This window comes from Jannaschia sp. Os4, assembly GCF_016820245.1.
GTDB lineage: Bacteria > Pseudomonadota > Alphaproteobacteria > Rhodobacterales > Rhodobacteraceae > Jannaschia.
The window spans coordinates 1-53,239 of record NZ_JAFCAR010000003.1 but is presented as its reverse complement, the minus strand read 5'-3'; the positions used below and the strand labels follow the sequence as shown (position 1 = coordinate 53,239).

Here is a 53,239-nt window from a genome sequence, read left to right as displayed (position 1 = left end):
CGAGCCCCCCGCCGATGAGGAAGCTCAGGACCGTGGTGGCCAAGGCGATGCCCATCGTGTTGCGCGCGCCGTAGATCAGGCGGGACATGACGTCGCGCCCGATCTGGTCCGTCCCCAGCGGATGCTCGGACGACCATGCGTCGAAGGGCGTCGGGAACACCGCCGCCTCGCCGTAGGGGGCGAGCAGGGGCGCGAAGACGGCCGTCACGACGTAGACCGCGATCACGAGCATCCCGAAGACCGCCGTGGGCGGGGCGGAGCGCAGCGTCGTCCATGCCCGCCCACGCCACGTCTTCGGGACGCGGGCGTCGCCCACGACCGAGACGGCGGGGTCGGAGAGGGCGGCGGCCTCGGGGGTGGGGGCGATGCGGTCGGTCATCGGGGGTGCAGGAGCCTCGGGTTGGTCACGATGCCCACAATGTCCGCGATCAGGTTCAGCAGGATGTAGGTGGCCGCGAAGATCAGGGCGCAGGCCTGCACCACGGGGATGTCGCGGGTGGTCACCGCGTCGACCATCAACTGGCCCACGCCGGGATAGACGAACACCACCTCCACGACGACCACGCCCACCACGAGGTAGGCGAGGTTGAAGGCGATCACGGTCGCGATGGGTGCCCATGCGTTGGGCAGGGCGTGCTTCAGGATCACGGTGCGAGGCGAGGCGCCCTTGAGGATCGCCATCTCGATGTAGGGCTGGGCGAGCAGGTTGATGATCGCGGCGCGCGTCATGCGCATCATGTGCGCGACGATCACCAGCGTAAGCGTGAGGGCCGGCAGGGCGGTGCGCTCGATCCGCTCCAGCAGCGGCATGTCCGGCGTGACGTTGGCGAGCGACGGCAGGATCGGGAAGAGCGTTCCGAGCAGCAGGATCAGCAGGTAGGCCACGAAGAACTCGGGCAGGGAGATCGTCGTCAGCGTCGCGGCGTTGACCGCGCGGTCGTAGAGGGAGTTGCGCCACAGCGCCGCCGTGATCCCGAGGATCAGCGCGAGGGGCACGGAGATGACCGCCGCGAAGGCCGCGAGGAACAGCGTGTTGCCCAGCCGCGGCCCGATCAGGTCGGCCACCGGGCGGGAGCGGTCCACGCCGCTGGCGTTGCGCCCCGAGAAGGAGGTGCCGAGGTCGCCTTGGAGGACCGCGCCGATCCATTCCACGTAGCGCAGCGGCGCGGGCGTATCGAGGCCCAGCTCCGCGCGGAAGGCGGCGACCGTCTCCTCCGTCGCGGCCTGGCCCAGCACCGCCTCGCCGAAGTCGCCGGGCAGCAGCTCGATCGAGGCGAAGATGATGGCCGAGACGAGGAACAGCGTCACGAGGCCGAGGCCGAGCCGCTGCAGGACCGTCTTGAGCACTGGATGCATGTCTCTCCCCCCGCCCGCAGCATGGGGGAACGCGGCGGTGGCGCAAGGGGCTTGTGCCCCCGCGCCGCCGCGGGGGCCGGGGCGTTGCCCTTTGACCTGCGCGGAAACGTGACGTCTACTGACCGGGACGCGCTCCAGACGAGGGAGGGCGCGCACAGGGAGAGACGAATGCATCCGAAAGAGTTCGAGAAGGCCCGCTACCTCGCGGAGCAGGCCAAGCTGCTGACGGCGCGCGGGATCGATCGCCGCACGTTCATGACCCGCGCGCTCGCCGCCGGCCTCGCGGTGCCCGCCGCCCTTTCGATGTCGGGCCGCGCGATGGCGCAGACCCCCCAGTCGGGCGGCGTGTTCCGCCATGGCACGGGCTACGGCTCGACGACCGACAGCCTCGATCCCGGCACCGCCGAGAACAGCTTCATGACCTCCATGTGCTACACGCGGGGCAACCACCTCACCGAGGTGTCGAACACCGGCGAGCTGATCCCGGAACTGGCCGAATCCTACGAGACCGAGGACGCCCGCACGTGGCGCTTCAACATCCGGCAGGGCGTGGAATTCCATTCCGGCAAGACGCTGACGCCCGAGGACGTGGTCGCGACCTTCAACTACCACCGCGGCGAGGCCAGCACCTCGGCGGCCAAGGGCCTGCTGACCCAGGTCGAGGACATCGCGATCGACGGCGATGCGGTCGTCTTCACCTTAGCGGCGGCCAACGCGGACTTCCCCTTCATCGTCAGCGACTACCACCTGCTGATCATGGAGTCGGACGGCGACGGCAACGTCGATCCGACCTCGACCGGCGGCACCGGCGGCTACGTCGTGCAGGAGTTCGAGCCGGGCGTCCGCGCCATCCACACGCGCAACCCGAACTACTGGAAGGCGGGGCGCGCCCATTTCGACGAGTATCACCTGCTCTCGATCCTCGACGCGCCCGCGCGCCAGCAGGCGCTGATGTCGGGCGAGGTCGATTTCATCGACAACGTCACGCCGAACACGCTCGCGCTGATGGAGCGGGTGCCGAACCTGACCGTCCTGCAGACGACCGGCACGCAGCACTACACCTTCCCGATGCGCGTCACCTCGGAGCCGTTCTCGAGCTTCGACCTGCGCATGGCCCTCAAGTTCGCGATCAACCGCCAAGAGCTGGTCGACAAGATCCTGCTGGGCGCGGGCACGGTGGGCAACGACGTGCCCGTCAACGCCTCCATGCCGTTCTTCGACGCCGACCTGCCGGTCCACTCCTACGACCCGGAGCGCGCGCGCGAGCACTACGAGAAGTCCGGCCATTCCGGCCCCATCGTGCTGCGCGCCGCCGACGCGGCCTTCCCCGGCGCGGTGGACGCCGCGCAGCTGGTCGCGGCCTCGGCGGCGGCGGCGGGCATCGAGATCCAGGTCGAGCGCGTCCCCTCGGACGGCTACTGGTCAAACGTCTGGAACAAGGAGCCGTGGTGCGCCTGCTACTGGGGCGGGCGCCCGACGCAGGACTGGATGTACTCGTCGGCCTACACCGCCGATCAGGAGTGGAACGACACCGACTGGCGCACCGGCGAGGCCGCCGAACGCTTCAACGAGGTGGTTGTGCAGGCGCGGGCCGAGACGGACGACGCGTCGCGCGGCGCGCTCTACTCCGAGGCGCAGCGCCTCCTGCAGAGCGACGGCGGCGCGTTGATCGCGATGTTCGCCAACTACATCCACGCCCATGCCAACACTCTGGCCCACGAGGACGCGGTCGCGGCCAATTGGATCAGCGACGGCAACAAGGTGCACGAGCGCTGGTGGTTCTCCTGAGCCGACCGGTCCTAGCGGACTGACCGTGGAGGCCCGCGCCGGGCCTCCACGCCTCCCGTCGCGCCGCTCGCCTCCCGCCCCGCGCGGGGGAGGGACCGGGTCGCGACGGGCATGCCCCCCAGGGGCGCCGCGCCCCTAGGGGGCGGACCCGCGAAGCATCCGGTCGAGATCCTCCGCCGCCGCGACGGCGGCCCGGGCGCGCGCGTCGGCCCGCCAAAGACGATCGGCCGCCGCGCCGTGCCCGCGCGCCTCCGCGAGATCGTGGCGCAGCGCGACGCCCAGCCGCGCGGCCTCGCCCTCATGGGTCTCGGCGTCGCGCCGGAGCGCCGCCTCCCGCTCCGCCGTCTGGGCGACGTAGGCCGCGAGATGGGCCGCGCCGACGCCGGCGTCCCCCGCGCAGGCCGCGCGCTCCGTCGAGGCGGCCCGACGCAGGGCCTCGGCCGCCGCCGACGCGCGACCGGCCGCGTCGGCGGCGGCCCGGCACGCGCGCGCGGTCCCCGCCGAGCGGAGCCGCGCGCGGCGCGCCAGCAGGGCGAGGCCCCGTGCCCTCCGCCGCAGGCGCGCGCCGGTCATGCGGGCGCCGCCAGCGCGGTCTGCGCCTGCTCGATATCGTCGAAGGCGGGCTTCATGTGCCCCGGCACGGCGGCGCGCCCGATCTCGATGCAGACCTCGGGGGGATGGCCCGCGACCATCGCGACGAACACGTCCCGGATGATGCCGTAGAAGGCGCCGTCCTCCTCCTCGATCTGGGACAGGCGCCCGGAGACCGGCGCGACCATGCAGTAGGCGAGGAACACCCCGAGGAAGGTGCCCACCAGGGCGCCCGCGATCATCTTACCGAGCACCTCCGGCGGCTTGTCCACCGAGGCCATCGTCTTGATCACCCCCAGCACCGCCGCCACGATCCCGATCGCCGGAAGCCCGTCGGCGACGACCTGGATCGCCTTGGCGGGCGCCAGCACCTCGTGGTGATGCTGGCGGATCTTCCGGTCGATCAGGTCCTCGGTCTGGTGGCGGTCGTCGAAGTTCATCGCCAGCATCCGGAAGCTGTCGACGATGAGGCCGACGGCGAACTTGTCCTTCTGTATCTTGGGATAGCGCGCGAAGATCTCGCTCTCGCCTGGCGCCTCGACATGCGCGTCGAGCGCCACGATCCCCTTCGCCTTGTAGAGGCGCGTCAGCTCGAACAGGAGCATGAGCAGGTCCATGTAGTCGGACCGCTTCCACTTCGCGCCCTTGAGCACCTTGAGCACCCCCGCGAACGACCGGCGGATCACGGGGAAGGAGTTCGCGATGACGAACGCCCCCAGCGCCCCGCCGCCGATCATCATCCCCTCGTAGGGGAGGGCGTGGAGGACGATGTCCATCTTGCCGCCCGACAGCATGAACCCCCCGAAGACGAGCGCGAACACGAGGATGAGGCCGAGGGCGAGGGTCACGTGCGTCTCCATTCCGCGCGGCGGCGCGTCGGGGCACATGGACCCGGTGGGCATTAAGGAACGGTTGAGACGTGGCGGCCAGAATGAGGGGCGATAGCTAGGATTCGACGCGATGCCGCCCTGCCCCGCCCCCTCCGACCGGACCACCGTGATCTACCTTCCCGACCTCGACGTGCTGCCGGACCTGCAGCCCGGATGGCCGCCGCGCGTCGGCGCGGCCTACGGCCTCTCCGCAGACGGCTCCGCGGCGTTCGTGTTCTTCCACGCGGACGAGCCGGATCCCCTCCCGTGGATCTCGCGGCATCTCCGCGTGCCGCTGGACGACTTCCTCGTCGTGCCGCGCCGCGACGGGCACGGGACCCGCGACCTCTCCTTCGCGGACGAGCAGGCCCTCTTGGCGGCCATCGAGGCGGAGCACGGCCTCGTCGACGCGGCGCGGGCATGGCGCGAGGCGACGCGGGTCGCGCGCCCGCCCGCCCCGGCGCCCGCCCGCCGCGCGCCGCGCCTCACGGGCATCGTGCGGACCGGCTGACGGGGACCGCGGGGCCGGCGCCCGTCCTGCGCCGCGCCGCCCGAATTCGGGCGGGGATGGGGCGCTTCCCTCGAACCCGTCCGGGCTCCCGGGAGGGGGACCGGACCCCGCCCCGGACCCGCCACAATCCCCCCCGAGGCATCGGACCGCGCCGTCCGTGGCGCATCCGCCATGCAGGACACGCCGCCATGACCGCCCAGCCCATCATCATCCGCAAGGTCGTGCACGACGACCACGAGGGTCATCATGGGGGGGCGTGGAAGGTGGCCTATGCCGACTTCATGACGGCGATGATGGCGTTCTTCCTGCTGCTTTGGCTGCTCGGGGCCGCCGAGGAGGAGCAGTTGCGCGGCCTCGCCGACTACTTCACGCCAAGCGTCTCGGAGAGCGGCGGGCGCGGGCAGGGCGTGCTCGCGGGGCGGGTCGTGTCCCCCGACGGCATCCTCGCGGGCGCGGACGGGGAGCACGACCTGGACGCCACCCCCACCGCCCCCGACGAGGTGCCCTCGCCGCCGGAGCCGCGGCCCGAGGGTACGGGCGATGCCGAGGAGGCGCTCGCGAGCCCGCCTGCCGTGCCAGAGGTGGAGGATCCCTATGGCTGGCCCTTCGAACCGGTCGAGGACCTGTCCAAGGGGGGCGAGGGCACCGACGCGGCCTTGGCCGCGCGGGCGCGGATCGAGGCGACCGTGGCGGCCGAGGAGGGGTTGGAGGAGCTGCGCGACAACCTCCGAATCGAGCCGACGCCCGAAGGCCTCGTGGTCCAGATCGTGGACGACGAGGACCGCTCGATGTTCGCGGTGGGGGACGCCGCCCTGACCGGGCGCCCGGCCGCCTTGGTCGGGGCCGTGGCGCGCGCCCTCGCCGTGGAGGCGGGGGAGATCGCGGTGTCCGGCCACACGGACGCGCGCCCGTTCCGGAGCGGGACGGACTACGGCAACTGGGAGCTCTCGACGGACCGGGCGAACGCGGCCCGCCGGGCGCTCGTCGCAGCGGGCGTGGGACCGGAGCGCATCCTCCACGTCGCCGGTCACGCCGCGACGCGCCCCCTGCCCGGCCTCGCCCCGGAGGCCGCGCCGAACCGGCGGATCGTGCTTCTGCTCCGGACGCCGGACATGGACGCGCCGCGTTAACCCGGCCTTAGGACGCGGTGCCTACGGCTGTGGATCGACGTCCCGAGGAGTCCGCGCATGGACCTGCCCGTTCCGATGCAAGCCCTGCCCTCCCCCGCCGCGGGATTGGGCGGCCACGCGACGACGGCGCTCGCCGCCCCACCGGGCCGAGGATCGATCCAGGGCGAGGGCACGACGAGCGAAGGGACCGAGCCGACGCTGCCGGATGCCGGTTTCGCGTCGATGCTGATCGGCGCGGGGTCACCGGTCCCGCCATCCGGACCGGGCCTTGCGGTCGGACCGATCCTCTCGCGTGCGCCGATGGCACGCGCGGAACCGAACGAGATCGGAGAGGCTTCGATCGCCAACGTTGCCCAAGGCGTCCCCCTGACCGTCCCCTCGAACGCCGACCCCGCCTCTGGGTCGACGAACGGATCGGTCGAACCGGAACCCTCCGGGGCCCATCGCGATCCTCTCGCCAGCCCTGAACGGTCGGCGCGGGCCGAACCGCTCGGCTCGCGGCCCAGCGCGCGCCCGTCCCCGCCGCCGACGGGGGCGGTCGACCCGGCGCATGCCGGTCCTCCCGGTCATGCCCCCCGCGCGGGAGCATCCGAAACGCATGCCTTCAGCGATGCGCACCCGCTCGGGTTCGCGTCGCCGGGGGTCGAGCGGACCGACGTGACCGCGACGCCCGCCGGCAGAAGCACGACCTTCGGACCAGTGTCCCCGCCCCGAACGTCGAGCCCGCACGCCCTGCGAGATTCGTCCACCGCGGTCCCCGGTCCCATGGTGGACCATCCGGGGCCCGAACCCTTGCCCGAGGGCGTCGACGTCCCCGGAAGCGAACCGACCGCGCCGCGTTCCGCCGCGGAGGCACCACGGCCGGCGTTCGCGTCCGTGACCGAGGGACTGCGCCGGGTCCGCTTGGCCGAGGGCCGGACGCGCATAGAGTTGTCGCCCCGCGAGCTCGGGGATCTCCAGATCGACCTCCGGCACGATCCCTCGGGTCGCCTGACCGTCGTCCTGCGGGTCGAGAATCCGGCGGTGCTCTCCGCGATGCGCGGCGACCGCGACGCCTTGCTCGCCACGCTCCGCGAGGGCGGGGTGAGCGTGGACCTGTCCGACCTGTCGTTCGAGTCGTTCGGCGGCCATCACGCCGCCCGAGACGCCTGGGGGGAACGGCAGGCACCGGTCGGGCGACCCCCGTCCGGTGCGCCGGACCCCATTCCGTCCGATCCGCGACCGCCCCGAACGGCGGCCCTCGTCGCGAACCTGGACATCTTCACCTGAGGAGGACGGCCCATGGACGTCGCCGGCATCCGCGGCACCGCCGAGCCCCACGGGGATTCGCGCACGAAGTTGAGCGCCGACTACGAGGCGTTCCTCCAGTTGCTCACGGCGCAGGTGGCCAACCAGGATCCCCTCGCGCCGATGGACAGCTCGACCTACGTGACGCAACTCGCCCAGCTGAGCCAAGTCGAGCAGGCGGTCCAGACCAACGAACGCCTCTCGGAGATCTCCAGCCGGCTGGCGGTCGCCGGCTCCTACGCCGAGGTCGGGCTGATCGGTCGGGAGGTGGATCTTTCGCTCGAGGCGTTCGCGCCGCGCCCCGACGGAACCCCGATCGGCATCCGCTTCGACGCCGCGGTGCCCGCGCACACGATCCGGTTGATCGACCCCGATGGGCTCGTCGTCCGCGAGCTGCCCGGCGGCGCCGCGATGGCCGACGAATGGTCCGAGGTCGAGTGGGACGGGCTGGACGCGCAGGGGGCCCCTGCCGGGGAGGGCCCGTTCATCCTCGAGGTGGTCGCCTCGGATGCGGCGGGCGCGGCGGTGCCGTACTCCACCCGCTTGCGGGCGACCGTCGAAGGTGTCGTGATCGGTCCACAAGGAACGCGGCTCGTCCTCGACACGGGCGAGGAAGTCGGCCCGGGCGACGTGCTGCGGATCGGCTAGGGTCCGTGAATGGCGGACGGGCGACATCCGCTGTTTAAGGGGGCATCGTCCTGACGTCCGATCACGCGGCGCACGGTCTCCGCGGCGCACGGTCGCTAGTCCCGCAGGACCGCGGTCTCCCCGAGCACCTCGACCGTCAACCCCGCCGCGTCCGGTGCGACGGCTTGGATCCTCGGCAGCAGGCGATCCCGGACCCGGTCGGCGTCGACGACCGAGTCTGTGCCGCCCGAACGGCCTCGCACGTCGCGCAGCGCCGATCCGACGGCATCGCGCAACCGCGCGGACACCAGTGCCGATCGGGCGCGCGACGCCGCGGCCTCGTCCTCGAACGCCACGATGACCCCCATCACGAGCCGGACCCGCGCGCGGGACGTGTCGACCGTCACGAGGAACGCGCCGAGGTCGATCGAATTGGGCGCCGTTCGTTCCCGCGCCGCGCCCCGTGCCGTCCACCACCCGGACGACGAAAGCGCGAGCGCGCCGCCGAGGATCCGACGCCGGGTCCTGTCTCGGCTCGATCGGCTGAAGCCCATGGCGGTCGCGTCAGTAGGGAAGGACGACGTCGAGCGCCGTCTCCCCATACCCGGTCCGGACCTGACGCGAGAGCTGACCATGTCCGCCATATGTGATCCGGGCCTCGGCGATCCTGTCGTAGGGTATGGTGTTCCCATGCAGGATGTCCTCCGGGCGGATGATGCCTGCGATCCGCAGCTCGCGCAGTTCCGCGTTGACCATCACCTCCTGACGTCCGGCGATCACGAGGTTCCCGTTCGGAAGCGCCTGCACGACGGTGGCCGCCACCGTCAGGTCGATGGATTCGGCCCGGTCGATACTCCCTTCGCCGCCGCTGCGGGTCTGCGCGTCGAGATCGACGAGCCCGTCGCCTTCACCGGCGAGCTGCGCGAGGATGCGTTCCAGCCCGAGCATGCGGGGCGTCCCGATCGAGGCTCCGCCGCTGCGCTGGCGGTCCGATTCGTTCGACAGGCTCGCCTGGTCGTCGATCTCGATCGTGATCGTGAGGATGTCGCCCACCTCGCGGGCGCGGCGATCGTCGAAGAACCCGGGGGTGGCGGAGCCCCAGAGGGACGCGGCCTCCGCGCGGACGGGAAGCCGGGCCGGCAGTTCGGGAGGCATCGGAACGGAAACGCTCGCCACCTCCGGCAGAGCCACGGGGTCGACGCGGATATCCGACACCTCGGGCGCGCGGTCCTTGGCGGCCTGCCCCCCGCAGGCGGATAGCTGAAGAACGAGGACGAAGGTCGTGCATCTTCTCATCGGACGACCTCCACGATGCCGTTCGGGCGCGCGACGCCGTTCAGCGACCTGTTCGACGCGAGGTTGACGATCCGCACCGCGCCGCCCGATGCGGCATCGGACAGGGCCTTGCCCGGAGCTGCGACGACGAGACCACCTTCGGCGAACCGGATCTCGACGCGATCGCCCTTGCGTATGGCGAGAGGCGCGCGGACGGAGCGTCCCGCGATTGGGCGTCCCTCCGCGAGCATACGGTGCACCTGCTGGCCGACGAGGGCGTCCATCGCCGTCAGCGCGAAGGCGGGCACGCGCCGCGCCGGCATGGCCTTCAGGTCCAGATCGCCCTCGGAGATGATCTCTCCGGGCATCAGATGTCGGCGGGGCACGGGCACGTCCTGCATCCGGAGGGCGACCCCCTCGACCCGCCGCACCTCCCCGTCGGGCAACGCGAGGTCCGCCGCGAACCGGCCTGATCGATCGTCGCGCCAGAAACCGATCACCGCCACCGGATCGGACACCTCGGGGGCGTAGAGCACCTGCCAGTCCGCGTCGCCCGCGGCGCCGGACCAAGCGGACGCCTGCTCCGAGACGAGCCGCTCGACCGATGCGCCCGACGATGGCGTGGCGATCATGAGGAGGAGGCCGAGGCGGAGGAGCATGTCAGCGCGCCCGCGTCGCGGTCGACATCATCTGGTCCGCCGTCTCGATCGTCTTGGAGTTGAGCTCGTAGGCCCGCTGCGCCTTGATGAGGTCAGTGATCTGCTGGATCACGTCCACGTTCGAGTTCTCGAGATACCCTTGTCGGAGCGCGCCGAACCCGGGATCCCCGGGAACGCCTTGGATCGGATCCCCCGAGGCGGCCGTCGCCTCGAAGAGGTTGTTCCCGATCGGGCGGAGCCCCGCTTGGTTCACGAAGGTCGCCATGGTCAGCCGCCCGATCCGTACCGGCTCCGGATCGTCCTCGACATATGCGAGGACCTCGCCGTCCTCGCCGATCTCGATGGACTGCGTCCGTTCCGGAACGACGATACCCGGCCCGACCTCGTGGCCGAGCAGCGTCACCACCTGCCCCTCGGAGGACAGCCCGAAGGAGCCATCCCGGGTGTAGGTCTCGGTCCCGTCCGGGGCAGCGACGACGAAGTAGCCTGCGCCGTCGATGGCGACGTCCAGATCGGCCTCCGTCCGCGTCAGCCCCCCCTGCGAATGGAGCCTCGCCGTTCCCGCGCCCTCGACCCCGAGACCCACGTCGATCCCGACGGGCGCGGCCGTGCCCGCTTGGGACGTCGCGGCGCCCTCGCGCTGCAGGGACTGGTACATGAGGTCGCGGAAAGCGACGCGCGACGACTTGAACGCGGTCGTGTTCGCGTTCGCGATGTTGTTGGAGATGACGTCCACCGCCATCTGTTGGGCGTGCATCCCGGTCGCCGCGGTCGCCAAGGCCTTCATGCCTGCTCTCCCATCACGTTGGTCATGTCGGGCGCGCGAGGCGGCGGACCGCGTCGCGCGAAAGATCGTCGTGCGTCGTCATGACGGTCGACGCGCGCTCGTAGGCCCGCTGGATCTCCACGAGCCTCGTCATCTCGAGGACGGGCGCGACGTTCGATCCCTCGACCGAACCTTGGACGATCGTGGTCCCCTGCTCGCTCGGAGGGGGCGCCCGTCCGTCGGGAGGGACGAACATGCCGTCGCCGACCCGGACGTAGGACTGCAGATCCGACATGTCGTGAAGGCCCAACCGGGCGATCTCGCCCAGCCCGTCCATGCTGATCGTGCCGTCGCCGGAGATGGACACGGACCCGCCCTCGCCCGGCACCTCGATCCGCCCGCCGCCGTCGTCGAGGACCGGGATCCCGGCGGCGGTCGAAAGGGTACCGTCGGGTCCGATCGTGAGGCGCCCGTCGCGTCCGTAGGCGACCTGTCCGTCCGGCAGGGAATAGGCGAACGCGGCCGGGCCCGAGAGCGCGACGTCGAGCGGGTTCCCAGTCCGGACGAGCGGGCCCGAGCGCTCATCGACCCACGAACCCGTATCGAGGACGTAGGCCGTCGGGGTGCCGTCCTGCGCACGCGCGGCCGCGACGTGCGACGCGAAGCTCACGCGTTCGGCCCGGTATCCGTCGGTGTTCGCGTTCGCGACGTTGTTCGCGGTCACGCCGAGCGCCCGTTCCATCGCCGTGGCCGAGGAAAGCGCGACGTGCGTGATGCCGTCCATGAGAATGCCCCGCGTTTTGTTCTTGCTTCGTTTGCGGCAGGCGCCCATCCCGATCAAGGAAACAATGCGAGCAATTGTAGGCATATACCTCCTGTGGGCCTGCCTCGCGGGTGTCGCGGTCGCGGACCCGCCGAGCGCGTACGTCCCCGCGTCCCTTCACCTCGGACGGTTCGCGGACGGCCCGTTCGTCGCGGCCCGCCGGACCATGGCCGGTGGATGGCGTTCGGGCGCGGTGGACGACGCGCTGGACGCGGCCTCCTTCCACTTGGCGCGCGGATTCCTTCGCGAGGCGGACAGCCTTCTCGCCGCGGTCCCTCCCCCGAGCACGCCCCGCGCGAGGGCTCGGCTCCGCCGGCTGACGGCGCTCACGGCGGTCGCTCGGGGGACCACGCCGGAGCGGACGCCCGAACCCTTGGCGCTGGCTGGGTGGCAGGAGGATGCGTTCGTCGCGCCGTTCCGTGCGGTTGGCGCCGTCGGTGCGGATCTCGACGTGGCCATCCGCTCCTTGCATCGGCTTCCCGCCCCGCTGCGGTCCCTCGTCGCGGATCGGTTGGGCAGGCTGGCCGTGCAACGGGGCGCGGACGCCGCGCTCGAGGCGCTCGCCGACCTGCCGGGCAACGCGCACATGCGCGATCTGCTCCGTGCCCGCCGAGGCGAAGTGGCCGGGCCTTCCGGACCCACCGCGGTACGATCGTGGTGGGCCCATCGAACGCGGTTGGAGGAGATCGACGCCGCCTTCCGGGCGCGGCGCGAAGACGCGGAATCGACCCTTGCCGCGTTGCGGATGCTGCATGCGTCGTGGCGTGACGAGGAGGAGACGACGCGACGGATCGCGGCGCTGTCGCTTCGGACGGGTCGCCCGATCGCCGCGATCCGCGCGTTGGTCGCGCTCGACGGGCGCGGGCCCGCCGATCATCCGAGCAGCGCCGCGCGGATCTCGCGGATCGCGATGACGTTCTACGCTTCGGCGGAGGCAGGTCGGACCGACCTCCCCACGGTCGTGGATGGTCACGAGCGGATCCTTGCGCTGGCACGGTTCATCCCCGGCTATGCCGACGCCTGGACGCGCTACGTCGACTTCCTCGAGCGATCGGGGGCGGGGTATGCCGCGTCGGAGGAGCGCCGCGACCTGGATGAGACCATTCGGATCGGACACGAACTCGGGCTGTGGAACTCGTCGCCCGCTCGAAGGCCCGGCGCCGAGGGTGCGGGTGCCGACGGAGCGGCGGCGATGGATCGGACGCCTCTCGTGCCGGATCCATACGAGCCATCGCAGCACGGTTCCCTCGGCCTCGGCACGGTCCGCGACGCGCTCGCGCGATCGGTTCCCGAACCGGACGAATAGCGAGAATTCGAAGGGTAACCCTTCGTTAGGATCCGGCCCCTAGCGAACGAGCAGACCGATTCCTCGGAGGAACCCACGATGTCGATCTCGAACGCGATGCAGGCCAGCGTGAGCGGGCTCCGGGCGAATGCCGCGGCGGCGGGGAACGTCTCCTCCAACATCGCGAACGCGAACACCGACGGCTATCGCAGGACGTTCTCCCAGTTCGTCACGTCCACCGTCTCCGTGAGCGGCTTCGCGCAGGTTCCCCCAGGCGGCGTGCGCGCGGTCCAGACCGCGGACGTCGACGTCGACGGCCAGTTGCGTGCGACCCAGCGGGCGACGGACCTCGGAATAAGCGGACCCGGCTTCTTCGTGGTGTCGGAGAACCCCGATGACCCGGACCTGTCCGGCTATCAGCTTACGCGCGCGGGCTCGTTCCGCGTGGATTCGGACGGCAACCTGCGGAATGCCGCGGGCCTCTACCTCGCCGGCTTCCGCCATGACGGGGGGAAGGGCCTCGGCGTCGTGGACCGCAACGGCTTCGGCGACCTCGCCACCGTCAACATCGGCAGTCAGTCGACGCCCGGATCGCCCACCGCCACCGTGGGCCTCGCCGGGAACCTCCCGTCACAGGACACGGGGCACGCGGTGCCCGGCGACCCGTACCTCACCACCGCGTCCATCTTCGATCCGCTCGGGGCGACGCATCGGCTCAACTTCTCGTGGCAGCCGGGGACCGCGGCGAACGAATGGACCCTGTCGTTCGGAGACGAGGCCGGGGTGGCCTACGGATCGGTGGACGTCGCGTTCCACGACAGCGGACCGATGGCCGGGACTCCGATGACCTACTCCAACGTCGTGTCCACGGCCCCGGCACCGGCATCCTTCGCGTTCGACGGCACCACGGGCGAGGCGACCCTCGGCATCGACAACGGTGCCGCACCCCAGACCCTGGCGGTCACGCTCGGCGCGCCGGGGACGCTCGACGGGATCACCCAGTTCGCCGGCAGCTATACGCCCCTTTCCGTCGAAGCCGACGGCACGTCCAGCGGCGCGCTGTCCCGGACGGAGTTCGGTGACGACGGAACGCTCTACGGCGTCTTCGACAACGGGCTGCGGCGGGCGCTCTACGAGGTGCCCCTGGCGACGGTCCCGAACGCGAACGGGCTCCGTCCGGCCGACGGGAACGCATACTTCCTGTCCCGGTCTAGCGGGGACGTCACGCTCTCGACGGCCGGGACGGGGGCGGCGGGAAGCATCACGTCCGGTGCGCTCGAAGGGTCGACCGTCGAACTCGCCGAGGAACTGACCCGCCTCATCCAGATACAGCGGGCATACTCGTCCAACGCGAAGATCGTGACGACCGTCGACGAGATGCTGGACGAGACCGTCCGCATCAAGCGCTGATCCCGGGCGGGCCGATCCGATGACCCTCGCCGCAGCCTACGCCAGCAGCATCGGCGGCCTCGCCGCCGTCGCCACGTGGGCCGATGCCACGGCGACCAACATCGCCAACGTGGATCGTCCTGGATACGCCCGTCGTTCGGTCACCAACACCACCGGCCTCGGCGGGGTGACCGAGGCCGTGATCTCGACGGAACGCGATGCGACGGTCGAACGCATTCATCGGCTCGAGATCGGACGGCTGGGCCGTCAGCAAGCTGTGGCCGAACTCCTCTCCCTCCATACCGCCCGCCTCGGCCAACCCGGGGACGCGAGCGGGCTCACCGCCCGCCTGTCCGCGCTCGAGACCTCGATGATCCAGATGTCCACCGCCCCGGAGGACGCGGCCAGCCGCTCCGCGGTGGTCGACGCCGCGGTCACCCTCGCGGAGACGGTCAACGCCATCGCCGGGAGCCTCGACGAGGTCGAGGCGGTCGCGATCAACCGCATCGATCAGTCCGTCGTGCAGATGAACCGCGACCTCCAGAGGATCGCGCAGATCAACGCGCATCTTTCCCGCGGAACCCTCGACGCCCCGCAGCGGGCCTCCTTCGAGGATGAGCTGGCAGGGGTCGCCGACCGCTTGGCGCGGCTCGGCGACATCAGGACCACGCGCGGAGCCGGCGGCGGAACGGTCGCTTTCACGTCCACGGGCACCGTGCTCGTGTCAGGAAGCCGCGCGGAGGAGGTCGCCTTCGACGCGACCGCGGGCACGCTCACGGCTGTCGTGGGGATGACGGAAGTCGACGTCACTCCGACGGTCGCCGGCGCCCGGGGGCCGGCCCAAGGGCGCCTCTCCGGCGAGTTCGCGGTGCTGCTGGACGACGTGCCGCGCATGCGAAGCCAGATCGACGCCTTCGCAGCGGGCCTCGTGCACGCGTTCGAAGGCGCGGACACGACCCGCGCGGCCGGCCAGCCGGGGCTGTTCACCGACTCGGGCGCCTCTCCGACGGCCCCCTACGACGGGTTGGCCTCGCGTCTGTCCGTGAACGACGTGGTGCAGCCGGACGGATCGGGACAGACATGGCGCCTGCGCGACGGATTCGGCGCATCGGCGGAAGGACCCGCCGGCGATCCGACGCTCGTCCTCGCCTATGTCGATGCCTTGACGGACCGTCGCGCGTTCTCGACCGCCGAAGGTCTGCCCACCGCCGCCACCCTCGGCGGTCATGCCGCTGCGCTCGTGACCGCTCATCATGCGGCACGGGTCACGGCGGAGGACAGAAGCGAGTCCATCGCCGCCGGAGCGACGGCCATCGGGACCGCGCGGAGGTCCGCCACCGGCGTGGACGTCGATGCCGAACTGCACGCCCTGTCCCGCCTTCAGCAGAGCTATCGCGCGAACAGCGAAGCGATCCGCGCCATCAGCGACATGCTCGACACGTTGCTCGCCGCCGTATGAGTCCGTCATGATCTCCTCCGCGACCTCGACATTCGGACTGTTCGACACCGACCGGAAGGGTCTGGCCCAGATCCGCGCACGGCTCGAGACGGCGAACCGGGAACTGGCGACGGGCCTGCGCGCCGACCCCCACGCGGACCTGCGAGGACGCGCCGCGCAGGCCTTGTCCCTCCGCGCGAGCGCCGAGCGCGAGCGTGGCCAGATCGTCTCGAACGAACTCCTCTCGGGACGCATGGAGGTCATGGCCGACGTCCTCTCGGGCGTTCGGGACACGCTGGGGACGTTCCTTCAGGTCGCGACGCCCAACCGGTCCGAGCCGGGCCCGACCGTGTCCGCGGTCGGGCAGGCGGCCCGCGCCGCCTACGACGCGATTGTCCTGCAGATGAACGTCGGCTACGGCGAGGCCCATCTCTTCGCAGGGACCGCGAGCGGGGCAGCCCCGCTTCGCGCTTGGTCCGATGCCAGCCCCCGGAGCGGAACCTCCCCGGAGGCGATCGTCGCCGCCGCCGTGGGCGGACCACCGGGAGACGGGACTACGGCGGCCTCGGCGGTCGCGGGGGTGCGCGCGATCTTCGACATCGACGGCGGATCGGGTGCGTTCGAGCAGACCCTCTACGACGGAACGCCCCGCCGGGATGCCGGCGCGCAGCCGTTGCCCCGCGTCGCGGCATCGATCGGGGGAGGTGCGACGCTGGCCTACGGGGTGCAGGCGAACGATCCCGGGTTCGTGGCCGCGCTGGAGGGGCTCGCGATGCTCATCGCGGCTCCCCCGTCGGAGATCGACGATCCGGACGCCTACGCCACGTGGATGGGGGCGGCCATGACCGCGATCGAGGGAGGCCTGTCGACGATACGGCAGGACGAGACCCGCTTGGGCGCGCAACAGGCCCGGCTCGAGGACCACATGGACCGCCAGGCCGTCTTGGTGGGGATCTACGAGAACCAGACGATCGAGCTCGAGGGCATCGATCCCTACGAGGCCGCGAACCGCGTCGTGCAGCTCACCTCCACCTTGGAGGCGAGCTACGCCGCGACGTCCATGATCTCGAACCTCACCTACCTCGACTTCCTGCGCTGATGCCGACCCCGCGCGTCCCACATCCGGGAGGCACCTTCGTGGCCCCCTTCCGCTTCGCCGTGCTCGTCGCTTCCTCGCTTCTGATCCTCGGCTTCGCGGTCCCCGCCTCCGCCCAGGTGCGCATCAAGGACATCGCGCATGTCGAGGGCGTCCGGGAGAACCAGCTCGTGGGATACGGCCTCGTGGTCGGGTTGGAGGGGACGGGCGACCGGCTCAGGAATGTTCCGTTCACGGGGCGGTCGATCGAGGGGATGCTCGACCGTCTCGGGGTCGGGAACCTCGGCGGCGAGGACATCAAGACGACCAACACCGCCGCCGTCATGGTGACCGCCATGCTGCCCCCGTTCGCGCGGATGGGCCAGACGATCGACGTGGTCGTCAGCTCCATCGGCGACGCGAGCAGCCTGCGCGGCGGGACGCTCGTGGTGTCCCCGCTCTCCGGCGCGGATGGTCAGGTCTACGCGGTGGCCCAAGGTCCTATCGCGGTCGCCGGCTGGGCTGCGCAGGGCGCGAATGCCGCTTTGGTCGAGGGGGTCCCGACCGTCGCCCGGATCGAGAATGGCGCGACCGTCGAACGCGAGGTGGAGTTTCGGTTCGACAGCATGGATACCCTTCGGATCACGCTGCGGACGCCTGACTTCACCACGGCCCAGAGGGTGGAGGATGCGATCAACTCGACGATCGGCCCGGGCACGGCCGATGCGATCGATCCGACGACCGTCGAGATATGGCCGCCCGAGAAGACCGACCTGACCGGGCTGATCGCGCGGATCGAGAGCATCCGCGTGATGCCGGACGTCGCAGCCCGTGTGGTGATCGACGCGCGGTCGGGCACCATCGTCATGGGCGCCGATGTCCGCATCGCGCAGGTCGCGGTGAGCCAAGGCGGGCTGACCGTGTCGGTCCGCGAGAACGTAGAGGTCAGCCAGCCCGCGCCCTTCTCGCTCGGGGAGACCGTCGTCGTGCCCCAGATGGAGATCGAGGTCAGGGAGCGGGACGCGCGCTTCACCGTCCTTCCGGGAGACGTCAGCTTGCAGCAGCTCGTGGACGGGCTGAACGCGATCGGCGTCGGCGCTACCGAGACCATCGCGATCCTGCAAGCGATCAAGGCCGCCGGCGCCCTCCATGCAGACTTGGAGATCATCTGATCATGGACATTCGACCCCTCGCGGCCCCGTCCTCGCCGTCCCTCGACATGCCGTCGCCCGCGAAGGGACCGGCGCGCGAGTTCGAGGCGACCCTGCTGTCGCAGGCATTCGAGGACATGCTCTCCACCGCATCGCCCGCGGACGAGAGCACCGGTTCCTCGATATGGCGGGGGTTCCTCGCGCAGGCGATCGGAAGCCAGATGGCGCATGGGACGGGGATAGGCTTGGCGGTTCAAGTCGAGCGCGCGATCGAGGCATACGGACGACCGGGAGGCGCGGACCGATGACCGCGCTGTCGCACCGCGGGGCGATCGTGGGGTTGCTGGAGGCGATCGCTCGAGACGAGGAGGCCGCACTGCGCGACGGGGATCTCTCGGCCCTCTCCGATCTCCTCCCGCGGAAGACGGAGGCAATCTCGATCCTGGAGACCCTGGTCGCGGAACGGTCCTCGAACGCGGATCCGGAAGCTGCTTCGGCTGCGACGCATCGACGTCTCCAAGAGGTTCGAGAGAGCTTCGCGCGAAACGCGTCCCGCCTCGAATGCATCGGCGACGCGCTGGAACTTCTCTCGGACGAACTGACCCGACTGGTCTCGCCCATGGAGGGTACGGCGACCTACACGACGGACGGTCGGATCCGCGCGCCCCAACGAACCAAGAGAACTTTATACAACTTATTGTAACGTAAACATATTCTCGGCCATTTCGAGGAGCATACGGTATCCAGGCCAATCGTGTGCCTCCTGTCAGAAGGACGGGTTCGAACACCAGAACCGGAGAATCCCGATGTCGTCGATCAACACCAACGCCTCTGCGATGAACGCGCTGTCGACCCTGCGCATGATCAATTCCTCCCTGACCGATACACAAGGCCGCGTCTCGAGCGGCCTCAAGGTCCAATCCGCGAAGGACAACGCCGCCTACTTCTCGATCTCCGAGACCATGCGCAGCGACAGCGGGATGTACCGCGCGATCGACGAGAGCCTGACGCTCACCAAGAACTCCGTCTCGACGGGCCGTCTCGGCGCCGAGACGGTGGTGGGACTGGCGCAGCAGTTCGTCGACCGCCTCGCCTTCGCGCAGCAGGAGGGGGTCGATCGGGAGAAGGTCCAAGCCGAGCTCGACGGGCTCGTCGCGCAGATCGACACGACGATCAAGCAGTCCTCTTTCAACGGCCAGTCGATGGTCGACAGCACGACCGCGGTGACCGTGGTGACCGGCGTCACGCGCGACGGCGGCACCTTCGCGACGTCGACGATGACCATCACGCCCGTCGACCTCACAGCGATCCACACCGCCCTCGACGGCATCGCCATCGCCAACGGAGACGACGCGGCGACCATGGCTGCGGCGCTCACGGCGGCCGAGGCGCAACTGGCGAACGCGATTGAAGGGGCCACCTCGCTCGGCGTCGCGGAGAACAGCATCGAGACGCAGCAGGAGTTCCTCTCCTCGCTGAGCGACCGGCTCGACAGCGGAATCGGCGCGATGGTCGACGCCGACATGGAGGAGGAGGCGGCGCGCCTGCAGTCCCTGCAGGTCCAGCAGCAGTTGGCGACGCAATCCCTATCGATCGCGAACCAAGCGCCGCAGAACATCCTCAGCCTGTTCCGCTGACGCACGCAACCATCCGGGCGCGCCACGGACAGGCGCGCCCGAGCATCTTCGGTTCCGGGTGCGACCCGACTCTGCCGTATCGGAGCAACATGCCGTGAGCATCCACGCCTACAAGACCGCGCTTCGCCGTCTCGAAGCGCCGCGCGAACTCGAACGGCGCATCCTCGCGGCGAACTCGGCGGGCTTGGACGCGCATCGCGCCGCCTACGACGCCACGGAGGATCCGCAAGCCCGCCTCGAGATCCTGGCATACGGGCTGGGAACGGCGGCGAACGAGAACCAAGCCTTCTGGCGCGCGCTCCGACGCGATGTCTCCGACGAGCGGAACGCCCTGCATCCCGCGCTCCGTGCCGGGCTCATCTCGCTATCCCTCTGGGTCGATGCGCGGACCACGGATCTCCTGCGCGGAAGGGGGACGGTGGCGCCGCTCGTCGAGGTCAACCGCATCGTCTCGGCCGGTCTCGGCCGGTCGGAAGCGTCATGCGAAGCCGGGTCGAAGGACATCCCGTGTCCTTGAAGATTACCCTCAAGGCGGGCGAGATCGTCGTGATCAACGGTTGCGTCATCCGAAACGGGACGAGGCGGCAGTCGTTCTGGATCGAAACGCGAGCCGACGTGATGCGGGGGAGCGACCTCATGGACCCACGCGAAGCCAAGACACCGGTGCGGCGCGCCTACGCGCTCGCGCAGGCCGCGTTGCTGGATCCCGGGGCACGCGACGAGAGCGTGCGGGACCTTCAACGCACGCTTGCCGGGCTCGCAGTCGAACCGTCGCCAAGCCCGGTCGACGTCCTGACGGCGGCGAACCGGGCCAGCACCTCCGACTTCTACGGCGTCCTCCGTGCGCTCCGCCCCTTGGTCGCGCGCGACCCGGACCCGTCACGAGCCCGGCATGCGAGCGCCCCGTCGGCTTGCGAGGACGGGCCGATCCGATGATCCCGATCACCGGCCTTCCGTCGTTGCTTGCGCTCAAGTTGGTCGATGCGACCCGTGGCGAGCAGACCACCGCGCTGCGGGAACGTTCCGGGCATGCCCGCGGCATCGAGACGTTCCGCGCGCGCGCGGGCGGGCCGGCTACGGCGGACGCCTTCGTAGAGGACAACGAGGTCTACGCGTTCGCGATGCGCGCCTTCGGTCTCGGGGACCGCATCTTCGGCAAGGGAATGATGCGGAGGGTCCTCGCCTCGGACGCCTCCGATCCGGCATCCCTCGTGAATCGCCTCTCCGACCCCCGCTTCTCGGAGATGCACGCCGCCTTGGGTTTCGGCACAGGGGACGCCCCCCGACTAGGTTCCGAGCCCGCACGCGAGGCGCTGGTGGACCGTTACGTCGACCGGCAGTTCACCGATGCGGTGACGGATGGGAACGCGGCCGTCGGGGCGGCGCTCGCGTTCCGTGCGGCCGCCCCGGGGATTGGGTCCGCCTACGACATCCTCGCGGATGCCGAACTCAGCACGGTGGTCCGCACCGCCCTCGGCATCCCACCCGCGACCGCGGGACTCGACATCGATCGCCAAGCACAGATGATCGAACGGCGGCTGGACCTGTCATCGCTGGACGACCCGACATCCGTCGATCGTCTGGTGCGGAAATACCTCGTCCTGTCCGACGCGGCGACGCGGCCCGTCGGCGCCGCGTCGGGCGCGCTCACGGTGCTCTCGGGTTCCCAGTCCCGAGGCTTGGTCGAGATCGCCGCCGTGTTCGCGTCCGGTCGGGGGCGATACACCGGCTGAGGCAGGTCGTCCTCCGCCCTCGGCCGAGCCCGTCGGCACCGGACGGGTGGCCGGTCGCCCGCTCCCAGTTGGCCAGGCCCGTCAACGCCGCTTCGTCAAGGCGATGTCGTCGGCCCGGAGGAGACCCTTCGCCGCATCGACCAGCTTGAGCTGCGCGGCCTGCGCTTCCTCCGCCTCGGGGTGGCCCCGCTGCTCGATCTCGCGCTCGAGCATCCCGCGGCTCCGGGCCGGGAGGGCCGACAGGAAATGCTCCCGCATGGTCTCGTGGGTTCCGGCTAGCGCGGTCGGGACGAGGGTGCCCTCGACCTCCCGCATCAGGCGCGCGAGCCCGCGCGGATCGATGCGGATCATGTCGTCGAAGGTGAACATTCGGTCGCGCACGTCCGCCCCGACGGCAGGGTCCGTCCGATCCAGCGCCTCGATCGCCTCGGCGCGCTCGTCGGGTCCGAGCGCGCTGAGCATCTCGGCCACGACGTCCCGCGCGGATCCCTCCGCATCGTCGGAAGCTCGCGCCACGAGATCGTCGTGCACCGCGGCCTCGATGTCGTCGATCAGATGATCTGGATACGTGCCGAGCGCCGTCATCCGCTCGATCACGTCGGCGCGCCGATCCGTGGCGAGCAGGGGATAGACGGCGGCGGCGGTCCGCGGGGGGAGATGCGCGAGGATCGTCGCGACGGCCTGCGGGGGCTCCGGTGCGAGGCAGGCGGCGATGCGGGCCGGCTCCATGGCGGCCAAGCGCCGCCATGCGGCGCGCTCCCGCCGCGGGGTGCCGCGCCCGTCCAGGATCGCCTCGACCTCGGCGTCGGGCAGGATCCCGGCGAGGAGGCGACGCGCCACGTCGCGCCCTCCGATGGACGACCCGCCCCCCGCGACGGCATCGGCGAACTCTGCCAAGCTGGCCTCGACCAGCGCGGCGGGTACACGTCGGAGGGTGGACAGGGCGGTCCCAATCCGCCGGAGGTCCGCTTCCTCCAAGCTGCGCATGAGGGCACCGCCCGTCTCCTCCCCGAGGGAGACCAGAACCAGCGCGGCCTTCTCGGCCCCGGTGAGCGTCGCCGTGTCGGACGCGGCGCCGCCGGAGGGCGGATCGGTCGCGGGGCCGTCGGAGGGAAGGATCGAGGTCATGGGTTCACCGGGTCCGGGCGGGTCAAATCGGGGCGGCGGGAAGGTAGCTCTCGATCAAGCTCCCCGCGAGCATCGCCCACCCGTCGATCAGGACGAAGAAGACGATCTTGAACGGCAGCGAGATCAGGACGGGCGGGAGCATCATCATGCCCGCGCTCATGAGGATGGATGCGACGATCAGGTCGATCGCGAGGAACGGCAGGAACAGCAGGAACCCGATGGTGAACGCTTGGCGCAGTTCGGAGATCGCGAAGGCGGGAACGAGCTCCCGCCAGCCCGGCCCGTTCGTCGCCCCGCGCGGCGGGGAGGCGTCCGCCGTCCGCGCCGCGATCCCCTCGAAGAGCGCGAGGTCCTCGGGGCGGGTGTTGGCCTCCATGAAGGCGTGGAACGGCGCCGCGATCCGCGCGACCGCCTGCTCCTCGGTGATGGCGTCGTCGAGCAGGGGGCGCAGCCCGTCCTCCCACGCGTCCTCGAAGACCGGCTGCATGACGAAGAACGTCAGGAAGAGCGCCATGCTCGTGAGGACGACGTTGGGCGGCGTCTGGGCGAGGCCCAAGGCGGAGCGCAGGATCGAGAGGACGATCACGAAGCGGGTGAAGCTCGTCATCATGACGAGAAGGCCAGGCGCCACGCTCAGGACCGTGGTCAACGCGAGGACCTGCAGCAGGCGACCGCTGAGCGTGGCACCGTCGTCCCCCGCGCTCTTCGGACCCCCGCCCTCGATCGCGGACGAGACGTCCTGGAGGAGCCCTCCGAGATCCTGGGCGGACGCGGCGCCCGCCCCGGCGGCGAGCAGGAGCGCGGCGAAGGGGGTCGCATAACGAAGGGGGCGGGCGGGCACGATCACGCGCGGGCCGCGCCCGGGTCCATCAGGACCTCCGTGAGGCGGAGGCCCACGGGCCCGCCCTCGGTCCGCACGAGGTCGCCCCGCGCCACCAACCGGCCCCCGACCACGAGATCGACGGGATCCCCGACCCGACGGTCGAGATCCACGACCGCCCCGGCGCGGAGGGCCATCACCTCCGCGAGGGTCATCCGTGTCTCGCCGAGCACGATCTGCACGTGCAACCGGACGCCCATCATCGCCCGCATCTCCACGCCGTCGCCCCTCCGCCGCGGGGTCGAGGCCCCTTCCGCCGGCTCCAAGGGGGCATCACGGTCGTCCTTCGTCGCCACGTCCATCGGCGTCGGCCTCCTCTCCAAAGAGCGCATGGTCGAGCGCGGCGCCCAGCCGCTCCAGCGCCTGCGCGGGATCCATCTCCGCATGCCCGCCCCGCCATTCGACGCGCGCGGCGCCCGCGGCGAGGCCGGGATCGACGATCACGTCGACGGTGATCGTGGGATCGATCGTCTCGGCGAGTTCCGCGAGCGCGGACCCGTGACGGTCGGCTGCGGCACCGGCCAGCGCGATCCGCAGATGCGGGCTCCCGATGGCCAGCGGGAGCGCGTCGCGGACCAGATCGGCGACCCGTTCGATGCCGGCCCGGCGCACGGACGGCACGAGCCGCGCGAGCACGTCCCGCACGAGGCGCGTCGCCCCGCGCTCCGCCTCCCCGAGGTCGCGAGCCCGGTCCGCGACCCTGTCCGCGAGCGCGGCGCCGATGGCGTCCAGCGCCGCCGTCGCCTCGGCCCCCGCGTGGCGGCGGCCCTCTTCCCGGCCCTCCGCTCGTGCGGCTTCGACGTCGGCCATGGTCGGCCCCTGCGGCGGCGGCGGAGCCGCCGCGACGCGTGGGACGATCCGCAAATCGCGGTCGATCCGGTATCGTGCGCCCGTCACGTCAGGTCCCCGCCGCCAGCCAGCCTCGGATCGCGCGGGTGGCCTCGTCGGGCCGCTCGAGGGCGAGGTCGCGCGCCCGCTCCAGCGCCGTGCGTTCCACCGGTCCCGCGACCCCAGGCACGTCGACGCGGGAGGGCACCGGCTCGTCCGCAGGACGGTCCGGCAGGTCGGGTGCGGCCGGGGCCGCGGATCCCGGATCGACCGCCTCGGGCGGGGGCGGCGCCAAGGCCGCGAGGGCGGGCCTGAGGCCGAGGCGAAGGACCAAGGCGACCACGGCCACCGCGAAGAGGCCGCGCAGGGCGGACGGGACGAGGCCGACCATCAGCCGCACCAGGTCCGAACCGCCCTCCAGCCCGGGGACGGGGTCCGCCGGCGCGAACCGCATCGTCTCGACCGACACCCTGTCCCCGCGCTCCGCGTCGAACCCGATCGCCGCGCGCACGAGCGCGGCGAGGCGCTCCATCTCCTCTGTCGTCCGCGGCGTATAGGCCATACCGCCCGCACCGTCAGGCTCGCCCATCTCGTCGACCAGCACGGCGACGGAGATGCGGGCCACCGCGCCGGGCTCCGACACGGTCTCGGTCCGGGTCGACCCGATCTCGTAGTTGACGACCTCGTCGGAGCGGTCCCGCTCGCTGGTCGCGCCCCCTCCGCCGCCCGGCGCGCCGAGCGGCGCGGGCAGGTTCCCGGCGACGCCCACCTCGTCGCGCGCGCCGTCCTGATCCCGGCTCGTCTCCGCCCGGGTCTCCGTCGAGCGGACCACCCGGCCGTCGGGGTCGAACGCCTCCGACTGGGTGATCTGGCGCACGGAACTGAGGTCGACGTTGACCTCCACGCGCGCGCTCCCCGCGCCGACGCGGGCCGCCAAGAGGCGTTGGACGTTGGCCCTCAGCCGTTCCTCCAAGGCGCTCTTCCGCCCCTGCAGGGCGCCGCCCGCGCCCGCGACCGCTTCGTCACCGGGGCCGAGGATCGTCTCGCCCGCCCCGGAGAGCACCGTGATCCGCCCCGGCGCGAGGTCGGGCACCGCCGAGGCGACGAGGGCCCGGATCGCGATGGCCTGGCGCTCCGAGACGGTCGCGCCGGGGCGGCTCCGGACGATCACCGACGCGGTCGCCTCCGGCCGCTCACGGGAGAACGCCTCCCGCTCCGGCAGCACGAGATGGACGCGGGCCGCGGTGATCCCGTCGATCGTCTGGATCGACCGCGCGAGCTCCCCCTCCAAGGCGCGGAGGCGGTTCACCCGCTGGAGGAAGGTGTTCATCCCCAACCCGTCGGCGTCGTCGAAGAGTTCCCATCCCGGGGCCCCCTCGGCGAGGAGCCCGGCCGTCGCGAGCGTCATCCGCGCCCGCGCGACGTCCTCACGGGGGACGGAGAGCGTGCCGCCGTCCCCGGACACCTCGACGTCGAACCCCGCCTGCTCGAGGGCGCTGACCATTCCGCCCGCCGCCGCCGGGGAGAGGCCGCTGTACAGCGGCGCGTAGGTCGGGGCGAGCACCGCGCCGACCGCGATCGCCATCAGGGTCACGAGCACGATCGCGGTCCCTCCCAACGCGAGGAGGCGGGTGCGCCCCAATCGGGCGATGCGTTCGAGAATCGGGGGCATGGGTCTCCGGCCTGTCGTCGGATGGACCATGCGTCCCAATGCTTAAGCGGCGCTTAATCGAAGCGGCGAATTGTTCTCATTACGTTCTTGCCCGACCGCCGGAGGGCGCGCCACCTTGCGGGGAAGGAGGCCGCAATGCCCGCACCGCCTAAGACTTTCCCGCTGCCCCGCCGTCGTCTGCTGCTCTCACTCGCGGCGGTCGTCGTCCTGCTCTCGATCGCGGGCGGGGCCTACGCGGTCTTGGACCCTCGGGGCGACGCCCATGCCGAGGTGGCGGACGGACCGCCTAGCAGCGTGCCGGTGCCCGCGCCCGATGCGCCGCTGACGGTGCTCGAACTCGAGGAGATCGTCGTCGACATTCCCGGTCGGAGCACGTCCGGGACGCCGATCCACCGCTTCCTCAAGGCGGACTACGCCATCGTCCATCCCACGACGCCCGAGGTCGACGCACACTTGGACGGCATGCGCCCCTACGTCCGCGACGCTTTCGTGGACTACACGCGACTGCTGCGAGAGCCGGACCTCGTCGGGTCGGACGGGATGGCGCAGATTCGCGCGGACCTCCTGCTTCGTGCCCGGGCCATCCTCGGTCCGGACCTCGCGGTGGAGATCCTCATCGCCGATTTGGTGCTGCAATGAACGCCGCGCCCGCCCTGCCCGTAGAGGCCGCGTATGTCGACGCCGCGACGGACCGCCGACGGCGCGATCCGGAGTTGGAGGACCAGCTCCGGGCGTTCCATCGTGCGGTCGCGGCGATCTGCGCCGAGCGCTGCGGTCCGGTGGCTCCCCCGCTGTCGTTCGACCTCCGCTACGGAAGTTGGCAGGACCTCGAGCCATCGGGCCCGGGGACGTGGCTCGAACCTCGCGAGGGAGATCGAGCCGCATACCTCCACCTATCGGACGCCGCCGCAGAGGCGCTGCTGACCGGCATCCTGCGCGCCGACCCGGACGACCCGCCGCCCGACCTTCAGTCCGCCGTCGCGCGTCGAATCTTGAAACGGCTCTCGGACGCGTTGGGAGACGCGTTGGGAGACGCGCTGCATCCAGGGCGCCGCCGCTCGGACGGTCCCGCCCGGCCGACCGCGCGGAGGGCTCGCAGGCCGCTTTGCGGCGATGCCGTCCGCATTCGGATCGTCCTCGGCGGCGGAGAGGCCGACCTCGCCGCGCTCGTGCCGTTGCGGGCCGACCGGACCGCGCCGATCCGCGGCGATGCCGGAGATCGGCCCCGCCGAAAGGTACCCACGAGCTTGCTCGAGGCCGAGATTCGCGTGGCCGCCGTCATGGAGGTATCCCTCCTCGTCGGAGACGCGATGGGATGGGATCCCGGGGCGACGCTCGACCTTCCCGGCGACCCGGCCGCGCCCCTCGACGTCCGGTGCGGGGATGCGGCCCTCTTCCGTGGGCTGCTCGGACGCGGCCGCGGCGACGCCCTCGGCCTCCGCCTCCTTTCCCACGACGACTCCGACGACCCCAAGGAGACACCATGACGATCGACCTCGTCGACGCGACGATCACCGCCCTGCTCATCGGGACGGTCGGATATGCTTTCCTCTTGGACCGTCGGGTCCGGGCGTTGATGGCCGCCTTGCAAGGTCTCGAACCTGCGGTCCGGGCCTTCGCGCAGGCCGCGGACAGGACCGAAGACACGGTGATGCGGCTGCGGACGGACCCCCCGGTCGCCGCCCATGCCCACGAGCCCTTCCGCACCACGCGGCAGGCGGATCGCGATCGACGGCCGGGGCAGCGCGGGCCATCCGACCACCCCGTCGTCGAGACGACCGCCAAGGCGGACCTGATCCGCCGCTTCTTCGATGCGGCGCCGTCCAACGGCGCCGGGTCCGGACGGTGAGGGTGCGACCCCTCCCGGTGGCGCTCTGCGGCCTCGCCCTCGCGACGGGGGCCAAGCTCGCGAGCGTCGTGCCTCTCCCGCCGCAGCTCGCGGCGCCGCTCGCGTCCGCGGTGGTCGGATCCCTCGCGATGCCCGCACGCGCGGCCGATGCGGAGGCAACGCCGTCCGATCCGGGCGACGCGGAACCGGACACCTCGAGCGACGCTCGCCACACCGGCAACGAGTGCACCGCGCCGGAGGCGGTCCTCGCCCTCATCGCGGACGAGCGGGCCGATCTCGCCGAGCAGGTCGCGGCGCTCGATGTCGAGCGGGCCGCGATCGAGGCGCTCCGCCTCCAGGTGGATGCCGACCTCGCCGCCCTGTCGCGGATGCGCGACGAGCTTCAGGTCCTCGTCGACGGCGTCGAGCGCCGCCAGAGCGAGGACTTGGAGCGACTCGTGAACCTGTACCGTGGGATGAAGCCCGCTCAGGCCGCGGCGATCGTGGCCGACATGGACATGGGCGTGACCATCTCGATCCTCGGCGCAATGGCCGAGCGGGACGCCGCCCCCATCCTCGCCCGGCTGGACCCGATCCGCGCGGGCGCGATATCGCGCGTCCTGTTGGAACGGGGAAAGCTGCCGGCCGACCGCGACCTGTCCGGCCTGCGGCTGCGATGAGCCGAGGCCTGGGCTAGCCTCGTTCGCCGACGGGACCTTCCGTTCGGTGGGGTCGGAGCACGCATGGCGCATGGCGCCGGCGCGTCGCACCTTCGAGGTCCCCGTCCCGAAAGGCTGTCAGGTCGCCGCGAGGCGCATCTCGCGCCCTGGGAATAAGCCGGAGCGCGCGATCGCCGGACGGCCCCGGCGTCACGCGTCGTGGCGGAGCGCGGCGCCCGTCGGAGGGCGCCGCCAGCGGCCAAGGCGCAGGTCCTCGACGTAGCCCACGATCTCGGCGACCGCCTGCCAATGCTCCGGTGGGACCTGCGCCTCGAGCTCGACGGTGGCGTGCAGCGCGCGGGCGAGGGGGCGGTTCTCGACCAAGGGCACCCCGGCCTCCACCGCGAGTTCGCGGATCCGCGCCGCGCGGAGGTCCGTGCCCTTCGCCACGCAGACGGGTGCCGCATCGCGCCCCGCAACGTAGCGCAACGCGACGGCAAAGTGGGTGGGGTTCGTGATGACCACGGTCGCCTGCGGCACGGCGGTCGCCATCCTCTGCCGCGCCCGCGCCCGCCGCACCCCGTCCCGGCGCGCCCGCAGCACGGGATCTCCCTCGGAATCCTTGTGCTCGTCCCGGATCTCCTTGTGGGTCATGCGCTGCTTGGCGCGCCACCGCCGCCGCTTCCACGCGACGTCGGCTCCGGCGATCCCCGCCATGAGCAGGGCCACCGTCGCGATCATGCCGGCCGCCGTCCCGCCCGTCCGGTCCAGCACCGCGCGGGGATCGAGGCCGCCCCGGCCCCATGTCGCCTCCACCGCCGGCCAGCCGAGGCCGATGGAGAGGGCAGCGACCAGCGCGACCTTCGCGATGTTCTTCGCGAACTCCATCAGCGCATCGGGCGAGCCAAGCCGCTTGAGGCCGCCGATCGGCGAGAGCTTCGACCAGCGCGGTGCCAGCCGGCTCGGGGCGACGACGACGCCGCCTTGCGCCGCGATGCCCACGAGGGCGGCCGCGCTCAGGACGGCGAACGGCGCGGCGAGCGTCCCCGCCACCGCCCGCGCGAACGGTCGCAGGACGTCGCCGGCATCCGCGAGGCCCGGCGCGTGCACGCCGAACCGCACGCTGCCCGCGAGGTGCATCGCCCCCGCGAAGGCGCGGGCGAGGTCGGAGAGCAGGCCGGGCGCGAGAGGGCCGGCGATCACGGCGAGCGCGACGAGGCCGGCCACGGCCGCGGGCTCGCGCGAGGCCGGGGTGTCGCCCTTCCTGCGCGCGTCGCGGAGCTTCTTCTCGGTCGGCTCCTCGGTCTTCGAGGCGCGGTCCTGCTCGCTCATGCCTCGACCTCGAAGGTGCCCAGCCAGCGGGCGAGCCCGCCGAGGAAGCCGTCGAACAGCGTCGGCCCGCTCACCGCGAGGACGACGAGGCCGGCGGCCATCAGAAGCGGGACCGCCACGAAGAACACGGGCAGCGTGGGCATCGCCCGGTTCGCGAGTCCAAGCCCGAGGTTGAGCAGCAGTCCCATCACGTAGAACGGCGCGGTGATCGAGAGCCCGATCCGGAAGCTGGCGGCGGCCGTGCCCGCGATGCCCGCCGCGAGGTCCCCCGCGGGAAGATGGCCCGGCGGGAACGCGACGTAGCTCCGCAGGAGGGCAGCGACGATCAGGTGGTGGAGGTCGGTCGCGAAGATCAGCGCGACGCCCGCAATGAGCAGGCCGGAGGCGACCATCGTCGATCCCTCGAACGACCCGAGGCCGGGCGCGAAGGCGTTCGACAGCCCGATCGCCGTCCCGATCTGAAAGCCAGCGAACTGGAGCGCCGAGAGGAGGATGCGGGCGCTCAGGCCGATCCAGAGGCCGATCATCGCCTCGGATGCGATCAGCAAGGCAAGGGTGGCGACGCGGGCGATCCCGGCCCCGTCGGCCAAGGGCGTCGCGGGCAGCAGCGCGGCCGAGACGGCGAGCGCGCAGACCAGCCTGACGCGCACGGGAACTGCAGTCTCGCCGATGCCCGGCAGGAACGACATGGCCGCGCCGATCCGCGCGAAGACGAGCACGTAGCCGAGGAGGCGGGGGACGAGCAGGTCCTCGAGCGTCATCAGTCGCCGATCCGGGCGACGGTGTGCACGGCGACCTTCCGGTGCAGTTCGGTGTGCGCGAGGACGGGGGTCGTGGGGCTGACCCGTTCGAGCATCGCTCGGATCGCCGGGCGGAGTTCCGCGGGCACGAGCAGCGCGGGCCACTCGTCGCCGTCGGCGAAGCGCTGGATCTCGCCACGCGCGGCGAGGACGAAGTCCTGCACCCGGCTCGGCGCCAAGGGCAGCGCCCCCCCTTCGGACGCGTCGCGGGACGCGTCCCCCAGCTCCCGCTCCCATCCCGCCCCGAGCGCGATCACCGGGACGCGGCCTTGGGCGTCCGCGAGCCCATGGCAGATCTGGCGGGACAGGCGGGCGCGGACATGGGCCACGAGCGCGGCGACGTCGGAGGTGGACCGCGCGCGCTCGGCCACCGCCTCCACGATGGTGGCGAGGTCGCGGATCGACACGCGCTCGGCGAGCAGCGACTGAAGCACCTGCTGCAGCAGGACGATCGGCTGGCCGCCCCCGATCTCGGCGGCGAGCGCCTTGTGGTCGCGGCCCAGCCCCTCGATCAACGCCTTCGTCGCCGCGTGGCCGAGCAGATCGACCATGTTGTCCTTCACGATCTCGGTCAGGTGGGTGACGATCACGCTCTCCGGATCCACGACCGTCAGCCCTGCCCGCTCCGCCGCCTCGGCGCCCGCGCTGTCGGTCCAGACCACCTCCAGCCCGAAGGTCGGATCGCGGCCCGCCTCGCCGGGCGGGACACCCTCGGACCCGACGGGCGCGATGACCATCTGCCCGCCCGCGCGCACCTCGCCGCGCGCGACCTCGGTGCCGCGGATCGAGACCGTGTAGGCATCGGGCGGGAGGTCGGGGTCGTCGGTGATCCTGACCTTCGGCAGCACGAAGCCGTAGTCGCGGGCGAACACGCCGCGCAGGCCGCGCACCTTGGGCGGCAGCGCCGCGCCGGGGCGGCCGACGAGCGTGGCGAGGCCCGATCCCATCGACAGGCGCAGGTCGTCGAGCGCGAGATCGTCGGCCGGGTCGTCGGAGGGCGCGGCGGCCGCCCCGGCCTCGGCGCGGAGGCGGGCGGCCTCGGCGCGCTCGGCCTCGAGCGCATCGCGCCGCATGGCCTCGCCCACGGTGGCGATGCCGAGGGCGAGGGGCGCGAAGACGATGAGGGGGAAGCCCGGCAGCAGGCCGATCCCGAAGAGCAGCGCGGCGGCCATGAAGGTGGCCTTGGGGTAGCCGCCCAGCTGCTTGAGCACGGCCTCGTTCGCCGCGCCCTCGGTCCCCCCCTTCGTCACGATGATGCCCGCCGCGAGCGAGACGAGCAGCGAGGGAATCTGGCTGACCAGCCCGTCGCCGATGGTCAGCACGGTGTAGACGTCCGCCGCGTCGCCGAGCGCCATGCCGTGCTGGAGCGTGCCGATGACGATGCCGCCGACGATGTTGATCCCCGTGATGATCAGACCCGCCACCGCATCGCCGCGCACGAACTTCGACGCGCCGTCCATGGCGCCGTAGAACCCCGTCTCGGCCTCGAGGTCCTTCCGCCGCGCGCGGGCCTCCGCCTCGTCGATGAGCCCCGCGCCGAGGTCGGCGTCGATGGCCATCTGCTTGCCGGGCATGGCGTCGAGGGAGAAGCGGGCCGACACCTCGGCGATCCGGGTCGACCCCTTGGAGATGACGACGAAGTTGATGATCACGAGGATCGCGAAGACGATCACGCCGATCACGAAGCTGCCGGTCGCGATGAAGCGGGAGAAGCCTTCGATCACGCCGCCCGCCGCGTCGGTCCCGGTGTGGCCCTCGGACAGGATCAGGCGGGTCGACGCGACGTTCAGCGAGAGGCGCAGCATCGTCACCACGAGCAGGAGCGTGGGGAAGGAGTTGAACTCCAGCGGGCGCGGCACCCAGAGCGCGACCATCAGGATCAGGGCCGAGACCGACAGCGACAGCGCGAGGCCGACGTCCAGCAGGATCGGCGGCAGCGGCACGAACAGCACCGCGAGGACGAGCGCCACGCCGATGGCGAAGGCCACGTCGCGGTTGGCCCCGTCGAGGAACAGCAGCTTCGGCGCGGGCGTGGGGGCGGCCATCGGTCAGTTCCGGGCGTAGAGGCCGCCGCGTCCGGACCAGCCGGCGCGGGGTGGGCGCGGGGCCGTGGCGGCGACGGAGGGAGGCTGCGATCCGGCGAGGGCGCGCAGGGCGTCGCGCTCCGTCGCGGCGAGGCGCCGGTTCCGGGCGAGCGCGGCGGCGTAGCGGGCGCGCGGGCCGGGGGTGAAGGAGTGGTAGGAGGCCGCCGCCGTCGTCCAGTCGCCCGTCCGGCGGTGGAGGTCGCGCAGGAAGCGGGCGGCATAGTCGGCGTTGCGCGCGGGGTCGAACCCGGCCTCGGGCGTCGGGAAGGCGTCGGGGTGCCAGCGGAGGTTCACCTGCAGGCAGCCCACGTCGATCGACCGCACCCCGGCGGCGCGGCGAGCGCGGACCCACGCCTCGGCGGCGGCGCGGGTGTCGAAGCGGCGGCCTTCGCCCGCGGCGTTCACGGACCACGGCCAGACCGTGAGACGCCCGTCCCGCCGCGTCCCGGCCTCCTGCAGCCCGATGGCGAGGAGCAGGTCGTCGGGGATGCCGTGCCGCGCCTGCGCGTCGAGGATGGCGCGCAGGCAGGCCCCCTCGGGCGCGACGGCCACCGCCTCGGGCGCCGTCGCCGCGGCACGGGCGGCGTCGCGGGCATAGAAGCCGGACCACCCCGCCGGGGAGGCCGACGTCGCCGTCAGCAGCAGGACGGCCACCGCCCCCCACCCCCTCACGACAGGCCCCCGCCGATGAGGTCGAACACCGTCTCGGCGAGCCGCGCGACGACCCCGTAGCAGAAGGGCACGAACACGATCAGGCCGACGAAGATCGCGGCGATCTTCGGCACGAAGGTGAGGGTCATCTCCTGCACTTGGGTCAGCGCTTGGAACAGCGCGATCACGAGGCCCACGCCAGTGGCGATGGCGAGGATCGGGCCGGCGGCGAAGAGGATCGCCCAGATCGTCTCGGTGAAGATGGCGTAGGCGTCGGCGTCGCGCATCAGATCTGCATCCGCAGGATGTCCTGGTAGGCCTGCACGACCTTGTCGCGGACCGAGACCGCGACGCGCAGGGTCGTCTCGAGCTCCATGGTCGCCTCGACCACCTGCTGCGTCCCGACCTCGCCCCGCAGGGCGCCCTCGGCGGCGGACTCCGCCGCGCGGGCGGTGGACGCCGCGCCGGAGGCGGCCGCGCGCACCATGTCGGAGAAGCTCTCGGGGCCGTCCGTCCGGGCGGCCGGCGCGGGGCGCACGTCGCGGGCGGCGCCGTAGGCCCCGCGGACGGCGGCGCCGGAGACGATGGTGGGATCGGACATGGCCTAGCCCTCAGCGCAGGAGATCGACGAGGCGGCGGCGCATCCCGCGCGCGGATTCGTAGACGCCGAGATTGGCCTCGTAGGACCGGACCGCCTCGCGCATGTCGGACATCTCGAGGATGGCGCTGACGTTGGGCATCTTCACGTAGCCGTCCGCGTCCGCCGCCGGATGCGCGGGGTCGTGGCGCAGGTCGAAGTCCGAGCGGTCCCGCCCGATGCGGTCCACCTCGACCATGGAGGCGCCCGTCGCGCGGTCCACCCGCTCGGCGAAGGCGATCGTCTTGCGGCGGAACGGGTCCGAGCCGGGCGTCGCGCCCGTGGACTCGGCGTTGGCCACGTTCTCGGCCACGACCTGCAGCCGCCGGCCCTGCGCGTGCATCCCGCTGGCCGCGATGCGGCCGATGGAGGAGAGCGGGTCCATCAGAGGTTGCCCGCCGCCGCGAGGCGGATGAAGTCGTGCCCCTTCTTGTAAAGCGTCGCCGCCAGCCCGTAGGCCCCGTCGATCTGCGCCGAGCGGATCGCCTGCTGCTCAAGGACGACCGAGTTGCCGTCGAGCGTCGTCGCCCACGCCGCCGGGTCCTCCGACACGCGGGCCGATCCGGCCCCGCCGAGGCCGGGGATGTGGGCCGCGTCGGTCGTCGCCGGCCCCGAGGGCGCGGCGTTCGACAGCACCGCGGCGAAATCCTCGATCCGGCGCGCCTTGAAGCCGGGCGTGTCGGAGTTGGCCACGTTCTCGGCCACGACGCGCTGGTCCTGGGCCAGCCACTCCATGCGGCGCGAGGCGAGGTCGAAGAGGGCGACGTCCATGCGCGTTTCCTTTCCCTTCACGATTGCCGGGCAGACCCGTGGGGCCACCCGGCGTCCCGAATCGACCTAGGGGAAAAACATGAACGGCTCCTTTACCGCTGTGGCCCGCGCCCTCCGCGAGACCCCTGCGATGCGGGTGATCGGCGAGGTCCGCGCCGTCTCCGGGCTCGCGCTCACCGTGGGGGGGCTGGACCGCGCGCTGGGGATCGGGGGGCGGTGCCGGGTGATGGGCCGGGCCGGGCCGGTCTTGGCCGAGGTGATCGGTGCCGACGGCGGCGGCCTGCGCGTCCTGCCCTTCGGCCATTGGCGCGGCGTCACGGTCGGAGACCCTGTGGAGGCGCTCGCGGGGGAGCATGCGCTCCATCCCTGCGACGCCTGGCTGGGCCGGGTGCTCGACGGGCTGGGCCGTCCGCTCGACGGACGCCCGCCCCCGGCCGAGGGAGGGACGGCCTTCCCCGCCCGGGCGGCCCCGCCCCCGGCCTTCGGGCGCCGCCGCATGGGCGCGCGGATCGACACCGGCGTCCATGCCGTCGACCTCTTCGCGCCGCTCTGCGCCGGGCAGCGCATGGGCGTCTTCGCCGGGTCGGGCGTCGGCAAGTCGACCCTGCTAGCCATGCTGGCGCGCGGGGCGCAGGCGGACGTCGTCGTGCTCGGCCTCGTGGGCGAGCGGGGGCGCGAGGTGCAGGACTTCATCCAGCGCGACCTCGGCCCCGACGGCATGGCCCGCGCGGTGGTCGTCGTCGCCACGGGGGACGAGCCGCCGCTGATGCGCAGGCAGGCCGCGTGGACCGCCACCGCCGTGGCGGAGGCGTTCCGCGACGCGGGCCGATCGGTCCTCCTGCTGATCGACAGCGTCACCCGCTTCGCCCATGCCCAGCGCGAGATCGGCCTCGCCGCAGGCGAGCCGCCCGCCCAGCGCGGCTATCCCCCCACCGTCTTCGCGGAACTGCCGCAACTGCTGGAGCGGGCCGGTCCGGGCGGCGGGGGACAGGGCGACGTGACGGGGCTCTACACGGTGCTCGTGGACGGGGACGACATGGACGATCCCGTCGCGGACGGGGCGCGGGGCCTGCTCGACGGCCACGTCGTCCTCGACCGCGCGGTGGCCGAACGGGGGCGCTTCCCGGCGGTGGACCTGCTGCGGAGCGTCTCGCGCGCGATGCCCGGCTGCCACGCCCCGGAAGAGGCCGGGCTCGTCGCCGCCGCCCGCCGGGCGCACGCACGGCACGCCGACATGGAGGACCTGATCCGGATGGGGGCCTACGCGAAGGGCTCGGACCCGGAGGTGGACCGCGCGCTCGCCCTCGAGGGGCCGCTGACGGACCTGCTGCGGCAGGCGCCGGACGAGGCGGGCGGGGCCGTGCCGTTCGGCGCGCTGCGCGACGCGATGGCGGCGGCGGGGATCGGGACGGGCCTCAGCCCCCGGAGCGGTACCACCGCGCCACCAGCGCCCGCTCCGCCGGCTCCATCCCGGTGAGGTTGGCGGGCGGCATCGCGTGGGAGGCCGCCGATTGGAGGTGGATCTCGCGCGCATGGCGCGCGATGTCCCCGTCCGTCTCGAGGACGACCCCCTTCGGCGCCCAGCGGATGCCGTCCCAGAACGGCTCGCGCGCGTGGCACATGGAGCAGCGGCCCCGCACGACGTCGGCCGCCGCCTCGAAGTGAGGCGAGGCGACGAAGGCCATCTCCGCCTCCGACAGGGCGCGCGCCTCGGCGGCCTCGGTGGCGGCCCCGGTCCACATCGGCGCGGCCCCGAGCCATGCGACGATCACGAACAGCACCGCCGCCACCCCCCACGTCCAGAGCGGCCCCCGCCCCGTCGCGTGCAGGGTGTTGAAGTAGTGGCGCACCGCGACGCCCACGAGGAAGACCAGCGGTCCCATAAGCCACGCCCCCGGTACCGCGAAGGCGGTCGGGTAGTGGTTCGACAGCATCAGGAAGATCACCGGCAGCGTCAGGTAGTTGTTGTGGGTCGAGCGCAGCTTGGCGATCTGCCCGTACTTGGCGTCGGGCACCCGCCCGGCCTTGAGGTCGGCCACCACGATCCGCTGGTTCGGCATGATCACGAAGAACACGTTGCCCGTCATGATCGTCGCCGTCATCGCGCCGAGGTGCAGCTGCGCCGCCCGCCCCGTGAACGTCTCGTGCAGAAGCCACGAGGACGCGACGATCCCCGCGAAGAGCACGAGCATCACCGCCGTGGGGTTGGACCGCAGCGGCGAGCGGCACAGCGCGTCGTAGCCGAGCCAGCCCAGCGCGATGAACCCCGCCGACAGGCCGATCGCCTGCCACGTCGTGAGGTCCCACTTCGCAGGGTCGATCAGGAACAGCTCCGCCCCCGCCCAGTAGACGATGGCGAGGAGGCCCGCGCCGCTGATCCACGTCATGTAGGACTGCCACTTGTGCCACGTCAGGTGCTCGGGCAGCCGGTCGGGCGCGACGGTGTACTTCACCGTGTTGTAGAAGCCCCCGCCGTGGACCTCCCATTCCTCGCCGTAGGCGCCGTCGGGCAGGTCGGGCGACCTCCGCAGCCCGAGGTCGAGCGCGATGAAGTAGAAGGACGCCCCGATCCACGCCATCGCGGTGATCACGTGCAGCCAGCGCACCGCGAAGGACACGAAGTCCCACAGCACCGCAAAGTCGTACATCCCGCGCCCCTCCGTCTCTCCGCCCCGCCGCTAGCACCTCCGCGCGCCGCGTAGAATGGCCCCGTGGCGCAGCGCCGCGCCTCCGGTGTAGGACCGGCGCACGGAGGATCCGCCCATGCCGCCACGCTACCCCCGCGACCTGCTCGGCCACGGCCCGACGCCCCCCGAGGCCGCGTGGCCGGGCGGCGCGCGCATCGCCCTGTCGCTGGTCCTCAACTACGAGGAGGGGGGCGAGAACAACGTCCTGCACGGCGACCCCGCCTCCGAGGCGTTCCTGTCCGAGATCACGGGCGCGCAGCCGTGGGCGGGGCAGCGGCATTGGAACATGGAATCGATCTACGAGTACGGCGCCCGGGCCGGGTTCTGGCGGCTGCACCGGATGCTGGGTCACCTGCCCGTCACGGTCTACGGCGTCGCCACCGCCCTCGCCCGCTCCCCCGCGCAGGTTGAGGCGATGCGGGCGGCGGAGTGGGAGATCGCGTCCCACGGGCTGAAGTGGGTCGAGCACAGGGACATGCCCGAGGCCGAGGAGCGCGCCGCCATCCGCGAGGCGCTCGCGCTCCACGAGGCGGTCACGGGGACGAGGCCCGAGGGCTGGTACACCGGCCGCTGCTCCATGAGCACCGTGCGCCTCGCCCACGAGGAGGCCGCGCCGCTCTACGTCTCGGACAGCTATGCCGACGACCTGCCCTACCGGGTGCGGATCGGCGACGCGGAGCAGCTGATCCTGCCCTACACGCTGGACGCCAACGACATGCGCTTCGCCATCCAAGCCGGGCACGCGGACGGGGCGTCGTGGGAGACGTACCTGCGCGACACGTTCGACTGCCTGCACCGGGAGGGCGGGCGCATGATGACGGTGGGCCTGCACTGCCGCCTCGCAGGGCGGCCCGGACGGGCCGAGGCGCTGCGCCGCTTCCTCGACCACGTGGCGCGGCACGACGACGTCTGGATCGCCACCCGAGCCGACATCGCGCGCCACTGGGACGCCACCCGTCCCGGCGGCACCGCGGCCCCCCTCTCCGACCGGGAGGTCGGCGACGGCCCGACCGTGCCCGAGATGGACCGGGCCGCCTTCGTCGACCGCTTCGGCGGCGTCTTCGAGCACTCCCCTTGGGTGGCCGAGCGCGCGTGGGAGTCGGAACTCGGCCCCGCCCACCACTCCGCCGCCGGCCTCCACGCCGCGATGGCCCGGGCCTTCCGCGCCGGCTCCGACGAAGCCCGTCTGGAGGTGCTCCGAGCCCACCCCGACCTCGCGGGCAAGCTCGCGGCCGCCGGGCGGCTGACGGCGGACTCGACGGCCGAGCAGGCGAGCGCGGGGCTGGACCTGCTGACCGACGACGAGCGGGCCGCGTTCCAGCGGCTCAACGCGGACTACGTCGAGCGGCACGGCTTCCCCTTCATCATCGCCGTCCGCGACCACGACAAGGCGGGGATCATGGCCGCGATGGAGAGGCGCGCGGCCCACGACACTGCCACCGAGCGGGCCGAGGCGGAGCGTCAGGTGGAGCGGATCGCGCGCCTGCGGCTGGAGGCGATGGCGTGGTGAGGCGGATCGCGGCGGGCCCGCTCACGGAGGCCGCCTTCGCCCCCTACGGCACGATCGTCGCCGCCGGGCGGGGCGAGGACCGCCTCATCAACGCGGGCCTCTGCCACCGCTGGCACGACCAGTGCCGCCCCGACGTGGCGGACGGGGAGGTGTCGGTCTCGGTCTTCGAGGCGGAGGCGCGGCGCCTGCCCTACGCGCTCGACCTCATCGAGCGGCACCCCATCGGCTCCCAAGCCTTCCTGCCGATGACCGCCCACCCCTTCCTCGTGATCGTCTCGGACGGGCCGGAGGCGGTGCCGCAGGCGTTCCTCACCGCGCCCCACATGGGCATCCAGTTCCACCGAGGCACGTGGCACGGCGTCCTCACGCCGCTGCACGCGCCGGGGCTGTTCGCCGTGGTGGACTACGCGGGGGATCGACCGAACCTCGAGGAGCACCGCTTCGACGAGCCGTGGGAGGTGGCCGCGGGGTGAACCCGCCCCGACCGGGGCTCGACGGACGCGCGCCGCGCCCGTCACCCCAGCCAGCCCGGCATCCGGTTCACGTCCTTGTAGAGCAGGTACCGGAACGGCCCCGGCCCGCCCGCATAGCAGGCCTGCGGGCAGAACGCGCGCAGCCACATGAAGTCGCCCGCCTCCACCTCCACCCAGTCGTCGTTGAGCGCATAGACCGCCTTCCCCTCCAGCACGTAGAGCCCGTGCTCCATCACGTGCGTCTCGAGGAACGGGATCGCCCCGCCCGGCTGGAAGGTGACGACGTTGACGTGCATGTCGTGGCGCAGGTCCGCCGGATCGACGAACCGGCGCGTCGCCCACGCCCTGTCCGTGTCGGGCATCGGGACCGGCGCCTCGGCGTCGTCGGTGGTGACGAAGGGCTCGGGCCGGTCCACCCCCTCGGCGGGCACGTAGCGCTTGCGGATCCACTGGAACGCGGCGCCGTCCTCCGACCGCATCGTCCAAGCGCATCCGGCGGGCAGGTAGGCATAGCCCCCCGGCGCCATCTCGTGCGCCGCCCCCTCGACGGTCAGCACCAGCGCCCCCCGCGTCACGAACACCACCGACTGCGCCTCCGGGTCCGCCTCGGGCCGCTCCGACCCGCCGCCGGGCGCCAGCTCGACCCCCGCTTGGAAGAACGTCTCGGCGAAGCCGGACAGTGGCCGCGCCAGCACCCACATCCGCATCCCCTCCCATCCCGGCAGGGCCGACGTCACGATGTCCGTCTGCACGCCGCGGGGGATCACCGCGTAGGCGTCGGTGAGCACGGCGCGGCCCGTGGTGAGGTGGGTCTGGGGCGGCAGGCCGCCGGCGGGCGAGGCATATCGGGTCATGCCCTCCCATAGCCGCGCGCGGCGCCCCCTTGCCAGACCGGCCGCAGCGGGGAATCGTCCCGGCGGGGGGATCGATCCATGTTGAGACACGCGATGGCGCTCGTGACGGCGCTGGCCTGCACCGCGCAGGCCGAGGAGTTCACGATCGGCACGGGCAGCGCGACGCTGACCTACGCGCCCGTCGCCCGCATCATCGCCGACGCGGTCGGGCCGCAGGCGGGGCTTACCCTCGTGCCCCTCGTGACGCGCGGCTCGCTCGACAACATCGAGGCCATCATGGACGGGCGCCGCGCCTCCGGCTTCGCCCAGTCCGACATCGGCTTCTGGGCCTCGGAGGGGTCCGGCATCTGGTCGGGCCGCCCGCCCGCCGAGGACCTCCGCACCATCGCGGCCCTCTATCCCGAGCACATCCACGTCGTGACCCTCGCCGAGAGCGCGGTCGAGACGTTGGAGGATCTGCAGAACAAGCGCATCGCGCTCGACGAGGTGGGGTCCGGCACCCACGTGGACGGGCGCCTGATCCTCGAGGCGGTCGGCCTGCGCTCGGACCAGTACGCCGTCGAGACCTTCGGCGGGCGCGAGGCGGCGGACGCGCTGGTCGAGGGGCGCATCGACGCGTTCGTGGTGGTCGCGGGCTACCCGACGGCGGCCATCGCTGACCTCGCGGCCCGGGCGCCGATCCGCCTCGTGCCGATCGACGGCGACGTGGCCGTCGAGCTGCTCTGGCTCCACGGCTTCCTCGAGCGCTCGACGGTGCCCGACGGCGCCTATGCAGGCGTGCCCGGCGTCGAGACCGTCTCCGTCGGGGCGCATTGGTTCACCCATGCCGACGTGCCCGAGGACGTGATCTACGAGATCACCCGCGCGCTCTTCTCCGACGCCACGCGCGACCGTCTCGCCGCAGGCCACCCGAAGGGGTCCGAGATCACGCCCGGGACCGCGCTCGACGGGGTGGCGGTCCCGCTGCATCGCGGCGCGGTTCGGTTCTACGAGGAATCCGGCGTGATGGACTAGTCGAGGCCCCGCGCGCGCTCGGCCTCGGGCAATCCGTCCCACCATCCGGAATAGGCCGTGTTCCACGGCGCGCGGCGCGTCACGTCGGGCGCGCCGTCCTCCCACCAAGGCGGCCCCCGCTCGCCCAGCCGCACCTTCGCCTCCTGCACCCGCGCGCGCGCGGCGCGCGTGGCGTCGGGCGTGTCCGCGTCCCGCACCGCCCGGCGCGCTGCCATGAGGTCGCGCACGGCGGCCTGCCGCGCATCCTCGGGCAGGGACGGGTCGGACTTCCGCCACAGGCGCCCCTTGGCGACGAAGTAGCGCCCGTCGGGCGTCTCGGGGTAGCGCATGGGGCAGACCTAGCCCGCCGCCGCCCTCACTCCATCCGGATGACCTTGGGATCGAGCGTCAGGACGTAGCCCTGCCGCGTGATGTTCCGGATCAGCAGCGCGGTCACCAACTGGTTGCCCAGCGCATCGCGGAGCCGCTTGATCCGCGTCGCGCCCGACGCCTCGTCGCACTCCTCCGCCGAGCGCCCGGTGATCATCGCCTCGATCTGCGCGCCCGTCAGCACGTCGCCGTCCAGCCGCGCCTCCGCCAGCACGGCCATCGTCTCCATCGCCGCGTCCGTGAGCTTCAGCTCGAGATCGTTGAGCAGCACCATGTTCTCCGCCCGCGACAGCACGAGCGAGGTCACTTGGATGCCCGAGCGCTCGATCTCGCCCATCCGGCGGTTCAGCAGCACGAGCGCCACGAGGAACACGACGCAGGCGATCAGCAGCGCGGTGGCGAACACCATCAGCACGAAGATGATCGTGCGGTAGCCCGACAGCACCTCCGAGAAGGCCGAGCCCGACTGCGCGAGGATCTCCAGCAGGCGGATCTCCTGCCCGCCGGGCAGCGTCTCCATCTCGACGAAGAGCCGCTCGACCCGGCGGTCGAACGCGTCCCCGTCCGGCAGCGTCGCGAAGAGCAGGACGGCGGCCAGCCCGAGGATCGCCACCACGGCGGCGATGCCCCAGCCCAGCAGGCGCGCCCCCGCGGTCCGCGTGGCGGTGATGATCGGCTCAGTAGAGGAGGTAGAAGTCGCCGGCACTCTCGCGTCTCCGATCGAGGCCCTCGGGGCCGAACACGTCCATCACCTCGAGGAGGTTCCACTCCTCCGGCAGCCGCGCCGCCAGCGCCGCCTCGGCGGCCTCGCGGGTGCAGTCGTCGCCCTCCAGTTCCACCACGCCGTAGTGCAGGCGCAAGGGGTCGGACCGGCTGGCCTTGTAGTCGGCGTAGCAGGCGGCGTCCTGCGCGGCGACCGGGTCCGGCGGGCCCGCCAGCGCCGCGAGGAGCGCGAGGAAGGGAAGCGTGCGTGTCATGGACCGCAGGGATGGGGGCTCGGGACGTGTCATGCAACCTCGCGTGGGGCGTCATGCGATGACCCGGCGGGGTCATTGCGGGATCGGCGGCCCCGGCGCGACCCCGGGACCATCGCAACCCGAACCCCGGAGGCCCGCCGATGTTCACACGTCCCCTTCGCACCCTCGCCGCCGCGCTGCTCGCGCTGTCGCTCGCCCTTCCCGCCGCCCCGGCCCTCGCCGACGCCCCTCGGCGCGGCCCGAGCCCCGAGGCGATCGCCACCGTCCTCGGAGGGCTGGCGCTCGTCTACCTGCTCAAGGAGCGGCGGGACGAGCGCCGCGAGGAGGAGCGCGCCCGCGAGCGGCGCGCCGAGCGCGCGGCGAAGCCCGAGCCGCCGCGCCGCGCCAAGGTCGCGCCCGCCGCGTGCCGCCGCGAGGTGCGCGCCCGCAACGGCCATCGGATCGGCTACGGCGCGCGCTGCATGCAGGCCCGGTGCCTGCGCCGCGAGCGGGGCCGCGCCGGGCTGCACTACTACGGGCCCGGCTGCCTGCGGAACGAGGGCTGGCAGGTCGCGCGCCGCTGAGGCACCCACGGGTCCATGACCGGACCCGACCTATCCCTCGAGCGCGCCGCCCGCGCGGGCGGCGCGCTCCGCGTCGCCGGCGTGGACGAGGTGGGGCGCGGCCCGTGGGCCGGGCCCGTCACCGCCTGCGCCGTGATCCTGCGCGGCCCCTGCCCGCCGGGGCTGGACGACTCCAAGAAGCTCTCGGCCAAGGTCCGCGGCGCGATGGAGCCGTGGCTGCGCGACGTCGCGTGGCACGGGATCGGCGAGGCGTCCGTCGAGGAGATCGACGGGATGGGCATCCGGCGCGCCACCCACCTCGCCATGGCCCGCGCGGTCGCCGCCCTGCCGGTGCGCCCCGACCTCGCGCTCGTGGACGGGAGCGACCGTCCCGACCTCCCCTGCGCGGTCCGCACGGTGGTGAAGGGCGACTCCGTCTCGCTCTCCATCGCCGCCGCCAGCGTCGTCGCCAAAACGTGGCGGGATCGGGGCATGGTGGCGCTGGCGCAACGCCACCCCGGCTACGGCTGGGAGACGAACATGGGCTACGGCACCGCCGCCCACCGACTGGGACTGGAACGCCACGGCGTCACACAACATCATCGGCGCTCCTTCGCACCGATCCACAACATGTTGCGTCGCTAGGCCGGCCCCAATCTCGCCTCACTCGTTCTGTGGACGGCCACGCTCCCGGCGGGCGATTGGTTCTCCACAGGCACCAAACACACCCCGTCAGAGGGTGGACAGAGGCGAGACATGGGCAAGCACACCGGGGCGGACGCGTTCCTCCCGACCGATACCATTCTGTCCGGCGACTGCGTCGAGGTCATGGAGTCGCTGCCGGCGGCCTCCGTCGACCTGATCTTCGCCGACCCCCCCTACAACCTGCAGCTGCAGGGCGACCTGCACCGGCCCGAGGGCTCCCGCGTCGACGCCGTCGACAACGAGTGGGACCAGTTCGACAGCTTCGCCGAGTACGACCGCTTCACCCGCCGCTGGCTCAAGGCGGCCCGCCGCCTGCTCAAGCCCGACGGCGCGCTCTGGGCGATCGGCAGCTACCACAACGTGTTCCGCATGGGCGCCGCGATCCAAGACGAGGGGTTCTGGCTGCTCAACGACGTGATCTGGCGCAAGACCAACCCGATGCCGAACTTCCGCGGCACCCGGCTGACCAACGCGCATGAGACTCTGATCTGGGCCTCGCGCTCGCAGAAGTCCAAGCCCACCTTCAACTACGAGGCACTCAAGCAGCTCAACGACGGGACGCAGATGCGCTCCGACTGGACGCTGCCGATCTGCACCGGCCACGAGCGGCTCAAGAACGAGCGCGGCGAGAAGGCCCACCCGACCCAGAAGCCCGAGAGCCTGCTGCATCGCGTGCTGGTCGGCACGACCAACCCCGGCGACGTGGTCCTCGACCCGTTCTTCGGCACCGGCACCACCGGCGCGGTCGCCAAGATGCTGGGCCGCCACTGGATCGGGATCGAGCGCGAGGCCGACTACCGCGCCGCGGCCGAGGCCCGCCTCGCCGACGTCCGCCCGCTCGACCGCGCGTCCCTCGCCGTCACCACCTCCAAGCGGGCCGAGCCCCGCGTGCCCTTCGGCACCCTCGTGGAGCGCGGCATGCTGCGCCCCGGCGAGGAGCTGGTCGGCCCCTCCGGATCCCGCGCGCGCGTCCGCGCCGACGGGTCGCTCAAAGCCGGCGAGCACGCCGGCTCCATCCACCAGGTCGGCGCCCGCCTCGAAGGCGCGCCGTCGTGCAACGGATGGACCTATTGGCACTTCAAGCGCGACGGCAAGCGCGTGCCCATCGACGCCCTGCGCCAGCAGGTCCGGGCCGAGATGACCTGACCCCCAGTTACCGCCTGGCCTGCCGTTCCGATGTCCGGCGGGCCAACTTCACGGCCCCCGTGCGCCCGGAGTCCGCTCCGGGAGCCGGGGGCCTTTTTTTCGTCGAGGGGGCTCCGCCCCCGGCCCTGCGGGCCGCCCCCGGGATATTTCGGCCAAGAAAGGGACGGGTCAGCCGAGGCGGGCGAGCGTGGTCAACGCGACGACACCGTGGGGGACGGCTCGGTCGTCGAACACGAAGCCCGGATTGTGCAGGGGCAGCGCGCCTGGTCCCTCGGTCCCGTTGCCGAGGAAGAGGAACGCACCGGGGACGCGGGCAAGGACGTGGGCGAAATCCTCCGCTCCGCCGACGCGCGGCTGATCCGCGTCGAGGTCCAGCGCCTCCGTCGCCATCGCCACTGAGTCCGCGTCGTTGACGAGGGGCACGAAGGACTGGTCCCACGCTACCGTCGCCTCGCAGCCATGGGACGCCGCGACCCCTTGGGCCACACGCCGCGACGCCGCGCGCACGACGTCCCGCACCGCGTCCGAATACCCTCGCGCGTCCCCCGTGATCGCCACCCGCGACGGCACCACGTTGCGCGCCCCGTCCGTCTCGAACCCCGTCACCGACAGCACCGCGAAGTCGGCGGGGTCGCAGGTCCGCGCCACCACCGTCTGCAACGCGGCCACGATGGCCGCCCCCGCCACCATCGCGTCCGCCTGCAGGTGCGGCTGGCTCGCGTGCCCGCCCACGCCCTCCACCACGATCTCGAAGTTGTCCTCGTGCGCCATCATCGGCCCCGCCCGCGTGGACAGCGCGCCGACCGGCGCGCCGGGCCAGCAGTGCAGGCCCCATGCCCGCGTCACCGCCACCCGCTCGAACAGCCCGTCCGCGATCATGGCCTGCGCTCCCGTCCCTTGCTCCTCGGCGGGCTGGCCCATCAGGTGCACCGCGTGCGGCGGCGGATCGGCGGCCAGCGCCTCCGCCGCGCCGAGCAGCATCGCGGTGTGCCCGTCATGGCCACAGCCGTGGAACGCGCCGGGCACCTCGGAGGCGTAGGGCAGCCCCGTCGCCTCCGTGATCGGCAGGGCGTCCATGTCCGCCCGCAGGAGCGGACCGGCGCCCGTGCCGAGCGACGCGAGGATCCCGTGCCCGCCCACGCCCCGCGTCACCCGCCACCCGGCGGCCTCCAGCGCGCCGGCCAAGGCGGCGGCGGTGCGGGGCACGTGCGATCCCACCTCCGGATGCCGGTGCAGGTCGCGGCGGAAGGCGACGAGGTCGGTCATGCCGGCCCCTCCGTGATCAGGCAGAGCCCCGCGCCCCCCTCCCGCAGGCAGCAGGCCAGCCCCGCCGCGCCCGAGGGCGTCGTCCGATGGCCCAAGTCGGCGACATGGTCCACGGCCGCGGCGGCCTCCACCTCCGACACCACCTCGTAGCGCACGCCCCGCGCCTCCAGCACCTCCAAGGCCAGCGTCGAGGGAGCCTTGCAGTCCAGCCGCCCCATCGCGCTCTCCGGTCCCTCCACCGTCACGGGCCGCCCGGCGGCGGCGCTGTCGCGCAGGCAGGGGGCGGCCTCCGGCTCCACCACGACGATCTCGGGCGGGTGGTCCCACCGCGCCGACCCCGCCGCCATCGCGGCGGCCAGCCCGCCGACCCCGGCTTGGACGTACATCCGCTCCACCGGCGTCGGCATCTGCTCGGCCAGTTCGGCGGCGATGGTCAGGTACCCCTCCATCACCAAGCGCGGCGGCCCCTCGTGGCCCGGCCACGCCCCGTCGGCCAGCAGCATCGCCCCCGGCGTGGGATCCGCCTGGGCCGCCGCCAGCGCCGCCTCGTAGGTCGCCCCCGACCGCACCACATCAGCCCCCTTGGCGCGCAGGCGGTCGGCGAACACCTCCGGCACGCTCCCGGCCAGATGCACCCGCGCCCGCGCCCCGAACAGCCGCGCGCCCGTGGCGACCGACAGGCCGTGATTGCCCGCGCTGGCGCAGACCAGCACCTCCGGCCCCGTGGTCCCGTGCACCTCCGCGGGCGCAACGCCCCGCGCCCGCGCGAGCAGGATCGCCGCCGCGTGGACCCCGCCCAGCGCCTTGAACGCGCCGAGGCCCATCCGATCGCCCTCGTCCTTGATCCAGAGGGGGCCGTGCCTGTGCAACGGCGTGGCGCGGTAGGCGGGGCAGAGCGCCAGAAGGCGCGCGGGGCGGTCGAAGTCGAACATGGCCGCATGCTACCGCAAGGGCACGAGGGGATCAGGTCGAACCAAGGGGCCCGCGCGGGAAATCCTTGCATCCGAGCGGGCCGGATGCCCCGATCCCCGCATGGATCTCGACCCCCACGACCTCACCCTGCTCCGCCTCCTCCAAGCGGATGCCGACCGCCGCCTCGACGCGCTCGCCGCCGAGACCGGGCTCAGCCCCGCCACGGTGCAGCGGCGCCTCAGGCGGTTGCGGGACGGCGGCGCGATCGACCGGACGGTCGCGTTGGTCGATCCGGCGGCGGTGGGGGCGCCGACGACCTTCCTCGTGCAGGTGGAGCTGGAGCGCGAGCAGGCCGACCGCATCGACGCCTTCGCCCGCGCGGCGCGGGCCGAGCCGATGGTCCAGCAGTGCTGGTACGTCACCGGCGAGGCGGATTTCGTGCTGGTGGTCCTAGCGCCCGACATGGCCGCCTTCGAGGCGTTCAGCCGCCGGATGTTCTTCGACGACGCCAACGTCCGCCGCTTCCGCACCTCGGTCGCCATGCGCGCGGTCAAGCGCGGCCTCGTGGTACCGTTGCCCGAATAGAAAAGGGCGCCCCGAAGGACGCCCCTTTCCCTGTGCGGTGTGACCGTGGATCAGTCGGCGGCGACGGCCGCGGCGATCAGGATCAGCGCGATCAGCGGAACGACGATGCCGGACGCGGACGAGGAGGTGTCCTCGACGATCACGACGGGCTCGACGGCCACGGGCTCGATGTTGCCGGCGAAGGCGGTGGAACCGGCAGCGGCGAGCGCGGCGGCGAGAGCGATTTTCTTCATGGTTTCCTCCAAAGATACGCCATCGATGAGGCGACAGCCGCCACTCAGGTGGCACCCAAGACTGGACCTCTGGAGTCGGGTTAAGCAGGGTGGGGGGGGCATTGCAACGTCAAGAGTCCCCCTCGTGACGCTGTCGTCAAATACGCAACACCCCGCAGGGACAGTGCGGCCTCGTCGCGTCGATCGTCGCCCGGACGTGGGCCGCCGTCCACCCCTTATCTCCAAAGACCGCCGCCCGGCGGAGGCCCGCGCCGCGCGCGCGAATCTCCGCCCAGATGCCGGAAACGTGGCGTTTGCCTCGCGCCATGCTCCCCTATAGTCCCGCCGACCGGGGCCGGGCGACCGGCCCGCCGGACAGGACGGGGAACGACAATCATGGACCGCCGCACCGCGCTCGCCCTCATGGGCGCCGCCACGCTTTCGGCCTGCGCCACCACGGGCGAGGCCCCGCGCACGGGGCCGGACGGACAGCCGCTGCCGAAGCTCTACCGCATCTCCAGCCGCGACGCGAAGCGCGTCCCCTTCCGCGCGCTCGACGCCGTGAACGCCTTGCGGCAAGGGGCCGGCGCGCCCGCCTTGGCGCTGGACCCGCAACTCTCGGCGGCCGCAGCCACCCACTCGCGCGACATGTCGCTCCAGAACCGCCCGTGGCACTTCGGCTCGGACGGCTCCTCGCCCATCGACCGCGCCCGGCGGGCCGGCTTCCGCGGACGCCTCCTCGGCGAGGCGATCTCGGAGACCTACGAGTCCGAGCTCGAGACGGTCGCCGCGTGGATGCAGGAGCCGGGCGCCCGCCGCGTGCTGCTCGACCGGGAGGCGCGGCTGATGGGCTTCGCCTTCTACCAGGAAGGCAACGGCAAGATCTGGTGGACGCTCACCACCGGCACCGCGCCCGGGGGCACGGTGCCCGGCGCGGCCTGACGCCCGCCCCGGGGCGCGGCGGGGCCCGCCCCGGGAATCGCACGATCAGGTGGGAACGCCCTCGGGGAAGACCTCGTTGAGGATCTCCTCGATCGCGGGGTCCGTCCCCGCGGGCAGCCCGCCCTCGCCCGGACGGGGCGATTCGCCCTCCACCGCGGCCGTCGGCGGCGCGGCCTCGACCGGATCGGGCTTGCCGAAGATGTCGACCGGGGTGCCGGTGCGGACCATCGCGTAGACAAGCTTCATCTGCCGGTTCGTCACCGCGATGCAGCCCGCCGTCCAGTCGCGGTCCTTGTGGCGGCGCTGCGGCCCCCAGCCGTGGATGAAGATGTCCCCGCCCGGATCGACGCCCATGTCCCGCGCATAGGCGCGGTCGGCGGCGTTGGGGTAGTCGATCCCCACCGACAGGAAGAACGAGGAGTCCGGGTTGCGCCGGTCCACGTGGTAGCGCCCCTCGGGGGTGCGTCCGTCGCCCTGCCGTTCCTTGTGGCCGTAGGGCGTGAAGCCCAGCTGCACGCGGTGGTCCACCAGAACCTGCCCGTGATGCATCAGCAGCATCCGGCGCGGCTCCTTCTGGACCACCACGCGGGTGACCTCCGGCCCGTCATAGGTCACGAACTTCGAGCAGGCGCTGACCGAGAAGATCAACCCGCCCGCGCCGAGGGCCAAGGCCCGCCTGCGGTTCACGTACATCGCACACCATCCACTCGTCGCCACGCCTCTCCGGGCGCTCGGACGGGAGGCTACACCGAATCGGCGCGTTCGGGAAACGCCCTCAGGCGCCTTCGTCCAAAAGTGAGGCAAGTCCCTGCCGATAGGTCGGGTGGATCAGCCGCACGCCGAGCTCGTCCTTGATGCGGTCGTTCCGCACGCGCTTGGACTCGGCATAGAAGCTGCGCGCCATCGGCGTCATCTCCGCCTCGCCATAGGGAATCGCGGGCGGCACCGGCAGGCCGAGCAGCTCCGCCGCATGGGCGATCACGTCCTGCGGCGGCGCGGGGTCGTCGTCGCACAGGTTGTAGGCCCGGCCTCCCGGATGCGGCCGCGCCAGCGACGCGGCCAGCACCTGCGCGATGTCGTCGCGGTGGATGCGGCTGAACACTTGGCCGTCCTTCACGATCCGCCGCGCCGTGCCCGCGCGCACCTTGGCGAACGGCCCCCGCCCCGGCCCGTAGATGCCCGCCAGCCGGAACACGTGAAGGTCCGCCCCCGCCTCGGCGCAGAGCGCGGCCCATTCGGCCTCGGCCGCGACCCGCATCTCGCCGCGCTTGGTCGAGGGGGTCAGCGGCGTCTCCTCGTCCACCCAGCCGCCGCCGTGGTCGCCGTAGACGCCCGTGGTCGACAGGTAGCCCACCCACTGCCCCGGCCGCAGGTGGCGGCGCAGGGCGTCCCCGTAGGTCCGCAGCACCGGATCGCCGCCCTCGTCCGGCGCGGCCGATGTCATCACATGAGTCGTCTCGCTTAAGGGCACGGGATCGCCGAACATCACCGGCTCCACCCCCTCGGCGCGCAGCGCCTTGGCCTTCTCCACCGACCGCGTCGTCCCCACCACGCGCCACCCGTCCAGCAGCGGCACCAGCGCGCGCGCCGAATACCCGTGCCCGAACGACAGAAGGACGCTCACGCCCCCGCCCCCGCGCGGGGGCCTCCCTCGGAACGGGCGCGTCCATGCCGGAGCGGCGCGCCCCGTCGCCCGTAGGATGGGGTTCCACCCCATCTCCTCCTCGGCACGCGACCCCTCATGCCACCTGCTCCACAGCCCACCGCGCCGCGTCCGCGACCCCCTCGTCCGGGTCGTCCACTAGCTCCCGCGCCACCTCTGCCAACGCCGGGTCGCCCCCGTCCCGCAGGTCGTTCCCGATCGCATAGAGCGCGTTGCGCACCATCCGGTCCCGCCCGATCCGCTTGATCGGGCTGCCCGCGAACCGCGCCCGGAACCCCGCGTCGTCCAAGGTGACCAACGCCCCCAGCGACGGTGCCCGATGCGGCCCGTGGTACCGCAGGTCCGCGGCCGCCACCGCGAACTTGTTCCACGGGCACACCGCGAGGCAGTCGTCGCAGCCGTACACCCGGTTGCCGATCCCCCGCCGCAACGCGGGGTCCACCGGTCCCCGATGCTCGATCGTCAGGTACGAGACGCAGCGCGTCGCATCGAGCCGGAACGGCGCCGGGAACGCATCCGTCGGGCAGATGTCGAGGCACTTGGTGCACGACCCGCAATGCTCCCCCTCCGGCGCGTCCGGCTCCAACTCCAGCGTGGTGAAGATCGCCCCGAGGAACGCCCAGTTCCCCCAGTCCCGCGACAGCAGGTTCGTGTGCTTCCCCTGCCAGCCGAGACCCGCCGCCTGCGCCAACGGCTTCTCCATCACCGGCGCCGTGTCCACGAAGACCTTGATCGCGCACCCGGCCTCCTCGACCAGCCACCGCCCCACCCGCTTCAGGGCCTTCTTCACCACGTCGTGGTAGTCCCGCCCCTGCGCGTAGACGCTCACCGCGCCCGTGCCCGCGCGGCCCACGTCGTCCAGCGGATCGTGCTCCGGCGCGTAGCTGTGCGCCAACATCACCACCGACCGGCATTCGGGCCACAGCGCGCGCGGATCGCCCCGCCACGCCACCCGCTCGCCCATCCAGCCCATCTGCCCGTGATGCCCGTCCGACAGGAACCGCCCCAGCCGCGCGGGCGCCTCCGGGATCGCGTGCGGCCCGCACACGCCGACGCCGACGAACCCCTCGGCCCGCGCCCGCGCGATCAGCCGGTCCTTCAGAAGTCCAGGTCCGCGTAGTGCGGCGCCGGACGGAACCCCGGCACCACGTCCGCGAGGATCGTCCGGAACGCGGGCCGCGACTTGATGGCCGAATACCACTGCCGCACCAGCTGCGACCGCTCCCAGTCCACGTCCGCCTGATAGTCGAGCACGCTCAGGTGCGCGGCGGCCGCGAAGTCCGCAAGCGACATCTCCCGCCCCGCGAGCCAGCGGTTCCGGTCCAAGAGCCAGTCCATGTAGTCGAGATGGAAGCTGATCGCCTTCGCCGCCCGCCCGATCTTGGTCCCGTCCGGGTGGCCCGCGCGCATGACCTTCTTCATCACCCGCTCGCCCACCAGCCCCTCGGTCACCTCCCGGTGGAACTTGTCGTCGAACCACCCCACCAGCCGCCGCACCTCCGCCCGGGCCCTCGGGTCGGACGGCAGCAGCGCGGGCTCCGGCCGCGTCTCCTCGAGATACTCGCAGATCGCCGCGCTGTCCGACAGCGTGTGCCCGTCGATCCGCAGCACCGGCACCTTGCCGGCGGCGTTGCGGCGCAGGAACTCCGGCTCCCGCTCCCAGTAGCGCTCCTCCACCAGCTCCACCTGCAGCCCCTTCTCGGCGAGCAAGAGGCGGACCTTCCGGCTGAACGGCGACAGGGGAAAATGGATGAGCTGGATCATGCCTCCGGTCATACGTCGCCCGCGCGTCCCATCAAGCCCCGCCGAAGCAATCGGCCCGCCCGTCCCGGCGGATCGTGGCCGCCCCGTCGGCGATGGCCCGCGCGCGCCGCGCCACCCGGTCCGACGGCGCGCGCGCCGACCACCGCTTCGGCGCGGGCAGCACGGCGGCCAGGCGCGCCGCCTGCTCGGCCGTCAGATCGCCCGCCGACACCCCGAAGTAGCGCCGCGCCCCCGCCTCGACGCCGAACACGCCCTCGTCGAACTCCGCCACGTTGAGATAGACCTCGAGGATGCGCCGCTTGGGCCAGAGCGCCTCCATCAGCGGGGTCAGCCCGGCCTCCAGACCCTTCCGCGCCCACGACCGTCCGTGCCACAGGAACACGTTCTTCACGACCTGCTGGCTGATGGTGGACGCGCCCCGCGACCCGCCCGCCTCGATGGCCCCCCGGATCGCGTCGAGGTCGAAGCCCCAATGGTTGCAGAAATCCGCGTCCTCGGCGGCCACGGCGGACCGCATCATCACCGGATCGATGTCGTCCATGTCCAACCAGACCCGCTCGACCGCCCCCAGCCGCGCCGCCTCGGCGGCGATGTAGGGCGTCGTCGGCGGGTCGATCCACCGATAGGCCGCCACCCACAGCACCACGAGCGCGACGACGGCGACCACCCCGCGCGCGGCCCAGCGCAGCGCCCGCCGCCACGGCGGCGGCTTGGGCGGCGCCTTCCGCCGCTTGGTCGTCCTCTTGGTGCTCCGCTTCGCCATCGGGGTCAGTGATCCGTCGGGGACCGGACGGTCAAGCCGCCCCGCTCGATCCGGGCGAACCTATGGTTCGCCCGCACCGCCCCCCCTTTCTTGGCCCAAGTATCCCGGGGTCCGGCGCGGAGCCCCGGCGGGGGGGGGGGGGGGGGAAGGGCCGGCCCCCAAGGACAAGCCACCCCCGCCCGCCCCGCAGGAACC

The 53,239-nt window shown here is 72.4% G+C and carries 64 protein-coding genes (1 of these 64 cut by a window edge); 29 read left to right on the top strand and 35 right to left on the bottom strand.

What is annotated here, in order from left to right; translation table 11 throughout:
* Both JQC91_RS05205 and JQC91_RS05200 read right to left on the bottom strand, forming a co-directional pair.
* Positions 1-379 carry the start of an ABC transporter permease gene (locus JQC91_RS05205; RefSeq protein ID WP_203285744.1) on the bottom strand. The gene continues 560 nt to the left of window position 1, outside the view, so only the first 379 of its 939 coding nucleotides appear in the window; its start codon is at positions 377-379; its stop codon lies beyond the left edge, outside the window.
* On the bottom strand, positions 376-1,356 hold the full coding sequence (locus JQC91_RS05200) for an ABC transporter permease (protein ID WP_203285743.1): 981 nt from the start codon (positions 1,354-1,356) through the stop codon (positions 376-378). The genes JQC91_RS05205 and JQC91_RS05200 overlap by 4 nt, the downstream gene beginning before the upstream one ends.
* 168 nt (positions 1,357-1,524) lie before the next feature.
* Between JQC91_RS05200 and JQC91_RS05195 the strand changes: the two genes are divergently transcribed.
* A complete protein-coding gene (locus JQC91_RS05195; RefSeq protein WP_238941343.1) occupies positions 1,525-3,144 on the top strand; it encodes an ABC transporter substrate-binding protein in 1,620 nt (539 codons plus the stop codon).
* 135 nt (positions 3,145-3,279) lie between these two features.
* On the opposite strand, the gene JQC91_RS05190 is transcribed toward JQC91_RS05195, so the two are convergent.
* Together JQC91_RS05190 and motA are read right to left on the bottom strand one after the other, a co-directional pair.
* Complete coding sequence (locus JQC91_RS05190) at positions 3,280-3,717, bottom strand: hypothetical protein (protein WP_203285742.1); 438 nt, start codon at positions 3,715-3,717, stop codon at positions 3,280-3,282.
* On the bottom strand, positions 3,714-4,583 hold the full coding sequence (gene motA / locus JQC91_RS05185; RefSeq protein WP_203285741.1) for a flagellar motor stator protein MotA: 870 nt from the start codon (positions 4,581-4,583) through the stop codon (positions 3,714-3,716). Before motA ends, JQC91_RS05190 begins: the two co-directional genes overlap by 4 nt.
* Positions 4,584-4,695: 112 nt before the next feature.
* On the opposite strand from motA, the gene JQC91_RS05180 reads away from it, so the two are divergent.
* The 4 genes from JQC91_RS05180 (at position 4,696) to JQC91_RS05165 (ending at position 8,180) form a co-directional block, all read left to right on the top strand.
* A complete protein-coding gene (locus JQC91_RS05180) occupies positions 4,696-5,115 on the top strand; it encodes a hypothetical protein (RefSeq protein WP_203285740.1) in 420 nt (139 codons plus the stop codon).
* Positions 5,116-5,303: 188 nt separating this feature from the next.
* Positions 5,304-6,245: a flagellar motor protein MotB gene (locus tag JQC91_RS05175; RefSeq protein ID WP_203285739.1), complete on the top strand. Its 942-nt coding sequence runs from the start codon at positions 5,304-5,306 to the stop codon at positions 6,243-6,245.
* 57 nt (positions 6,246-6,302) lie between these two features.
* On the top strand, positions 6,303-7,514 hold the full coding sequence (locus JQC91_RS05170) for a flagellar hook-length control protein FliK (protein ID WP_203285738.1): 1,212 nt from the start codon (positions 6,303-6,305) through the stop codon (positions 7,512-7,514).
* Between the two features lie 12 nt (positions 7,515-7,526).
* Positions 7,527-8,180, top strand: a complete 654-nt coding sequence (locus JQC91_RS05165) for a flagellar hook assembly protein FlgD (protein WP_203285737.1) — start codon at positions 7,527-7,529, stop codon at positions 8,178-8,180.
* 95 nt (positions 8,181-8,275) lie between these two features.
* Here JQC91_RS05165 and JQC91_RS05160 read toward each other — a convergent pair whose 3' ends face one another.
* The 5 genes from JQC91_RS05160 to JQC91_RS05140 form a co-directional block, all read right to left on the bottom strand.
* The gene (locus JQC91_RS05160; RefSeq protein WP_203285736.1) at positions 8,276-8,713 is read right to left on the bottom strand and encodes a hypothetical protein; all 438 of its coding nucleotides are present in this window, start codon (positions 8,711-8,713) and stop codon (positions 8,276-8,278) included.
* A gap of 10 nt (positions 8,714-8,723) precedes the next feature.
* The gene (locus JQC91_RS05155; RefSeq protein WP_343069906.1) at positions 8,724-9,374 is read right to left on the bottom strand and encodes a flagellar basal body L-ring protein FlgH; all 651 of its coding nucleotides are present in this window, start codon (positions 9,372-9,374) and stop codon (positions 8,724-8,726) included.
* Between the two features lie 77 nt (positions 9,375-9,451).
* Complete coding sequence (gene flgA / locus JQC91_RS05150) at positions 9,452-10,093, bottom strand: flagellar basal body P-ring formation chaperone FlgA (RefSeq protein WP_203285734.1); 642 nt, start codon at positions 10,091-10,093, stop codon at positions 9,452-9,454.
* Position 10,094: 1 nt separating this feature from the next.
* The gene (flgG, locus tag JQC91_RS05145) at positions 10,095-10,880 is read right to left on the bottom strand and encodes a flagellar basal-body rod protein FlgG (RefSeq protein WP_203285733.1); all 786 of its coding nucleotides are present in this window, start codon (positions 10,878-10,880) and stop codon (positions 10,095-10,097) included.
* 22 nt (positions 10,881-10,902) lie between these two features.
* Entirely contained in the window at positions 10,903-11,643 is a 741-nt protein-coding gene (locus tag JQC91_RS05140; protein ID WP_203285732.1) for a flagellar hook basal-body protein, read from the bottom strand.
* A gap of 232 nt (positions 11,644-11,875) precedes the next feature.
* Here JQC91_RS05140 and JQC91_RS05135 point away from each other — a divergent pair, with 232 nt between their 5' ends.
* The 11 genes from JQC91_RS05135 (at position 11,876) to JQC91_RS05085 (ending at position 21,390) form a co-directional block, all read left to right on the top strand.
* Positions 11,876-12,988: a hypothetical protein gene (locus JQC91_RS05135; RefSeq protein ID WP_203285731.1), complete on the top strand. Its 1,113-nt coding sequence runs from the start codon at positions 11,876-11,878 to the stop codon at positions 12,986-12,988.
* Positions 12,989-13,066: 78 nt separating this feature from the next.
* A complete protein-coding gene (locus JQC91_RS05130) occupies positions 13,067-14,377 on the top strand; it encodes a flagellar hook-basal body complex protein (RefSeq protein ID WP_203285730.1) in 1,311 nt (436 codons plus the stop codon).
* 19 nt (positions 14,378-14,396) lie between these two features.
* Positions 14,397-15,815 carry a flagellar basal body rod C-terminal domain-containing protein gene (locus JQC91_RS05125; RefSeq protein ID WP_203285729.1) on the top strand — a complete coding sequence of 473 codons (1,419 nt, stop codon included), beginning with the start codon at positions 14,397-14,399 and terminating at the stop codon, positions 15,813-15,815.
* Between the two features lie 7 nt (positions 15,816-15,822).
* Complete coding sequence (locus JQC91_RS05120; protein ID WP_203285728.1) at positions 15,823-16,893, top strand: flagellin; 1,071 nt, start codon at positions 15,823-15,825, stop codon at positions 16,891-16,893.
* 38 nt (positions 16,894-16,931) lie between these two features.
* Positions 16,932-18,041: a flagellar basal body P-ring protein FlgI gene (locus tag JQC91_RS05115; protein WP_343069905.1), complete on the top strand. Its 1,110-nt coding sequence runs from the start codon at positions 16,932-16,934 to the stop codon at positions 18,039-18,041.
* A 2-nt stretch (positions 18,042-18,043) separates the two neighbouring features.
* Entirely contained in the window at positions 18,044-18,328 is a 285-nt protein-coding gene (locus JQC91_RS05110; RefSeq protein ID WP_203285726.1) for a rod-binding protein, read from the top strand.
* Positions 18,325-18,723, top strand: a complete 399-nt coding sequence (locus JQC91_RS05105; protein WP_203285725.1) for a hypothetical protein — start codon at positions 18,325-18,327, stop codon at positions 18,721-18,723. Before JQC91_RS05110 ends, JQC91_RS05105 begins: the two co-directional genes overlap by 4 nt.
* Before the next feature lie 103 nt (positions 18,724-18,826).
* Complete coding sequence (locus JQC91_RS05100) at positions 18,827-19,657, top strand: flagellin (RefSeq protein WP_203285724.1); 831 nt, start codon at positions 18,827-18,829, stop codon at positions 19,655-19,657.
* A gap of 94 nt (positions 19,658-19,751) precedes the next feature.
* Complete coding sequence (locus JQC91_RS05095) at positions 19,752-20,174, top strand: flagellar biosynthesis regulator FlaF (RefSeq protein ID WP_203285723.1); 423 nt, start codon at positions 19,752-19,754, stop codon at positions 20,172-20,174.
* Complete coding sequence (locus JQC91_RS05090; protein WP_203285722.1) at positions 20,171-20,593, top strand: flagellar biosynthesis repressor FlbT; 423 nt, start codon at positions 20,171-20,173, stop codon at positions 20,591-20,593. The genes JQC91_RS05095 and JQC91_RS05090 overlap by 4 nt, the downstream gene beginning before the upstream one ends.
* A complete protein-coding gene (locus JQC91_RS05085; RefSeq protein WP_203285721.1) occupies positions 20,590-21,390 on the top strand; it encodes a DUF1217 domain-containing protein in 801 nt (266 codons plus the stop codon). Before JQC91_RS05090 ends, JQC91_RS05085 begins: the two co-directional genes overlap by 4 nt.
* Before the next feature lie 81 nt (positions 21,391-21,471).
* Here the strand turns inward: JQC91_RS05085 and JQC91_RS05080 are convergent, their stop codons facing one another.
* The 5 genes from JQC91_RS05080 to fliF form a co-directional block, all read right to left on the bottom strand.
* A complete protein-coding gene (locus JQC91_RS05080) occupies positions 21,472-22,518 on the bottom strand; it encodes a FliG C-terminal domain-containing protein (RefSeq protein WP_203285720.1) in 1,047 nt (348 codons plus the stop codon).
* Positions 22,519-22,540: 22 nt separating this feature from the next.
* Positions 22,541-23,365 carry a flagellar type III secretion system pore protein FliP gene (gene fliP / locus JQC91_RS05075; protein ID WP_203285719.1) on the bottom strand — a complete coding sequence of 275 codons (825 nt, stop codon included), beginning with the start codon at positions 23,363-23,365 and terminating at the stop codon, positions 22,541-22,543.
* Entirely contained in the window at positions 23,362-23,700 is a 339-nt protein-coding gene (locus JQC91_RS05070) for a FliM/FliN family flagellar motor switch protein (RefSeq protein WP_203285718.1), read from the bottom strand. The genes fliP and JQC91_RS05070 overlap by 4 nt, the downstream gene beginning before the upstream one ends.
* Complete coding sequence (locus tag JQC91_RS05065) at positions 23,672-24,208, bottom strand: hypothetical protein (RefSeq protein ID WP_203285717.1); 537 nt, start codon at positions 24,206-24,208, stop codon at positions 23,672-23,674. Before JQC91_RS05065 ends, JQC91_RS05070 begins: the two co-directional genes overlap by 29 nt.
* Positions 24,209-24,296: 88 nt before the next feature.
* Positions 24,297-25,826, bottom strand: coding sequence for a flagellar basal-body MS-ring/collar protein FliF (gene fliF, locus JQC91_RS05060; RefSeq protein WP_343069904.1), 1,530 nt, complete (start codon positions 25,824-25,826; stop codon positions 24,297-24,299).
* Positions 25,827-26,033: 207 nt separating this feature from the next.
* Here fliF and JQC91_RS05055 point away from each other — a divergent pair, with 207 nt between their 5' ends.
* The 4 genes from JQC91_RS05055 to JQC91_RS05040 are packed head-to-tail and all read left to right on the top strand — an operon-like array spanning position 26,034 to position 28,406.
* A complete protein-coding gene (locus tag JQC91_RS05055; protein WP_203285715.1) occupies positions 26,034-26,537 on the top strand; it encodes a flagellar basal body-associated FliL family protein in 504 nt (167 codons plus the stop codon).
* On the top strand, positions 26,534-27,385 hold the full coding sequence (locus JQC91_RS05050) for a FliM/FliN family flagellar motor switch protein (protein WP_203285714.1): 852 nt from the start codon (positions 26,534-26,536) through the stop codon (positions 27,383-27,385). The genes JQC91_RS05055 and JQC91_RS05050 overlap by 4 nt, the downstream gene beginning before the upstream one ends.
* Positions 27,382-27,747, top strand: a complete 366-nt coding sequence (locus JQC91_RS05045; RefSeq protein WP_203285713.1) for a hypothetical protein — start codon at positions 27,382-27,384, stop codon at positions 27,745-27,747. Before JQC91_RS05050 ends, JQC91_RS05045 begins: the two co-directional genes overlap by 4 nt.
* Positions 27,748-27,764: 17 nt before the next feature.
* The gene (locus JQC91_RS05040; RefSeq protein ID WP_203285712.1) at positions 27,765-28,406 is read left to right on the top strand and encodes a hypothetical protein; all 642 of its coding nucleotides are present in this window, start codon (positions 27,765-27,767) and stop codon (positions 28,404-28,406) included.
* Between the two features lie 189 nt (positions 28,407-28,595).
* On the opposite strand, the gene JQC91_RS05035 is transcribed toward JQC91_RS05040, so the two are convergent.
* From JQC91_RS05035 to JQC91_RS05000, 8 genes are read right to left on the bottom strand one after another with little or no spacing between them, the layout of a single operon-like run.
* Positions 28,596-29,717, bottom strand: coding sequence for a flagellar type III secretion system protein FlhB (locus JQC91_RS05035; RefSeq protein ID WP_203285711.1), 1,122 nt, complete (start codon positions 29,715-29,717; stop codon positions 28,596-28,598).
* A complete protein-coding gene (locus JQC91_RS05030) occupies positions 29,714-30,478 on the bottom strand; it encodes a flagellar biosynthetic protein FliR (protein WP_203285710.1) in 765 nt (254 codons plus the stop codon). Before JQC91_RS05030 ends, JQC91_RS05035 begins: the two co-directional genes overlap by 4 nt.
* Entirely contained in the window at positions 30,478-32,562 is a 2,085-nt protein-coding gene (flhA, locus tag JQC91_RS05025; RefSeq protein WP_203285709.1) for a flagellar biosynthesis protein FlhA, read from the bottom strand. The genes JQC91_RS05030 and flhA overlap by 1 nt, the downstream gene beginning before the upstream one ends.
* A gap of 3 nt (positions 32,563-32,565) precedes the next feature.
* The gene (locus JQC91_RS05020) at positions 32,566-33,255 is read right to left on the bottom strand and encodes a lytic transglycosylase domain-containing protein (protein WP_203285708.1); all 690 of its coding nucleotides are present in this window, start codon (positions 33,253-33,255) and stop codon (positions 32,566-32,568) included.
* Between the two features lie 14 nt (positions 33,256-33,269).
* Positions 33,270-33,539, bottom strand: a complete 270-nt coding sequence (locus JQC91_RS05015) for a flagellar biosynthetic protein FliQ (protein ID WP_203285707.1) — start codon at positions 33,537-33,539, stop codon at positions 33,270-33,272.
* Entirely contained in the window at positions 33,539-33,853 is a 315-nt protein-coding gene (locus JQC91_RS05010; protein ID WP_203285706.1) for a flagellar hook-basal body complex protein FliE, read from the bottom strand. The genes JQC91_RS05015 and JQC91_RS05010 overlap by 1 nt, the downstream gene beginning before the upstream one ends.
* Positions 33,854-33,863: 10 nt before the next feature.
* A complete protein-coding gene (gene flgC / locus JQC91_RS05005) occupies positions 33,864-34,274 on the bottom strand; it encodes a flagellar basal body rod protein FlgC (RefSeq protein ID WP_203285705.1) in 411 nt (136 codons plus the stop codon).
* A complete protein-coding gene (locus JQC91_RS05000; RefSeq protein WP_203285704.1) occupies positions 34,274-34,660 on the bottom strand; it encodes a flagellar basal body protein in 387 nt (128 codons plus the stop codon). Before JQC91_RS05000 ends, flgC begins: the two co-directional genes overlap by 1 nt.
* A 79-nt stretch (positions 34,661-34,739) precedes the next feature.
* On the opposite strand from JQC91_RS05000, the gene JQC91_RS04995 reads away from it, so the two are divergent.
* Positions 34,740-36,137, top strand: a complete 1,398-nt coding sequence (locus tag JQC91_RS04995) for a FliI/YscN family ATPase (RefSeq protein ID WP_203285703.1) — start codon at positions 34,740-34,742, stop codon at positions 36,135-36,137.
* Here JQC91_RS04995 and JQC91_RS04990 read toward each other — a convergent pair.
* A complete protein-coding gene (locus tag JQC91_RS04990) occupies positions 36,076-37,308 on the bottom strand; it encodes a urate hydroxylase PuuD (protein ID WP_203285702.1) in 1,233 nt (410 codons plus the stop codon). The two genes, JQC91_RS04995 and JQC91_RS04990, sit on opposite strands and share 62 nt — an antisense overlap.
* A 115-nt stretch (positions 37,309-37,423) precedes the next feature.
* On the opposite strand from JQC91_RS04990, the gene puuE reads away from it, so the two are divergent.
* On the top strand, positions 37,424-38,857 hold the full coding sequence (gene puuE / locus JQC91_RS04985) for an allantoinase PuuE (RefSeq protein WP_203285701.1): 1,434 nt from the start codon (positions 37,424-37,426) through the stop codon (positions 38,855-38,857).
* Positions 38,851-39,330: an ureidoglycolate lyase gene (locus tag JQC91_RS04980; RefSeq protein WP_203285700.1), complete on the top strand. Its 480-nt coding sequence runs from the start codon at positions 38,851-38,853 to the stop codon at positions 39,328-39,330. Before puuE ends, JQC91_RS04980 begins: the two co-directional genes overlap by 7 nt.
* 41 nt (positions 39,331-39,371) lie before the next feature.
* Here the strand turns inward: JQC91_RS04980 and JQC91_RS04975 are convergent, their stop codons facing one another.
* Entirely contained in the window at positions 39,372-40,184 is an 813-nt protein-coding gene (locus JQC91_RS04975) for a bifunctional allantoicase/(S)-ureidoglycine aminohydrolase (RefSeq protein WP_203285699.1), read from the bottom strand.
* Positions 40,185-40,262: 78 nt separating this feature from the next.
* Between JQC91_RS04975 and JQC91_RS04970 the strand changes: the two genes are divergently transcribed.
* Positions 40,263-41,198 (top strand): TAXI family TRAP transporter solute-binding subunit, encoded by a 936-nt coding sequence (locus JQC91_RS04970; RefSeq protein WP_203285698.1) that lies wholly within the window; start codon positions 40,263-40,265, stop codon positions 41,196-41,198.
* On the opposite strand, the gene JQC91_RS04965 is transcribed toward JQC91_RS04970, so the two are convergent.
* From JQC91_RS04965 to JQC91_RS04955, 3 genes are read right to left on the bottom strand one after another with little or no spacing between them, the layout of a single operon-like run.
* Entirely contained in the window at positions 41,195-41,527 is a 333-nt protein-coding gene (locus tag JQC91_RS04965; protein ID WP_203285697.1) for a hypothetical protein, read from the bottom strand. The genes JQC91_RS04970 and JQC91_RS04965 overlap by 4 nt on opposite strands.
* Before the next feature lie 26 nt (positions 41,528-41,553).
* Positions 41,554-42,273, bottom strand: a complete 720-nt coding sequence (locus JQC91_RS04960) for a response regulator transcription factor (protein WP_203285696.1) — start codon at positions 42,271-42,273, stop codon at positions 41,554-41,556.
* Positions 42,245-42,544 (bottom strand): hypothetical protein, encoded by a 300-nt coding sequence (locus tag JQC91_RS04955; RefSeq protein WP_203285695.1) that lies wholly within the window; start codon positions 42,542-42,544, stop codon positions 42,245-42,247. Before JQC91_RS04955 ends, JQC91_RS04960 begins: the two co-directional genes overlap by 29 nt.
* Positions 42,545-42,684: 140 nt before the next feature.
* On the opposite strand from JQC91_RS04955, the gene JQC91_RS04950 reads away from it, so the two are divergent.
* From JQC91_RS04950 to JQC91_RS04940, 3 genes are all read left to right on the top strand, one after another.
* Entirely contained in the window at positions 42,685-43,107 is a 423-nt protein-coding gene (locus JQC91_RS04950) for a hypothetical protein (protein WP_203285694.1), read from the top strand.
* A 15-nt stretch (positions 43,108-43,122) separates the two neighbouring features.
* The gene (locus JQC91_RS04945) at positions 43,123-43,731 is read left to right on the top strand and encodes a ribonuclease HII (RefSeq protein WP_203285693.1); all 609 of its coding nucleotides are present in this window, start codon (positions 43,123-43,125) and stop codon (positions 43,729-43,731) included.
* A 111-nt stretch (positions 43,732-43,842) separates the two neighbouring features.
* The gene (locus JQC91_RS04940; protein ID WP_203285692.1) at positions 43,843-44,937 is read left to right on the top strand and encodes a site-specific DNA-methyltransferase; all 1,095 of its coding nucleotides are present in this window, start codon (positions 43,843-43,845) and stop codon (positions 44,935-44,937) included.
* A gap of 168 nt (positions 44,938-45,105) precedes the next feature.
* On the opposite strand, the gene JQC91_RS04935 is transcribed toward JQC91_RS04940, so the two are convergent.
* Together JQC91_RS04935 and JQC91_RS04930 are read right to left on the bottom strand one after the other, a co-directional pair.
* Complete coding sequence (locus tag JQC91_RS04935) at positions 45,106-46,203, bottom strand: amidohydrolase (protein ID WP_203285691.1); 1,098 nt, start codon at positions 46,201-46,203, stop codon at positions 45,106-45,108.
* Complete coding sequence (locus JQC91_RS04930; protein WP_203285690.1) at positions 46,200-47,135, bottom strand: pyridoxal-phosphate dependent enzyme; 936 nt, start codon at positions 47,133-47,135, stop codon at positions 46,200-46,202. The genes JQC91_RS04935 and JQC91_RS04930 overlap by 4 nt, the downstream gene beginning before the upstream one ends.
* 100 nt (positions 47,136-47,235) lie before the next feature.
* Between JQC91_RS04930 and JQC91_RS04925 the strand changes: the two genes are divergently transcribed.
* Complete coding sequence (locus JQC91_RS04925) at positions 47,236-47,700, top strand: Lrp/AsnC family transcriptional regulator (RefSeq protein ID WP_203285689.1); 465 nt, start codon at positions 47,236-47,238, stop codon at positions 47,698-47,700.
* A 50-nt stretch (positions 47,701-47,750) separates the two neighbouring features.
* On the opposite strand, the gene JQC91_RS04920 is transcribed toward JQC91_RS04925, so the two are convergent.
* Entirely contained in the window at positions 47,751-47,933 is a 183-nt protein-coding gene (locus JQC91_RS04920) for a hypothetical protein (protein ID WP_203285688.1), read from the bottom strand.
* Between the two features lie 375 nt (positions 47,934-48,308).
* Here JQC91_RS04920 and JQC91_RS04915 point away from each other — a divergent pair, with 375 nt between their 5' ends.
* Positions 48,309-48,854 (top strand): CAP domain-containing protein, encoded by a 546-nt coding sequence (locus tag JQC91_RS04915; RefSeq protein WP_203285687.1) that lies wholly within the window; start codon positions 48,309-48,311, stop codon positions 48,852-48,854.
* Positions 48,855-48,899: 45 nt separating this feature from the next.
* Here JQC91_RS04915 and JQC91_RS04910 read toward each other — a convergent pair whose 3' ends face one another.
* From JQC91_RS04910 to mtgA, 5 genes are all read right to left on the bottom strand, one after another.
* The gene (locus JQC91_RS04910) at positions 48,900-49,547 is read right to left on the bottom strand and encodes a L,D-transpeptidase family protein (protein WP_203285686.1); all 648 of its coding nucleotides are present in this window, start codon (positions 49,545-49,547) and stop codon (positions 48,900-48,902) included.
* Positions 49,548-49,629: 82 nt separating this feature from the next.
* A complete protein-coding gene (locus JQC91_RS04905; protein ID WP_203285685.1) occupies positions 49,630-50,478 on the bottom strand; it encodes an SDR family oxidoreductase in 849 nt (282 codons plus the stop codon).
* Between the two features lie 115 nt (positions 50,479-50,593).
* On the bottom strand, positions 50,594-51,619 hold the full coding sequence (gene queG, locus JQC91_RS04900; protein WP_203286441.1) for a tRNA epoxyqueuosine(34) reductase QueG: 1,026 nt from the start codon (positions 51,617-51,619) through the stop codon (positions 50,594-50,596).
* On the bottom strand, positions 51,616-52,281 hold the full coding sequence (locus JQC91_RS04895) for a glutathione S-transferase family protein (protein ID WP_203285684.1): 666 nt from the start codon (positions 52,279-52,281) through the stop codon (positions 51,616-51,618). The genes queG and JQC91_RS04895 overlap by 4 nt, the downstream gene beginning before the upstream one ends.
* Positions 52,282-52,312: 31 nt before the next feature.
* A complete protein-coding gene (mtgA, locus tag JQC91_RS04890) occupies positions 52,313-53,044 on the bottom strand; it encodes a monofunctional biosynthetic peptidoglycan transglycosylase (RefSeq protein ID WP_203285683.1) in 732 nt (243 codons plus the stop codon).
* Between the last annotated feature and the right edge of the window lie 195 nt (positions 53,045-53,239).

What these genes read in the sequence shown, in the direction of transcription:
- JQC91_RS05200 (WP_203285743.1), bottom strand. Translation starts at nt 1,356, where the DNA reads ATGCATCCAGTGCTCAAGACGGTCCTGCAGCGGCTCGGCCTCGGCCTC.
- JQC91_RS05195 (WP_238941343.1), top strand. Translation starts at nt 1,525, where the DNA reads ATGCATCCGAAAGAGTTCGAGAAGGCCCGCTACCTCGCGGAGCAGGCC.
- JQC91_RS05190 (WP_203285742.1), bottom strand. Translation starts at nt 3,717, where the DNA reads ATGACCGGCGCGCGCCTGCGGCGGAGGGCACGGGGCCTCGCCCTGCTG.
- JQC91_RS05180 (WP_203285740.1), top strand. Translation starts at nt 4,696, where the DNA reads ATGCCGCCCTGCCCCGCCCCCTCCGACCGGACCACCGTGATCTACCTT.
- JQC91_RS05175 (WP_203285739.1), top strand. Translation starts at nt 5,304, where the DNA reads ATGACCGCCCAGCCCATCATCATCCGCAAGGTCGTGCACGACGACCAC.
- JQC91_RS05170 (WP_203285738.1), top strand. Translation starts at nt 6,303, where the DNA reads ATGGACCTGCCCGTTCCGATGCAAGCCCTGCCCTCCCCCGCCGCGGGA.
- JQC91_RS05165 (WP_203285737.1), top strand. Translation starts at nt 7,527, where the DNA reads ATGGACGTCGCCGGCATCCGCGGCACCGCCGAGCCCCACGGGGATTCG.
- JQC91_RS05160 (WP_203285736.1), bottom strand. Translation starts at nt 8,713, where the DNA reads ATGGGCTTCAGCCGATCGAGCCGAGACAGGACCCGGCGTCGGATCCTC.
- flgA (WP_203285734.1), bottom strand. Translation starts at nt 10,093, where the DNA reads ATGCTCCTCCGCCTCGGCCTCCTCCTCATGATCGCCACGCCATCGTCG.
- flgG (WP_203285733.1), bottom strand. Translation starts at nt 10,880, where the DNA reads ATGAAGGCCTTGGCGACCGCGGCGACCGGGATGCACGCCCAACAGATG.
- JQC91_RS05140 (WP_203285732.1), bottom strand. Translation starts at nt 11,643, where the DNA reads ATGGACGGCATCACGCACGTCGCGCTTTCCTCGGCCACGGCGATGGAA.
- JQC91_RS05130 (WP_203285730.1), top strand. Translation starts at nt 13,067, where the DNA reads ATGTCGATCTCGAACGCGATGCAGGCCAGCGTGAGCGGGCTCCGGGCG.
- JQC91_RS05125 (WP_203285729.1), top strand. Translation starts at nt 14,397, where the DNA reads ATGACCCTCGCCGCAGCCTACGCCAGCAGCATCGGCGGCCTCGCCGCC.
- JQC91_RS05120 (WP_203285728.1), top strand. Translation starts at nt 15,823, where the DNA reads ATGATCTCCTCCGCGACCTCGACATTCGGACTGTTCGACACCGACCGG.
- JQC91_RS05110 (WP_203285726.1), top strand. Translation starts at nt 18,044, where the DNA reads ATGGACATTCGACCCCTCGCGGCCCCGTCCTCGCCGTCCCTCGACATG.
- JQC91_RS05105 (WP_203285725.1), top strand. Translation starts at nt 18,325, where the DNA reads ATGACCGCGCTGTCGCACCGCGGGGCGATCGTGGGGTTGCTGGAGGCG.
- JQC91_RS05100 (WP_203285724.1), top strand. Translation starts at nt 18,827, where the DNA reads ATGTCGTCGATCAACACCAACGCCTCTGCGATGAACGCGCTGTCGACC.
- JQC91_RS05085 (WP_203285721.1), top strand. Translation starts at nt 20,590, where the DNA reads ATGATCCCGATCACCGGCCTTCCGTCGTTGCTTGCGCTCAAGTTGGTC.
- JQC91_RS05080 (WP_203285720.1), bottom strand. Translation starts at nt 22,518, where the DNA reads ATGACCTCGATCCTTCCCTCCGACGGCCCCGCGACCGATCCGCCCTCC.
- JQC91_RS05070 (WP_203285718.1), bottom strand. Translation starts at nt 23,700, where the DNA reads ATGGACGTGGCGACGAAGGACGACCGTGATGCCCCCTTGGAGCCGGCG.
- JQC91_RS05065 (WP_203285717.1), bottom strand. Translation starts at nt 24,208, where the DNA reads ATGGCCGACGTCGAAGCCGCACGAGCGGAGGGCCGGGAAGAGGGCCGC.
- JQC91_RS05055 (WP_203285715.1), top strand. Translation starts at nt 26,034, where the DNA reads ATGCCCGCACCGCCTAAGACTTTCCCGCTGCCCCGCCGTCGTCTGCTG.
- JQC91_RS05050 (WP_203285714.1), top strand. Translation starts at nt 26,534, where the DNA reads ATGAACGCCGCGCCCGCCCTGCCCGTAGAGGCCGCGTATGTCGACGCC.
- JQC91_RS05045 (WP_203285713.1), top strand. Translation starts at nt 27,382, where the DNA reads ATGACGATCGACCTCGTCGACGCGACGATCACCGCCCTGCTCATCGGG.
- JQC91_RS05035 (WP_203285711.1), bottom strand. Translation starts at nt 29,717, where the DNA reads ATGAGCGAGCAGGACCGCGCCTCGAAGACCGAGGAGCCGACCGAGAAG.
- JQC91_RS05030 (WP_203285710.1), bottom strand. Translation starts at nt 30,478, where the DNA reads ATGACGCTCGAGGACCTGCTCGTCCCCCGCCTCCTCGGCTACGTGCTC.
- flhA (WP_203285709.1), bottom strand. Translation starts at nt 32,562, where the DNA reads ATGGCCGCCCCCACGCCCGCGCCGAAGCTGCTGTTCCTCGACGGGGCC.
- JQC91_RS05015 (WP_203285707.1), bottom strand. Translation starts at nt 33,539, where the DNA reads ATGCGCGACGCCGACGCCTACGCCATCTTCACCGAGACGATCTGGGCG.
- JQC91_RS05010 (WP_203285706.1), bottom strand. Translation starts at nt 33,853, where the DNA reads ATGTCCGATCCCACCATCGTCTCCGGCGCCGCCGTCCGCGGGGCCTAC.
- flgC (WP_203285705.1), bottom strand. Translation starts at nt 34,274, where the DNA reads ATGGACCCGCTCTCCTCCATCGGCCGCATCGCGGCCAGCGGGATGCAC.
- JQC91_RS05000 (WP_203285704.1), bottom strand. Translation starts at nt 34,660, where the DNA reads ATGGACGTCGCCCTCTTCGACCTCGCCTCGCGCCGCATGGAGTGGCTG.
- JQC91_RS04995 (WP_203285703.1), top strand. Translation starts at nt 34,740, where the DNA reads ATGAACGGCTCCTTTACCGCTGTGGCCCGCGCCCTCCGCGAGACCCCT.
- JQC91_RS04990 (WP_203285702.1), bottom strand. Translation starts at nt 37,308, where the DNA reads ATGTACGACTTTGCGGTGCTGTGGGACTTCGTGTCCTTCGCGGTGCGC.
- puuE (WP_203285701.1), top strand. Translation starts at nt 37,424, where the DNA reads ATGCCGCCACGCTACCCCCGCGACCTGCTCGGCCACGGCCCGACGCCC.
- JQC91_RS04975 (WP_203285699.1), bottom strand. Translation starts at nt 40,184, where the DNA reads ATGACCCGATATGCCTCGCCCGCCGGCGGCCTGCCGCCCCAGACCCAC.
- JQC91_RS04970 (WP_203285698.1), top strand. Translation starts at nt 40,263, where the DNA reads ATGTTGAGACACGCGATGGCGCTCGTGACGGCGCTGGCCTGCACCGCG.
- JQC91_RS04965 (WP_203285697.1), bottom strand. Translation starts at nt 41,527, where the DNA reads ATGCGCTACCCCGAGACGCCCGACGGGCGCTACTTCGTCGCCAAGGGG.
- JQC91_RS04955 (WP_203285695.1), bottom strand. Translation starts at nt 42,544, where the DNA reads ATGACACGCACGCTTCCCTTCCTCGCGCTCCTCGCGGCGCTGGCGGGC.
- JQC91_RS04950 (WP_203285694.1), top strand. Translation starts at nt 42,685, where the DNA reads ATGTTCACACGTCCCCTTCGCACCCTCGCCGCCGCGCTGCTCGCGCTG.
- JQC91_RS04945 (WP_203285693.1), top strand. Translation starts at nt 43,123, where the DNA reads ATGACCGGACCCGACCTATCCCTCGAGCGCGCCGCCCGCGCGGGCGGC.
- JQC91_RS04940 (WP_203285692.1), top strand. Translation starts at nt 43,843, where the DNA reads ATGGGCAAGCACACCGGGGCGGACGCGTTCCTCCCGACCGATACCATT.
- JQC91_RS04935 (WP_203285691.1), bottom strand. Translation starts at nt 46,203, where the DNA reads ATGACCGACCTCGTCGCCTTCCGCCGCGACCTGCACCGGCATCCGGAG.
- JQC91_RS04930 (WP_203285690.1), bottom strand. Translation starts at nt 47,135, where the DNA reads ATGTTCGACTTCGACCGCCCCGCGCGCCTTCTGGCGCTCTGCCCCGCC.
- JQC91_RS04925 (WP_203285689.1), top strand. Translation starts at nt 47,236, where the DNA reads ATGGATCTCGACCCCCACGACCTCACCCTGCTCCGCCTCCTCCAAGCG.
- JQC91_RS04920 (WP_203285688.1), bottom strand. Translation starts at nt 47,933, where the DNA reads ATGAAGAAAATCGCTCTCGCCGCCGCGCTCGCCGCTGCCGGTTCCACC.
- JQC91_RS04915 (WP_203285687.1), top strand. Translation starts at nt 48,309, where the DNA reads ATGGACCGCCGCACCGCGCTCGCCCTCATGGGCGCCGCCACGCTTTCG.
- JQC91_RS04910 (WP_203285686.1), bottom strand. Translation starts at nt 49,547, where the DNA reads ATGTACGTGAACCGCAGGCGGGCCTTGGCCCTCGGCGCGGGCGGGTTG.
- JQC91_RS04895 (WP_203285684.1), bottom strand. Translation starts at nt 52,281, where the DNA reads ATGATCCAGCTCATCCATTTTCCCCTGTCGCCGTTCAGCCGGAAGGTC.
- mtgA (WP_203285683.1), bottom strand. Translation starts at nt 53,044, where the DNA reads ATGGCGAAGCGGAGCACCAAGAGGACGACCAAGCGGCGGAAGGCGCCG.